Below are 56621 nucleotides of genomic sequence, written 5' to 3'. Positions count from 1 at the left end.
ATGGTGGCTTTCAGCATCGCGATGATCGTCAACTATCCTTGCCTGCAACAGCAGAAGGATCGCGTCGCGGCGCACGCCGGCAGCGTGCTGGCAGTGGTCGGGCTGATCTTTGCCGCCGGCATCTTCACCGGTATCCTGTCGGGCACCGGTATGGTTGATGCCATGTCGAAAAGCCTGCTGTCGGTGATCCCTGATTTCCTCGGCCCGTATTTGGCCGTGATCACGGCGCTGGTGAGCATGCCGTTCACCTTCTTCATGTCGAACGATGCATTTTATTACGGCGTGTTACCAGTACTTGCCGAGGCCGCCAGTCACTACGGTATAACCGCGGTGGAAATGGCACGTGCCTCGATCGTCGGTCAGCCCGTCCACTTGCTGAGCCCGCTGGTACCATCGACTTACCTGTTGGTGGCCCTGGCCGGGATCGACTTTGGTGATCACCAGCGCTTCACCCTCAAGTGGGCAGTGCTGGTGTGCATGTGCATACTGGTCGCCGCGTTGCTGATGGGGATTTTTCCGCTGTTCAGCACTCTATAAGCCCAAGACTCACCACTCGGGGTCCAGGCTTCGCTGTTTGAAGCCCGGGCCTTTTGTGGTTTAACACTCGCTCAAAGGAATACACATGGAATGGCTGACCAACCCTGAAATCTGGGTTGCCTTCTTCACCCTGACCGCCCTGGAAATCGTCCTGGGCATCGATAACATCATCATGATTTCGATCCTGGTCAGCCGCATGCCCAAGCACATGCAGGCGCGCACCCGGATTTTCGGCCTGGCGCTGGCCATGATCACGCGGATTCTGTTGTTGCTGTCGATCACCTGGGTCATGCGCCTTACCGCCGACCTGTTCGAAGTGTTCGGCCAGGGTATTTCCGGGCGAGACCTGATCCTGTTCTTCGGTGGTCTATTCCTGTTGTGGAAAAGCTCGCAAGAGATGTACCACGCGCTGGAAGGCGAAGATGAATCGCATGATGAGCCAGCCGTCAAAGGCGGCAGCTTCCTGTACACCATCATCCAGATTGCGATCATCGACATTGTGTTCTCCCTGGATTCGGTGATTACCGCTGTGGGTATGGTTTCCCATGTACCGGTCATGGTCGCTGCGATCATCGTCGCCGTACTGGTGATGATGCTGGCCGCAGGTACCATCAGTGCGTTCATCGACAAGCACCCGTCGCTGAAAATGCTGGCGCTGGCGTTCCTGTTGCTGGTCGGTACCGTGTTGATTGCCGAGTCCTTCGAAGTGCACTTGCCAAAAGGCTACGTCTACTTCGCGATGGCGTTCTCGCTGGCAGTGGAAGCGATCAACATCAAGATGCGCACCGCGATCGCCAAAAAGAAGAAGCAGCAGGAGCCGGTGAAACTACGCAAGGACATTCCGGGGCAATAATTCCGGTGCCTTGTTAAAACGCAAGACCTGTGGGAGCGAGCCTGCTCGCGAAGAGGGAATGCCAGTCGACATCGATGTCGTCTGTCATGCCGCCTTCGCGAGCAGACTCGCTCCCACAGTCGTTTCGGGGGCTCTTTTTAGTCCGCAGCAAGCTGTTTTCATGACAGTTTTGTTTCAATCGCTTCTTTAGCTATGCGATGCTGGCGCCCAGACCGTTAGCCAACTACAGCTTAAGTACAGAACGTAGAACATCGCGCGGCACCGTCAACTTGCTCCTTTGGGGCGCTACCACCACAGGGGGCCCTGAATGCTCACCCTGCTCAATTTGCTTTCTGCCGTGGCCTTGCTGATCTGGGGCACGCACATCGTCCGAACCGGCATCCTGCGGGTCTACGGTTCCAACCTGCGCCACGTCATCGGCCAGAACATGTCCAAACGCTGGCTGGCGTTCGTCTCCGGGATCGTGGTGACTGCAATGGTCCAGAGCAGCAACGCCACGGCGATGCTGGTCACGTCATTTGTCGGTCAGGGCCTGATGGGGCTTACGCCCGCACTGGCGACCATGCTCGGGGCCGATGTCGGTACGGCACTGATGGCGCGGGTGCTGACCTTCGATCTGTCATGGCTGTCGCCGCTGCTGATTTTTGTCGGGGTGATCTTCTTTCTCTCGCGTAAACAGACTCGACTGGGCCAGATGGGCCGCGTCAGTATTGGCTTGGGATTGATCATTCTGGCGCTGCAATTGATCGTCGAAGCCGCCGCGCCGATCACCCACGCCCAAGGGGTGAAGGTGATTTTCGCCTCGCTGACCGGCGATATCCTGCTCGACGCCCTGGTCGGCGCGCTGTTCGCGATGATTTCCTACTCCAGCCTGGCGGCGGTGTTGCTGACCGCGACCCTGGCCGGTGCCAACGTGATCAGTCTGCCGGTGGCCCTTGGCCTGGTGATCGGCGCCAACATCGGCAGTGGCATCCTTGCGTTCCTCAGCACCAGCATGCAGAACGCAGCGGGTCGTCAGGTGGCGTTGGGCAGCCTGTTGTACAAGCTGATTGGCCTGTTGCTGATCATTCCGGTGCTCGACCCGCTGGTGCATTGGATTGACAGCCTGGATTTCAGTCCCCAGGAAATGGTCATCGGCTTTCACCTGCTCTACAACACGACCCGCTGCCTGATCCTGCTACCCAGCGTCGGGCCGATGGCCAGGTTTTGCGCGTGGGTACTGCCGGAGCGCCCGCAACTCAATGGCACTGCCAAGCCCCGGCACCTTGATCCGACCGCGTTGGTCACGCCCAGTCTCGCTTTGGCCAATGCCGCCCGGGAAACCCTGCGCATGGGTGACCTGATCGATAACATGCTCGAAGCCATGCAGGACGTGCTGCACGGCAAGCAAACTGCCGTCACTCAGGAAATGCGACGCCTGACGGATGATGTGGAATCCCTCTACAGCGCCATCAAGCTGTACTTGGCGCAAATGCCTCGTGAGGATCTCAGTGACCAGGACAGCCGGCGCTGGGCGGAAATCATCGAGCTGGCGATCAACCTGAAGCTGGCCAGTGACTTGATCGAGCGCATGCTGCGCAAGGTCCAGCAACAGAAAACCGCGCAGCGACGGTCGTTTTCCGAAGTTGGCCTGGAGGAGTTGGCGGGCTTGCACAGTCAGCTGATTTCCAACCTGCGTCTGGGCTTGTCGGTGTTCCTCAGCGCCGATAAGGAAAGTGCCCGCCAGCTGCTGCGGGAGAAACGTCGCTTTCGTGCACAGGAACGCCGCCTGGCCCACGCTCATGTCAGCCGATTGCAACGTAAGATCGTGCAAAGTATCGAGACCAGCTCCCTGCACCTGGAGCTGATTGCCGACATGAAGCGTCTGAATTCGCTGTTTTGCAGCAGTGCCTATGTGGTGTTGGAAACCTCCGAAACCGGTGCACTGGCGGCTGACGATCTGGCGGACATCACGCATTCGCCTTGAACGTCTGCCAGAGTGGTCAGTCAGTAACATTGATTCGGCTGGAAGGTCATTCGCCAGCAGGCTCGCTCCCACAGTTGATTTGCAGGGTTCACAAAACCATGTGGGAGCGAGCCTGCTCGCGAATACGGCCTGACTGACGACATGGATCTCCAATCAGCCGTATGGAAACTCGTTATGCGTTGCCTGTTGTTCGCCTGTCTGTTGCTGGGATCATTACCGTCGCTAGCCCTGGATCGCTTCCAGGTCGAGGGCTACACCCTGCGAAACGGTCTGCAATTACTGCTCAAGCCCGGTGCCGAACGCGGGCACGTGGCGATTCGCCTGGTGGTTGGCGTGGGTATCGATGATTTCGGTTGCGCCGAGAAAGAGTTGCCGCACTTGCTTGAACACTTGTTGTTCAGTGGCATCGACGCCAGCGGCGAAGGCGGCCTGGAAGAGCGAATGCAAGCGCTGGGGGGCGAGTGGAACGCCTTCACCAGCAATGCCGACACCACCTTCGTGATCGAAGCCCCGGCCAAAAACCAGCGCAAGGTCCTCGACCTGCTGCTGGCGCTGCTCACCCAGACCCGTTTCGATGACAATGCCATCAACGCCGCCAAACAGGTGGTCGAGCGCGAAGACGGCGGCCATTACACGCATTTGCAGCGTTGGTTGGATCGCCAGGATCTGGGGCATACCGCCAGCAAGCAACTGGCCGTCGAGCTGGGTCTCAAATGCCCCGAACGTGCGCAAGTCGATCAACTGACTCGCGAACAACTGGAGAAGGTGCGCAAGGATTGGTATGCGCCCAACAATATGACGTTGATCGTGGTCGGTGATCTTGACCGTTTGCTGCCAGCTTATTTGGAGCGCGCGTATGGCGTGCTCAAGCCTGTCGAACCGACGGGCCACCCGCCGCTGCCGCAAATCCAGGCCAGTGCCGCCCATGAACGCAACCTGACCCGCGGCTTTGTCGGCGGTGGGGCCAAGCTGCATTGGCTGGTACCGGAACCGGTATTGGAGGATCAGCACGACCAAACCTTCGACCTGCTCAAGGATTATCTGGACTGGGCGCTGTATCGCCAGTTGCGCCTGGCGCACGGTTTGTCCTACGGTCCCTGGGCTGAGCGTGAGGTGTTCGGTGGTGTGGGCTTCATGAGCCTCAATGCCGATCTGGAGCGCGATGACGTGGTCGAAGCGCAAAAGGTGCTGGAGGAAATGAAGGCCGGGTTGCTCAAGGACGGCCTGAATGCCGAGACCTTCAACCGCCTCAAACAGGCCGCCATCGCCCGCCAGGCCTGGGCCGTGCAAGGCAACAGCGCGCTGGCCGATTACTACTGGAGCGCCCTGGGGGACTACGAGGACGGACGTTTCGCCAATCCGGCCAAGGAACTGCAAGCGGTGACCCTGGCGGAAGCCAACAAGGCGATGCGCGAATTGCTCCTGCAACCGGGGTATATCCGTATTGAAAAGCCGTTGCTCAGTGACGATCAGTTGTTGTGGGTGATGGCCGCAATACTGGGATTGATCGTGCTCAGTCTGGCGGCCTGGCGCTTTCATCGCAGAAAGTAAGAGATCCTTGTGGGCGCCAGTCTGCTCGCGAAGGCGGGTATAGCAGGCGATATCAACGTGGGATCTGCCGACTTCTACGCGAGCAGGCTCGCTCCCACAAGTTTCGCACATCAACCGGCCGTGGCCCCTCGCCACACCGCCCCGCCAGCGGTACCCTGTCGAGGATTTTTCCTACGACGACTGTGAACCGCCGAATGCCGACCCTGACCCTTTTCGTACAGCGCATCCTCGAACTGATGAAGCGCTACCCCGGGGTCATTGCGCTCGGTGGTTTCGTCTCCGGGGTTGGCAGTTTCATTCTGGTGGATCGGCAACAGGGGCTGGCGAGCTGGATCACCACCATCATGCTGATCAGCTGGGTCTGGCTGATGCTGGAAAACAGCCTGACCAAGCTGTTCACCAAAATCTTCAAGCGAGAAATTCCCCAGCCGCTGCTGCGTTACGCGACGCAGATGATCCATCAGGAAAGCCTGTTCTTCGTCCTGCCGTTCTTTTTCATCACCACCACCTGGAACAGTGGCCAACTGTTCTTCACCGGGCTATTGGGGATCGCGGCGTTGATTTCCATCGTCGACCCGCTCTACTACAAGTGGCTGGCGCCGCGGCGCTGGGCGTTCCTGGCGTTGCATACGCTGACCCTGTTCGCTGCCTTGCTCACCGCGTTACCGGTGATCATGCACCTGACCACCTCACAAAGTTTCAAGTGGGCGCTGGGCATCGCGGTGCTGTTGTCGTTCCCGAGTCTCGCTTCAATCTTCCCTATTCGCACCGTGCGCAATGCCGTGGCGATCCTGAGTATCACCGTGGGCATCGGTGGCGTGGGCTGGGTGCTGCGTTCGTGGGTACCGCCGGCGACGCTGTGGATGACCGAAGTGGCCATCAGCACGCAAATGCAGGACCGTACGCCAGGCAAGAGTCTGGAAGAAGTCAGCGCCGAGCAGATCCGTGGTGACGGGTTGTATGCCTACACAGCGATCAACGCACCGCGCGGCCTCGACGAGCGGATTTATCATGTCTGGCAGTTCAACGGCAAAGAGGTCGATCGCATCGCGCTGGATATTCACGGTGGCCGCAAGGAGGGCTATCGCGCCTGGACCCATAAGCAGAACTTCCCCGGCAATCCGGCGGGCAAATGGCAGGTCCGGGTGCTGACCGAAGACGGTCAGTTGATCGGGGTGCTGCGCTTCAAGATCACCGACAGCACACCGATCAAAGAAAAGTAGGAGAGTTCGTGCTATTACGTAGGTCTGCGTAAATAGCCGAAAAAGCACGGAGCTTATGACCAGCAGCACAGTGGCCGGCAATGCCCAACTGGACACCTCGCACTCCCCGACCCGGATCCGGGTCACGGGGGACTGGACGCTCGCCCATTACGCCGACCTCAAGCACTTGAGCGAAAAGCTCGAAGGCCAGTACGACGACAGCACCCATATCGACCTCAATGGCCTCGGCGCCCTCGACACGGCGGGCGCCTCGTTGCTGGTGGAACTGCTGGGCTCCGAACGGCTGGGACGATCCGCCGAACACCCCGATTGCACCCTTTCGGCCGCCGACCGCGCGTTGCTGCAAACGGTCTATCGCTCCCTGACCGATTTCTGTGTGCCGATCAAAGAGCCGGAAATCAGTGTCGGCATTCAACTGCTGACCCGTATTGGCCGCGCGGTGGACACCGTCTGGCAGGACACCCTGCACCTGCTGGGTTTCGTCGGCCTGATTCTGGAAACCATCGTCCGTGGCCTGTTTCGCCCGAAACGCTGGCGCATCACGCCGATGGTTGCGCACATCGAACAGACCGGCCTCGACGCCGCCCCCATCGTCGCCCTGCTGACTTTTCTGGTGGGTGCCGTGGTGGCGTTTCTCGGGGCGACGGTGTTGGCCAGTTTCGGTGCGACGGTGTTCACCGTGGACCTGGTGGCGTTTTCCTTCCTGCGCGAATTCGGCGTGTTGCTGACCGCGATCCTGATGGCTGGGCGTACTGCCAGCGCGTTCACCGCGCAGATCGGTTCGATGAAGGCCAACGAAGAAATCGACGCCATCCGCACCCTGGGTCTCGACCCGATGGAATTGCTGGTGGTGCCGCGCGTTCTGGCCCTGCTGATCGCACTGCCGATGCTGACTTTTCTGGCGATGTTGTCAGGGATCGTCGGCGGCGGTGTGGTCTGTGCAATATCGTTGGATATTTCCCCGGCGATGTTTCTGTCGCTGCTGCAATCGGACATCGGCGTACAGCACTTTCTGGTGGGGATCGTCAAAGCGCCGATCTTTGCCTTCCTGATCGCCGCGATTGGTTGCCTGGAAGGTTTCAAGGTCAGCGGCAGCGCCGAGTCCGTCGGTGCGCACACCACCTCCAGCGTGGTGCAGTCGATTTTCGTGGTGATCGTGCTCGATGCCGTGGCCGCGCTGTTTTTCATGGAGATGAGCTGGTGAGCCGTGTACCCCGAGCGCCTTCAGAGGCGGTGATCGAAGTCCGTGGCCTGTGCAATCGCTTCGGCCGCCAGAGCGTGCATGAGAACCTCGACCTGGATTTGTACAAGGGCGAGATCCTGGCCGTGGTCGGTGGCTCCGGCAGTGGCAAATCGGTGCTGTTGCGCAGCATCGTCGGCTTGCGCCAGCCCAGCGAGGGCGTGGTGAAAGTGTTCGGTAAAAACCTGCCCACGCTGTCCGAACATGAGCGGTCCCTGGTCGAACGTCGCTTCGGCGTGCTGTTTCAGAAAGGCGCCCTGTTCTCTTCATTGACGGTCACCGAGAACGTCGCCCTGCCCTTGATCGAGCATGCCGGGCTGAGCCGTGACGACGCCGAGCACCTGGCCGCGGTCAAGATGGCCCTCGCCGGGCTGCCGCTGTCGGCGGCGGACAAATACCCCGCCTCCCTGTCCGGCGGCATGATCAAACGTGCGGCGCTGGCGCGGGCATTGGCACTGGATCCGGACATTCTGTTTCTCGACGAGCCCACCGCCGGCCTCGATCCGATTGGTGCCGCTGCGTTCGATCAATTGATCCTGACCCTGCGTGACGCCCTGGGCCTGAGCGTTTTTCTGGTGACCCACGACCTCGACACGCTCTACACCATCACCGACCGGGTGGCGGTGCTGGCGCAAAAGAAAGTGCTGGTGGCCGATGCCATTGACGTGGTCTCGGAAACCGACGACGCCTGGATTCACGAATACTTCCACGGCCCTCGCGGCCGCGCGGCGCTGACGGCCGCTCAACAGCTCAACGAGGTCTGACATGGAAACCCGAGCCCATCATGTATTGATCGGCCTGTTCACCGTGATTGTGGTGACGGGCGCCCTGCTCTTCGGCCTGTGGCTGGCCAAGTCCAGTGTCGACACCGAATTCAAGGACTACGAAGTCGTGTTCAACGAAGCGGTCAGCGGCTTGTCCAAGGGCAGCTCAGTGCAATACAGCGGGATCAAGGTCGGCGACGTGGTGTTGCTGCGTCTGGACCCGGAAGACCCGCGCCGAGTGCTGGCGCGGATTCGTCTGGGTGGCGATACGCCGGTCAAGGAAGACACCCAGGCCAAGCTGGCGCTGACCGGGGTTACCGGGACGTCGATCATCCAGCTCAGTGGCGGCACACCGCAAAGTCCGACGCTCAAGGGTAAGGGCGGCAAGCTGCCGGTGATCGTCGCTTCACCCTCGCCCATCGCCCGACTGCTCAACGACAGCAACGACCTGATGTCTGGCGTGAACATGCTGATGCACAACGCCAATCTGATGTTCTCGACGGAAAACATCGAACGCATCAGCAAGACCCTCGAGCACCTGGAGCAAACCACCGGCACCATTGCCGAGCAGCGCGGCGACCTGCGCCTGGCCATGCAGCAACTGGCTTCTGTCGGCAAGCAGGCCAGCACCATGATGGAACAGACCTCGGCGCTGATGCGCAACGCCAACGGTCTGCTCAACGATCAGGGCAAGCAGATGTTCGGCAGCGCTGAACAGGCCATGAAGTCGCTGGAGCAGAGCAGCGCGACGATCAACAAACTGCTCAGCGCCAATCAGGACTCGCTCAACAGCGGCATGCAGGGCCTCAATGGCCTGGCCCCGGCGGTGCGCGAGCTGCGGGAAACCCTGACCTCGCTACGCACTATTTCGCAACGCCTGGAGGCCAACCCCAGCGGCTACCTGCTGGGCAGTGACAAGAACAAGGAATTCACCCCATGAAGCTGACTGCCCTCGCCCTCCTCGCCGGCTTCACGCTGATCAGCTCATGCTCGATCCTGCCCGAGTCCGAGCCGTTCGATGTCTATCGATTGCCGTCAGCGCAAAGCAGCCCGTCGACCCGTCACGTTATGCCGCAGCGCTGGTCGCTGCGCCTGAATAAACCCCAGGCCAGCGAGGCGTTGAACAGCCCGAACATTGCTGTCATCCCCCAAGGCGATGTGATCAGCAGCTACAAGGGCTCGCGCTGGAGCGATCCGGCACCGGTGCTGCTGCGCAATCGCCTACTGGATGGTTTTCAGCGCGATGGCCGGGTGACGTTGCTCAGCACTGACGACAGCAACTTCCTGGCAGACCTGGAATTGGGTGGCAATTTGCAGGCGTTCCAGACGGAGTATCAAGGCACCACCGCCAGCGTCGTCGTGCGGATGGATGCGCTGCTGGTGCGCGGGTATGACCAGCGCATCCTTGCCAGCCGCCGCTTTGAAGTGCGCCAACCATTGGGCGATGTGAAGGTGCCTGCCGTTGTCAGCGGATTTGGCCAGGCCAATGATCAACTGACGGCGCAGGTGGTGGCTTGGGCCGTGGAGCAAGGGCAGAAACTGGCGCCACCACCACGGCCTTGAAGCCGCCGACGCTCCCACATTGGTTTTGTGGTTAGCCGAAGAACCAGTAGCAGACGCCGATCGCGCCCAGCACGCCCGCCAACTCCGCCAGCAACGCACACCCCACCGCATGCCGTGCGCGTTGGATGCCCACCGCGCCGAAGTAGACGGCCAGCACATAGAACGTGGTTTCGGTACTGCCCTGGATCGTCGCCGCGACCAGTGCCGGGAAGCTGTCGACCCCCGATGTTTTCATGGTTTCGATAAGCATCGCCCGGGCGGCGCTGCCGGAGAATGGTTTGACCATCGCGGTCGGTAGCGCATCGACGAAGCGCGTGTCCCAACCGGCCCATTCCACCAGATGACGAATCCCGTCCAGGCCGAAATCCAGTGCCCCGGACGCCCGCAGCACGCCTACGGCGCAGAGCATCGCCACCAGGTACGGCAGCAGGTTCTTCGCGACGTCGAAACCCTCTTTGGCACCTTCGACGAACGCCTCATAGACCTTCACTTTGCGCAACGCGCCAATCACCAGAAACAGCATGATGATCCCAAATAGCGTCAGATTGCCGAGGATCGACGACAAACTGGCCAGGGCGGTGGCAGAGAGCGTTGCCAGCAAGGCCATGAAGCCGCCAAGGATGAGGGCACCGGGAATGATGTAGGCCAATACCACCGGGTCCCAGACACGCAGGCGTTGCATGAACGCCACCGCCAGGAAGCCAACGATGGTCGAGCAACTGGTGGCCAGCAGAATCGGCAGGAACACCAGCGTCGGGTCGGGCGCGCCTTGCTGGGCGCGGTACATGAAAATCGTCACCGGCAGCAGGGTCAGGGACGAGGCGTTGAGCACCAGGAACAGGATCTGCGCGTTGCTGGCGATGGTGTCACTGGGGTTGAGTTCCTGCAGGGCCTTCATGGCCTTGAGGCCGATTGGCGTGGCGGCATTGTCCAGGCCCAGGCCGTTGGCGGCGAAGTTAAGGGTGATCAAGCCGATGGCCGGGTGACCGGCCGGCACTTCAGGCATTAACCGCAGAAACAGCGGGCCCAGGGCCTTGGCCAGCTTTTCGACGATCCCGGCTTTTTCGGCAATCCGCAAAAAACCCAGCCAGAGGGTGAGGGTGCCGAACAGCAGGACCATGACCTCGACCGACAATTTGGCCATGGCGAAAATGCTTTCCACCATCGCCGCGAAGATCCCGGCGTTGCCGCCGATCAGCCATTGCGCCAGCGCCGACACGGCGGCCACGATGAAGAAGCCAAGCCACAGGCCATTAAGCATCAGTCAAATCCCCCAAAAGATGCGCGAATGATAGCGGGGTGGCCAGAAACGACAAACCCCGGATTTGTCCGGGGTTTGTTTGTGTGGCTTGCTCGGGTCACCGTGGGAGCTGGCCTGCTGGCGATGAGGCCGGCACATTCAACATCTCTGTTGTTTGATACACCGCTATCGCCAGCAGGCTGGCTCCCACATAAAAGCAAGACTCCACAGGGCTTCGCTATCAGTTGGTGGAAACTTCACCAGCCGGCAGCTTTTCTTTGCTGCGCCAGTGCGGCAGGGAGTTCCAGTAGCGCTGGCCCTTGGCTTCGTCATACATGCCTTCCCAGCGAGCGATCACAAGCACGGCCAAGGCGTTGCCGATGACGTTCAACGCGGTACGGGCCATGTCCATGATGCGGTCGACACCGGCGATGAAGGCCAGGCCCTCCAGCGGGATACCCACGCTGCCCAGGGTGGCCAGTAGCACTACGAAGGACACGCCCGGTACGCCGGCGATGCCTTTGGAGGTGACCATCAGGGTCAGGACCAGCAACAGTTGCTGACTGATCGACAGGTCGATGCCGTACAGCTGAGCAATGAAGATGGCCGCGATGCTTTGGTACAGGGTCGAACCGTCGAGGTTAAACGAGTAACCGGTCGGCACCACAAAGCTGCAAATGGCTTTCGGCGCGCCGTAGGCTTCCATCTTCTCGATCACGCGCGGCAGCACGGTTTCGGAGGAGGCGGTGGAGTAGGCCAGTACCAGCTCATCCTTAAAGATGCGCATCAGCTTGATCACCGAGAAGCCGAACAGGCGAGCAATCAGGCCCAGGACCACGAAGGCGAAGAAGGCGATGGCGACGTAAACCAGGATCACCAGTTTCGCCAGCGGCAGCAAGGATGCGAAGCCGAAGTTGGCCACTGTCACCGCGATCAGTGCGAAAACGCCGATCGGGGCGTAGTTCATGATCATGTGAGTGACTTTGAACATGCTTTCCGAGACGCCCTGGAACATCGTTACCAGCGGATCGCGCAGCTCAGGCTTGAGGCTCGACAGACCGAGGCCGAACAGCACCGAGAAGAAGATGATCGGCAGCATTTCGCCGCGGGCCATGGCCGCAAAAATGTTGGACGGGATCAGGTTTAGGATGGTTTCGATGAACGCGTGTTCATGCTGAACCTCAGCCGCCGTCGCCTGATACTTGGAGATGTCCACGGTACCCAGGGTGCTCATGTCGATGCCCGCACCCGGATGGAACAGGTTGGCCAAAAGCAGGCCGACGACAATAGCGATGGTGGTGACGATTTCGAAGTAGATGATGGTTTTCAGGCCAATGCTGCCGAGCTTCTTCGCATCACCGACGCCGGCGATGCCGACGATCAGGGAGGAGATCACGATCGGGATCACGATCATCTTGATCAGACGGATAAAGATATCGCCTGCCGGTTGCAGAACGTTGCTGATCCACCAGGCTTTTTCGGCACTGAAATGGTTGAGCAGCGCACCGATTGCAATCCCCAATACCAGACCGATGAGGATCTGCCAGGCGAGGCTAAGCTTTGCCTTCTTCATATCTTTACCCTTACTTCAGTTTGACTCGGGCAGATGCGCGAACTGGAACGCTCGTGGCGAAAAAGTCGTATGCATCTGCCCCCGTATAAGGAGCCCCGGAGCGCTTGTTGGTGGCTCTCTGGCAGGCGAAAAAAGGCGCAACTATTCCGATGCAAGGAAGCAACGTCTAATGCCGTAAACGCCTACCCTATGCCGAATCGGCATGAGGTTTTTTTACTGAAAGCAACGTCGCAAACGGTTCGAATATGACATTTTGGCAGGCATAAGTGCCGTGAGCCGGCCATCACAGCGTAGGCTGAGTGTTTTTTGAACAGTCGAATGGAAGGATATTTTTGGGAAAATCCCACAGGGCGCGGGAAAAATTTACGGTGAAAGACAGGCAATATTTCTCGATATACGGTCGCTGGCGAAACACCGGGAAAAGTATTTTTCGGGGAAGAGCGGAGGAATTATCGAGGGGAGGGGATGAAAGCGAAGGGATCGCTCTGGTTCAAGGCTTTGCACGTTAAGCCCTTCGCAAGTCCGTCGAGTCGTGATTTGACCGGCGAACTTGCGACGCAGCTTTTCCTGACCCGGTCCTTGCGCAGGTACTCCCTGTACCCGTAGGTCACTCCGCCCCTGAAACAAGCAGAACGACCCGACCCCTTGGTCATGCGCCGACCGTCCTCGGGTCGGCGCAGGGGAAGAAGCCAAGGCTTCTCTCGTCTATCTGAATTCAGTACTTGTTCGGGTCCTTTCGGGCTGCTCCATCAAACATTCCGGCATACCCTGGTGCGGTCTGCCGAGGAATCGGAGTGTGCCTGCCCGTTTGAGCCCGGGGCAGCGCCGCCCAACAGTAGGGCGGCTGCCAGTGTCTCTACCAAACGCTCATGTTCAGCCTCGACCGCGACGGCCAAAGAAGAAGGAAGCAATAAACATCACCAGGAACACGACAAAGAGAATCTTGGCGATACCCGTGGCGGTGCCCGCGATACCACCGAAGCCCAATACGGCGGCGACAATGGCAATGATCAAGAATGTGATTGCCCAGCTCAACATGGTGATTCTCCTTACGCTTCTATTTAGAGGTGCTGCGTTTCCCGGCGCTTTGAGCGCGCCAAGTGTGGGTACTTAGAACACCCAGCGCTCCTGGCGAGGCATTTCATCCATCGCCTGGTGTTGGTCGACATCCATCATTCGCATCGAACTGCTGTCGGCCATACCGTTTCTGGCGGCGCTGAAGTGGGTTTGGGTCGGGTGCTGAAACGACACGCTTGGCCCTTCTTGCTGTTGGCTTTGTTCCCAGCGCACAAACTGCTGGCCGCCGATCAAGGTGATCAGCAGCGCCAACACGGCGAACACGCCTTGCTGCAGATGCAGTGGCGAGAGCTGCAATGGGGTGGCACGTTGGCGATTCATCCTGAAGCTCCTCCCACTCGGGGTAATCGGGTTGAGGGCGATTTATTGTTGCCCTGCGTTACTCACGACATTGCAGCCTGCGTGCCAGATTTTTTTAGAGAATAAACACTGATAAATCAGACACTTATGATGATGTCGCAAGACCTGTCGGACGCATCCTGCACGATGGAGCTTTTCGCGGTCGTGCGTAATGCACGATCAACTGACGGTTATCGCAATATTTTTGGAATTGAGAGGAGGGCGTAGCTGTCAGAAAAAGACTCGATTCACCGTCTGAGCAGAAGCTGTCTATAAAAGGAATACAAAATCAGACAAAAACCGATGTGGCGGTAGATAACTACCCTGCCATGACGGGAATGGATCAGAATGAACCATGCAACTTGCCCGATTTTTCCGGGACTAAACCAAGAACATTCATTATGGAGCGTAGGAAAATGGAATCAGCCACTGAGCATCAAGGCCGTATTCTTCTGGTGGATGATGAGTCCGCCATCCTGCGAACCTTCCGCTATTGCCTCGAAGATGAAGGCTACAGCGTGGCGACTGCCAATAGCGCCGCGCAAGCCGACGCGTTGCTGCAACGTCAGGTCTTCGACCTGTGCTTCCTCGATTTGCGCCTGGGTGAAGACAACGGCCTCGATGTGTTGGCCCAGATGCGCATTCAAGCGCCCTGGATGCGCGTAGTGATCGTCACCGCGCACTCGGCGGTGGACACGGCCGTCGATGCCATTCAGGCCGGTGCTGCCGATTATCTGGTCAAGCCTTGCAGCCCCGACCAATTGCGCCTGGCCACTGCCAAGCAGTTGGAAGTGCGGCAATTGTCGGCGCGCCTGGAAGCCCTGGAAGGCGAGGTGCGCAAACCCAAGGACGGCCTGGACTCCCATAGCCCGGCGATGAAAGTCGTGCTGGAAACGGCCCGTCAGGTGGCCAGCACTGATGCCAATATCCTCATTCTCGGTGAGTCCGGCACGGGTAAAGGCGAGCTGTCTCAAGCCATTCACGGTTGGAGCAAACGGGCGAAAAAGTCCTGCATCACCATCAACTGCCCGTCGCTGACTGCCGAACTCATGGAAAGCGAACTGTTCGGCCATAGTCGCGGAGCGTTCACAGGGGCCAGTGAAAGTACCCTGGGTCGGGTCAACCAGGCGGATGGCGGCACGCTTTTTCTCGACGAAATCGGCGATTTTCCCTTGGTTTTACAACCAAAGTTGTTGCGATTTATTCAGGACAAAGAATATGAGCGTGTGGGCGATCCGATCACCCGTCGCGCCGATGTGCGCATTCTTGCGGCCACCAACCAGAACCTCGAAGACATGGTTCGCGACGGACGTTTTCGCGAAGACCTGCTCTATCGCCTGAACGTCATCACGTTGCACCTGCCACCGCTGCGTGAGCGTAGGGAGGACATCCTTAATCTCGCCGACCGCTTTCTGGCGCGCTTCGTCAAAGAGTACGCCCGTCCGGCCCGGGGTTTCAGTGATGAGGCCCGCGAAGCGTTGCTGGGGTATCGCTGGCCGGGGAATATTCGTGAGCTTCGCAACGTGGTGGAACGTGCGAGCATCATTTGCCCACAGGAGCGGGTAGAGATCAGTCATCTGGGCATGGCGGAAGCACCGGTCAACAATGCGCCGCGCATTGGCGCTGCCCTGAGTCTGGATGAACTGGAGAAAGCCCATATCGGCGCGGTGCTCGCCACCGCCGGCACGCTGGATCAAGCCGCCAAGACGCTGGGCATCGACGCGTCGACGCTGTATCGCAAACGCAAGCAGTACAATTTGTGAGCCGCCTGCGATGAAACTGGCGATGAAGTTGCGGACCCGGCTGTTCCTGAGTATTTCCGCACTGATCACCGTTGCACTGCTCGGGCTGTTGCTTGGCCTGGTCAGCGTGATGCAGATGGCCGGGAGCCAGGAAGCCCTGGTGCGCAACAACTTCGTCACCCTCGATATCGGGCTCAAGCTACGCCAGGCGCTGGGTGACCAGTTGGTCATCATGCTCAGTGAGCAACCCGATTCTGCGGCCTTCGAAGCATCCAAGCAGCGTTACTTCGAATTGCTGGAAGAGGGGATCGCCCAAGAGCCGGCGAGCATCGGCAATGAATACGGCTTTAAAAAAGCCAAGGCTGATTACTTGAGCTTTATCAAGGCGTACGAAGTTTCGCCAGATCCGACACGTGTACTGAGCGGCGACGACGAACTCACCGAAAAATTCAACGCCCTGCGAAATGGTCTGATCACCGAACACAAGCGTGCGCTGGACGACATCACGCAAACCGAGCGTCGCGCCCGTGAACGTGCATTGCTGATCGCTGGCCTGCTGGGTCTGGTCGGGTTGGCTGTTTTGATCATTGGCTTTGTGACGGCCCATGCCATCGCTCGACGTTTCGGCGAACCCATCGAGGCCCTGGCGCAGGCGGCGGATAACATCGGCCAGGGCAATTTCGACGTGACCCTGCCGGTCTCCTCGGCGGTTGAGCTGAATCAGCTGACCAAACGCTTCGGGATCATGGCCGAAGCGTTGCGTGAACATCAGGCCACCAACGTCGATGAACTGCTTGCCGGTCAGCAGCGGCTGCTGGCGGTGCTCGACAGTATCGACGACGGCTTGCTGATGATCGATCGCCAGGGTCACCTGGAACACCTCAACCCGGTGGCACAGCGCCAGTTGGGTTGGGACGATGAGCGGGTTGGCCAGGGGTTGGGCGCTGCACTGCAACGTCCCGAACTCGATGAGCAGCTGCAACTGGTGCTGCGTGGCGGCACGCTGGAGCGAGCGCCGGAGGATTTGAGCATCGAGGTCGATGGCGAGGCACGGTTGCTGACCTACAGCTTGACGCCGGTCATTCATACCCAAGGGAATATTCTTGGTGCGGTCATGGTGCTGCATGACGTTACCGAGCAGCGGGCATTCGAACGGGTGCGAAGCGAATTCGTGTTGCGCGCCTCCCATGAGCTGCGGACGCCGGTGACCGGCATGCACATGGCGTTCGGCCTGTTCCGCGAGCGCGCACATTTTGCCCCGGACTCCCGTGAAGCCGATCTGCTGGATACGGTGAACGAAGAAATGCAGCGCCTGATGCAGCTGATCAACGACTTGCTGAATTTCTCTCGATACCAGAACGGTTTGCAGAAGCTCACCCTGGCGCCGTGTTCCATTGAGGACTTGCTGGAGCAGGCGCAGCTACGTTTTACCACGGGCGCCGAGGAGAAGGGCATCGAGTTGTTGGTGGAAGTGCAGGGGCCATTACCACGCCTGCAGGCCGATCAGTCGCAATTGGATCGGGTGCTCGACAACCTGATCGACAATGCCCTGCGCCATACTGCCTCGGGTGGCCTCATACGCTTGCAGGCCCGGCGTCATGGCGAGCGGGTGATCATCAGCGTTGAAGATAATGGCGAAGGCATTGCCTACGGACAGCAGGGGCGGATCTTCGAGCCCTTTGTACAAGTCGGACGCAAGAAAGGCGGGGCCGGGCTCGGTCTGGCACTGTGCAAGGAGATCGTGCAGTTGCACGGCGGACGGATGGGTGTTTATTCGCGGCCAGGGCAGGGCACGCAGTTCTACATGGCGTTGACGGTTTAGTGCTTTACGCTTCGTCATCCAGGCGTCGGCTGGCCAGTCGGCGACCACGGGTAATCAACTCGATGAACTGCACAGCACTCAATGCATGGGCGAACAACCAACCCTGGCCAAACTTCACACCCTCACTGCTCAGCAGCTTCGCCTGCGCTTCATGCTCGATGCCTTCGGCAATGACCTTCAGGTGCAATGATTGCGCCATGTGGATGATATGTGGAGCCACACCGCTACTGGCTGCGTCATGGCCCAGCGCATCGATAAAGGCTTTGTCGATTTTGAGGCAATCGACCGGCAGGGTTTGCAGATACGCAAGGCTGCAATAGCCGGTGCCAAAGTCATCGATCAGCACCTGATGCCCGACATCGCGCAAGGCTTGCAGATTTTCCCGGGCTACCACCACATCGATCAGCCCGCGTTCGGTGACCTCAAAGGCAATCTGTTTGGCGGCAACACGATGCAGGGTCAACAGGCGAGCCATCACCTGGCCGATTCGCGGCACCATCACATCACATGCCGCCAGGTTGACCGAGATGTACAGCTGTGGATTGGCTCGCAGCAATTGCCCCAATTGTTCCAGCAAGCGTTGCAGGACGAAGTCGGTCATCTGGCGGATTTGTCCGGTGTTCTCCGCCATTGGAATGAACAGGTCGGGGCTGGTCAGGGTTCCATCCGGCCGGCGCCAGCGCAGCAAGGCCTCGGCGCCGACGCAGTTACGGCTGTCGAGGTCGAAGATCGGTTGATACAGCACCTGCAATTCGCCCCGGCGTATGGCGCCGGTCAATTCGGCGTCCAGGGACTGCCGCTGGCGCACCAGCAGAAACACCAGAAAACCCACGCACAAGGCCAATCCCACGCAGACTGGCAACAACCACCACCACACCGGCGGTATATGGGGGCCGCCGCGGGGGCTGATCAACACCAATTGGTATTCCGGGTTGTCGGTGGGCATGCGGTAAATCAAACGTGACTGAGTGACTTGCAGCGCATCCCGGCTTTTCGGCGGCCACATTTTGGGTGGCCAGGCTTGCGACACACCCAGTACCGGAATCGCCCGAGTACCGTGGTCGAGTACCACCAGCAGGCTGCTTCCCGGCGACAAGTCGACCATATCGGTCAAATGCCCGCGGGACGTCGCGACCCGGAAATTTCCTCGCCCGAGCATCAGAACGGCACGGTTTTCATCGGGTTCGGTGGTGGTGTTCAGCCAGTAGCTATAGGTGGGACCCTGGATGTCAGGTGGTCGTATCAGCGACAACGCTTCCTTGCGCGGACGATTGGTACAGATCCGCGGGGCATCCATGTAGGCGGCTTCATAGACGAAGCGATAGTTGAAGCTGACCTGTTGCAGCGTCGCGACCATCTCCTCATTGCAGGTGCGCAGCGGCTGGGCTTCCAGATCATCAAGGCTTTCGCGCAATTGCCCGAACAACTGTTCCAGCCGGGCGAGGAAGCGTTCGCCTTGCGCATTCATTTCCTGGCTTTCGCTCTGTTCGACTTGATGCAGGGCGATAAACAGGCTGCCGGTCATCAATAATGTTGCACTCAGGACAGCCGCCAGTATCGCCAGAAACCATGGGCGATAGAACCAACTGCGGAATGTCTCGCGAGCAACAGTCATATGGCAATATCCGAAGAATTACCAATGAGTTATAGCTGCTGATTGGAAAAAAGCGCTGACCGTCGGGCGGGCGTCATTATTTTGTCTGATTCAAAACCTGTAGCAGCGCCGCCGTTTGTGCATCCGGTGTACCGTCGAAGCGCGATGGGCGGAAATGCATCTGGAAGGCGGCGATCACATGGCGCGTAGCGACATCCAGTTCGCCGGTCTGCGGTGTTTCATAACCGACGCGGGCCAGTTGTGCCTGGTACCAGCTGATGCTCGGAAGCTGTACTTCAAACTGTACCTGCTGTCGTGCCACGGCCTGCTCGTTCGGCCAGATGCCGATACCTTCCGCTGCCAGACGCTTCCAGGGAAACAGCGGGCCCGGATCGAGCTTGCGCAGCGGTGCAATGTCGCTATGACCGACGATACTGCGAGGACTGATGACGTAGCGTTTGCTGATGTCCTTGAGCAGGACGATCAAGGACTGGACCTGCGCTTCGCTGTAGGGGTACCAGAGGCGCCCGGTGGGTGTGTCCTTGAAGCCCGGATTGACGATTTCGATGCCCAGGGAGCTGGAGTTCATCCAGGTCCGGCCTTGCCATTGGCTTTCGCCGGCATGCCAGGCCCGCATGTTTTCATCCATCAGTTTGTAGATGGTCGCTTTCTTGTCGTCGCCGATCAGGTAATGGGCGCTGACTTCGCCATGGGTCAGCAGTTGCAGCGAGCGCTCCATCGACGCTGAGGTGTAGTGCAGCACCACGAACTGGATGCGGCTGTCATGATTGGCTGAAGGGTGGCTGGTGTCGAAGCGGGGGCCGCTGGCGCAACCGGCCAAGAGCAGCAGCGACACAATCAGAGCGATAAATTTCATGGCAGGAGGCAATACACACTGGACAGTAATGCAACAGTGTAACGTAATGCGTGGTGTAGGGAGGGCAATTGAACAAAATGGAACAATTAGCCCTCAGCCTGTTTCCTAGCCCAGCTCCACTCGGTTGCGGCCAGCATTTTTAGCTCTGTAGAGCGCCTGATCGGCTCTTTTGAGTACCAGATCACTATGCTCGTCAGGTTTGAATGCTGTCAGGCCCATCGAAATAGTGATCGTTACCCGCTCACCCTTGAAGTGGAACGGGCAGGCTTCGATCGAAGCGCGCAGGTGTTCCAGCAGTTTCATGCCGGCCGCCGGCACCGTCGATGGCAGCAGCAGGACAAATTCTTCGCCGCCAAACCGGGCAATGAAATCCGTCCCGCGCAGGCGTTTGCGCAACACGGTGGCAATGATCTTCAGCACTTTGTCACCTGCCAGGTGACCGTAGTTATCGTTGATGCGTTTGAAGTGATCGAGGTCAAGCATGGCCAGCATCAGCGTGTTGCCATGTTGCTGCCATTGGCTGATTTCATGGTCCAACCGTTCACTCCAGGCTGCGCGGTTGGGCAGCCCGGTCAGCGGGTCGATCAATGCTTTCTGGCGCTGTTCTTCCAGGTGTTCGCGAAAGCCCAAGGCTTCCTGCTCCATGTGGGCCACCCGTTCGGCCAGGCTGTGCAGACGGGCTGCGACCTCTTGCTCGCGCTCGTCGCGCTGCCTGCGGTGCTGGTCCATGGTGCCGAGCAGGCCTTCGAGGTGGTTTTCCAGAACATGCTTGAGCCCCTCCAGGTCGGCCGCTTCATGCATGCGGGTCTGTAGGCCGTCGACCTGTTCGCGGATCTGCGTATCCATGGCCTCTGCTGCGCAACGGTTGTCGGCATGACCCGCGCTGGCGGCTTGCAGATTGCTCTGGAACGACTCGAGGCGTTCGTTGAGGCGCTGTAGGTACGCTTCGAACTCATGCTGACCACTGTCAGAGATCGCTAGCATCAAAGTCGCAAGATCGTCGAGGATCGGCAGCAATTCGTACCAGTTCAAGCCGTTTTTCAGGCGATCGCGCATCGATTCGGCTTGCGGGCGGTGTCGTTCGGGAAGCGTCAGATCGTCGAGCAGTCCCAGCAAAGTGTCTTCAATGTGCTTGGCCACCGAGCTGTAGGATGGCTCGGGGGAGTCCGGCAGCGCATAGAGTATGTCGTGGCTGGGCAGTTCCGGCTCGCCGGATGCCAGGGCTGTAGGCCGTGGCGGGGAATCGGGAAGCGCTGCATGCGTAAGTTCGTCGGGATTGATTGCCGGCTCGATCTGAAGCACGGGTGTCTCAACGGGTATTGGTATTTCGTCGGCTTCATCCGGTCGGGCATGCACCTCGGGGAGCGGATTGGGTGCTTGCTGCGGATCGGGGACAGGCGCGGCAGCTGCAGGGGCAGCAGCAGGTTCGGGCGTCTCGGATAATGCCTGTACAGCTTGTGGCTGGGCGGCCACGATGGTCGATACCGAAACTTCGATGCGTGGTTCATCGATGGCCGGTGCGGGTTCGGTGGTTGCGAGCGATGACGCGGCCATCGGCGCCGGGATCGCTTCGACAGGCGTTGCAATGGCGGCTTGTCCGGGGACAGGGGCGAGCGGCGTCATTGCATCTTCAGTGTCCCGGTGACCGAACAACCGTTGCAACAGACCAGGGCGTCCGGGTTCCGCAGGGCTTTCCACCTGGCTCAAGGCCTTGCCTTGCAAGCCGCTCAGTTCGCTGAGCAGCAACGGAATCTCGCGGGCCTGGCTGACGCGGCTATCCAGCTGTTTGGCGAAGTTCTTCAGCGGTCGGCTGACTTCCCGGGGCAGCGGCAATGTTTGCAACTGAGTCACCAGTGCGGTCAGTGCCGCGCTGGTCTGGCTCACTCGGGTTTCCCGGCGCTGCTCGGAGTCGAGCACGGCTTTTTCCAGACGCGGAAGCAGGGCGGCCAGACCGGCGTCCATGTCATCGGTGCGCACGACTTCACGCATCTCCTTCATGCACTGGTCGACGGCGCGGTCGGTGCCTTCCGCCGCCAGGGTACTGCGTACCAGTCCGCGACGCAGCAAGTCGAGGCGGGCGTCCCAGCGACGTTCGAGCTTTTCCTGTTGTTCGATGCTTTTGAGGTACTTCTCTTTCCAGCGCTGTGCTTCGTCGCTCATTCAGGGGTTCCGCGTGGGGCAGGACTCAACGCGGGCAATGCATCGGCCATGAGCGAACCCGGCAGACGAATCTCTACCGCGACCGGCAGGTGATCGGAAATGGGCTGGGCCAGCACCTCGACCTTTTCAAGGGTCAGGGTAGGGCTCAGCAGGATGTGGTCCAGGCAGCGCTGCGGGCGCCAGCTGGGGAAAGTCGCTTCCAGTTGCGGTGCAAGCAGGCCGAGATCGCGCAATGGCGAGTGTTGCAGCAAGTCGCTGGCATGGGTGTTCATATCACCCATCAGCACTTGGTGCTTATAACCGCCAATCACTTCGCGGATGTACGCCAATTGCATGCTGCGGGCTCGCGCGCCCAGCGCCAGGTGCATCATGACCACCACCAGCGCTTCCGGACCTTCGCCGAAGCGCACCAGGATCGCTCCGCGACCTTTCGGCCCTGGCAGCGGATGGTCTTCGATCGCCCACGGGCGCAAGCGGCTGAGCACGCCATTGCTGTGCTGGCCGAGGTGTCCGAGATTGCGATTGAGCTGTTGATACCAGTAGGGGAAGGCGCCGAGCTGGGCCAGATGTTCGACCTGATTGACGTAGCCTGAGCGCAGGCTGCCGCCATCGGCCTCCTGCAAGGCGACCAGATCGAAGTCCCCCAGCAGGTTGCCTATTTTCTGCAGATTGTCAGCTCGCCCGGTGTGCGGCAACAGGTGTTGCCAGCCCCGGGTCAGGTAGTGACGATAGCGTTCGGTACTGATGCCGACCTGAATATTGAAACTGAGCAGGCGTAAACGGCTGTCTTCGGGCAGGCCCGTCGACTCCAGATGATGCTCGTTGACCCGTGGATCATGCAGGCCAACGATGCGTTCAGTTCCCCAGCGGCGCATGGCGGGTGCTGCCCTTAGTTGGCGGCAGCCTTGTTAGCCGCTCGCTCTTTGTCGATCAGTTTGTCAGCCAATTGCAGGGCTTGCTCGGCGCCGCCGGCAGAGCCTACGTCGAAGCGATACTTGCCGTTGACGATCAAGGTTGGAACACCGGAGATTTCATATTTCTTGGCCAGGTCGGTGGCCTTGGCGATCTGACCCTTGATGGCGAAAGAGTCAAAGGTGGCCAGGAACTTGTCCTTGTCGACACCCTGGGTGGCCAGGAAGTCCGCCATGTCATTCTTGTCGGTCAGCTTTTTGTGCTCCTTCTGAATAGCTTCGAACACCGCAGCGTGGACCTTCTGCTCAACACCCATGGCTTCCAGGGTCAGGAACATCTGGCCGTGTGCGTTCCATGGGCCGCCGAACATGGCGGGGATACGGACGAAGTTCACGTCGGAAGGCAGCTTCTCGACCCAGGGATTGATCACTGGCTCGAAGGCGTAGCAGTGCGGGCAGCCGTACCAGAACAGCTCCACCACTTCGATCTTGCCCGGAACGGCGACCGGAACCGGATTGCTCAGTTCGACGTAAGGGGCGGCGGGGGCTTCGGCAGCCTGGGCAGTCATGCCGAACAGGCTGGCAGCGACGAGTGCGGCGCTGATGATCAGATTACGCATGCTTTACTCCTGGACAAATTTGATCGCCTCGCGCGACCTGTTTTCAGACAGGTCATGGCGGGTCTGAGTTCTGTAGTGTAACGGCAGCGGCCACAAAAAAGGGCGGCCAAAGCCACCCTTTTTATACTTGCTGCGACGGATTAATCGAGCGTTAACGTTGCAAGCGTTGTTTGCCTCGTGCAACGCCCGATTCGCCGACCTTAGTGCAGACCCTGAATGTAGCTCGACACTGCCGCGATGTCTTCGTCGCTCAGCTTTTTGGCAATGCTCTGCATCGGTTTGGTATCGCCGTCGTTGGCCCGACCACCTTCTTCCTTGCGGAAGTCGGTCAGCTGCTTGGCAATGTATTGAGCGTGCTGGCCACCCAGGTGCGGGAAGCCGGCAGCGGCGTTGCCTGTGCCGTTTGGCGAGTGGCAGCCGGTGCAGGATGGCAGACCCTTGGCCAGATCACCGCCACGGAACAGCGCTTCGCCGCGAGCCACGATTTTCGGGTCGGCGGCGCCAACGCTGCCTTTCTGGCTGGCGAAGTAGGCGGAGATGTCCGCCAGGTCCTGATCGCTGAGATTGGTCAGCAGACCGGTCATTTCCAGAACGGTGCGCTTGCCCGACTTGATGTCGTGCAGCTGCTTGGTCAGGTAGCGTTCACCCTGCCCCGCCAGTTTTGGAAAGTTTGGCGCCATGCTGTTGCCATCCGGGCCATGACAGGCACCACATACGGCGGCTTTTGCCTGGCCTGCGGCGGCGTCACCAGGTTTTACTGGCTCACCTGCAGCATGGGCAATGCCGGAGATTCCCACGGTCAACAGCAGACTCACGATCAATTTGTTCATCAGCTAATCCAACTACGGCTAAGGGTTAAGAGTTATGGACCGGGTTTACTCGCTCATCCACTGGATGATGGCTCGGTAATCCTCGGCACTGCAGTCCATGCACAAACCACGCGGCGGCATCGCCTTGAAACCCTGGGTCACGTGTTGCACCAGCGTCTCCATACCTTTCGCCAACCTCGGCGTCCAAGCTTCCTGATCGCCTCTTCTGGGCGCCATGGGTAGTTGGCCGGAATGACAGGCACCACAAACACGGTTGTACACAGCTTCCGGATCCTGTGTAGCCTGAGCGCTGTAAAGCGGCATCAAGACACCGGCGGCTAGCAGCCATTTCGTCATAAAACGACCTTTTCAGGGTTGAGAGCGTGCTGCGTTCTAGTGCGCAATCAAGGTCTGTCGCTCTCGTGAACTTCATCCTACGCTGGGACAAAGCGCACACAAAATCTGCGGCATTATATACTGGCGTCACTGAAACGGAAGCGACACTGCTTGCCGCGCCCATTCCCGGCGCCGCCCACATCGGAAATCCCATGCAACTCAAGAATCCCATCCTCGGTCTGTGCCAACAGTCCACCTTCATGCTCAGCGCCGCCAAAGTCGACCAATGTCCGGACGACGAAGGTTTTGAAGTCGCCTTCGCCGGGCGTTCCAACGCTGGCAAGTCCAGTGCGCTCAACACCCTGACCCATGCCAGTCTGGCGCGTACCTCGAAAACACCAGGACGCACACAGCTGTTGAACTTCTTCAAGCTAGACGATGAACGTCGTCTGGTCGACCTGCCGGGTTACGGTTACGCAAAAGTGCCTATCCCGCTCAAGCAACACTGGCAGCGTCACCTGGAAGCTTATCTGGGCAGTCGCGAGAGTTTGAAGGGGCTGATTCTGATGATGGATATCCGTCATCCAATGACCGATTTCGACCTGCTGATGCTCGACTGGGCCGTGGCCAGCGGCATGCCGATGCACATTCTGCTGACCAAGGCGGACAAGCTGACCTACGGTGCGGCCAAGAACACGCTGCTCAAGGTTCAGTCGGAAATCCGCAAGGGCTGGGGCGACAGCGTGACGATTCAGCTTTTTTCAGCGCCGAAACGCATGGGCCTGGAAGACGCCTACACTGTATTGGCAGGCTGGATGGAACTGGCGGACAAGGGTGCCGAGGTGGCCGAATAAAAAAAACTGGCTGTAACGCGCTCAGGCAAGGCCAAAGTGCGTCACAGCCAGTTTTCAGGCAAAAAAAACCCCGGACTTCTATGGGGAGGGGGAAGTTCCGGGGTTCAAGTTCTAGACCGCTAGGGCGGGGTCCAGATATCTGCCAACACTTAACACAACATAGGAGCATCGAAGGGCTTCACCAGCCATTCAGTAACTCTGAGTAGCGAATCCCAGACTAGTTCAGATTTTTTTCAAATACGTTTGGAATAACTCCAAGCATTTTCCGGACTAAGCGCTTTGTAGTTGTGCTGCCGCGGCACTATGCCGCAGCAAATAAACCATCTTGATGGGCTCAATGAGCCTCATCCCAGTTATTACCTACACCCACTTCGACCAGCAGCGGAACATCCAGTTTCGCCGCACCACTCATGTGGACGCGAATTTCATCGCGAACCTGGTCGACCAGATCTTCACGCACCTCAAGCACCAATTCATCGTGCACCTGGAGGATGACTTTGGCATCGAGGCCAGAAGACGCCAGCCAGTGGTCCACCGCAACCATGGCTTTCTTGATGATGTCCGCTGCGGTGCCCTGCATCGGCGCGTTGATCGCCGTGCGTTCGGCGGCCGCACGCTCTTGCGGTTTGTTGGAGTTGATCTCCGGCAGATACAAGCGACGCCCGAAGAAGGTTTCCACATAACCTTGCTCCGCCGCCTGGGCGCGGGTGCGGTCCATGTACTCGCGCACACCCGGATAACGGGCGAAGTAAGTATCGATGTAAGCCTTGGCGGTCTTGGTATCGACGCCGATGTCTTTGCCAAGCTTCTGTGCACCCATGCCGTAGATCAGGCCGAAGTTGATCGCCTTGGCGCTGCGGCGCTGGTCGGAGGTCACGTCCGCCAATTCGACCTTGAACACCTCGGCAGCAGTGGCGGTGTGTACGTCCAGATTGTGGCGGAAGGCGTTCATCAGGCCTTCGTCCCGGGACAGGTGCGCCATGATCCGCAGTTCGATCTGCGAATAGTCCGCCGCCAGCAATTTATAACCGGTCGGGGCCACGAAGGCCTGGCGAATGCGACGCCCTTCAGCAGTGCGCACCGGGATGTTCTGCAGGTTCGGATCACTGGAAGACAGACGGCCGGTCGATGCCACCGCTTGGTGGTACGAGGTGTGGATGCGTCCGGTACGTGGGTTGATCTGCTCCGGCAAACGGTCGGTGTAGGTGCTTTTCAGCTTGCTCATGGAACGGTATTCCATCAGCACCTTGGGCAGCCGGTAGTCGTCCTCGGCCAGTTTGGCCAGCACTTCTTCGGCAGTGGATGGCTGGCCCTTGGCGGTTTTCTTCAGTACCGGCAGACCGAGCTTCTCGTAAAGGATGACGCCAAGTTGCTTGGGCGAACCGAGGTTGAACTCCTCGCCGGCGATCTCGAAGGCTTCACGCTCAAGCGCCACCATCTTGTCGCCCAGTTCAATGCTTTGCACCCCGAGCAGTGCGGCATCGACGAACGCGCCTTGGCGTTCGATACGCGCCAGCACCGGCACCAACGGGATTTCGATGTCGGTCAGCACGCTGGCCAGGCTCGGGATGGCGGTGAGTTTCTCGAACAGTGCCTGGTGCAAGCGCAGAGTGATGTCAGCGTCTTCGGCGGCATACGGGCCCGCCTGTTCCAGAGCGATTTGATCGAAGGTCAGCTGCTTGACGCCTTTGCCGGCGATGTCCTGGAAACTCACCGTGGTGTGGTCCAGATACTTCAGCGCGAGGCTGTCCATGTCATGGCGGGTCGCTGTGGAGTTGAGTACATAGGACTCGAGCATGGTGTCGAAAGCGACTCCACGCACGGTGATACCGTTGGCCTGATCGCCACCGATGGCGCAGTTGGCCAGGATGTTCATGTCGAACTTGGCGTGCTGGCCGACCTTGAGTTTGTTCGGGTCTTCCAGAATCGGCTTCAGGGCACGCAGGACCGTGTCGCGGTCCAACTGCTCCGGCACGCCGATGTAGGAATGGGTCAATGGGATGTAGGCCGCTTCGTTGGCCTGCACGGCAAACGACAAGCCCACCAGTTGCGCCTGTTGTGCGTCGATGCCGGTGGTTTCGGTGTCGAAGGCGAACAGCTTGGCGTTGTTCAGTTTCTCCAGCCAGACGTCGAATCGCGCCTGATCGAGGATGGTCTCGTATCGGGTTTCAGACGTCGTCACCGGTGCGTCGGCTTCGGCGCTGCTGAACAGATCGACGACTGCCTCAGGCTCGGCGGCAGCGCTCAGCTCAACGCGCTTGGCGTCCCGTTGCAGATCGTTCAGCCAACTCTTGAATTCGAGCAGGTTGTAGAGTTCGGTGAGTTTGACCGGGTCTTCAGGACCCATTTGCAGGTCATCGAGGCCGATGTCCAGCGGCACATCGACCTTGATCGTCGCCAGCTGGTAGGAGAGAAACGCCATCTCCTTGTGCTCTTCGAGCTTGGCCGGCAGAGTCTTGGCGCCGCGGATCGGCAGGGTCGGGACGATATCGAGTTGCGCGTAGAGTTCGGTCAGGCCGCCATTCACACCGACCAGCAGGCCGGAGGCGGTTTTTGGACCGATCCCCGGAACACCCGGAATGTTGTCGGAGGAATCGCCCATGAGCGCCAGATAATCGATGATCTGCTCCGGAGCGACGCCGAATTTCTCCTTCACGCCCTCCACGTCCATGCTGCTACCGGTCATGGTATTGACCAAGGTAATGTGGCCGTCGACCAGTTGCGCCATGTCCTTGTCGCCCGTGGAGATAACCACCGGGCGATCGGCGGCGGCGCTGCTGCGGGCCAGGGTGCCGATCACGTCGTCGGCTTCGACGCCTTCAACGCACAGCAGCGGGAAGCCCAGGGCGATCACGCTCTGATGCAACGGCTCGATCTGCACGCGCATGTCATCGGGCATGCTCGGACGGTTAGCTTTGTATTCGGCGTACATCTCATCGCGAAATGTCCCACCCTTGGCGTCGAACACCACGGCAAACGGACTGTCCGGGTACTGCTTGCGCAGACTCTTGAGCATGTTCAACACGCCCTTGACCGCACCGGTCGGCAGGCCTTTGGAGGTGGTCAGCGGTGGCAGCGCGTGAAAGGCGCGGTACAGGTAAGACGAACCGTCCACCAGGACGAGGGGGGCTTGGCTCATGAGCAGGATCAACCTTTTCGGCGGGTCCGGCGCTAGAATAGCGGGACCGTTGACGACAAAGGGACAAGGTTATCATGCGCACACTAAATCGCCTGTTGCTGGCTGGGTTGTTTGCAATCACTCCGTTGGCCGTGATGGCGGCGGACGATGCGCCATCGCCGGAGCCGGAAGTCACCATTCGCACGGAAGGCGACAATACGATCAAGGAGTACCGCCAAAATGGCTTTCTGTACGCCATTCAGGTCACTCCGAGTGTCGGCAAACCGTATTTTCTGGTGCGCGCCGATGGATCGGACGGTAACTTCATCCGCTCGGATCAGCCGGATATGCTGATTCCGTCGTGGAAGATCTTTGAGTGGAAGTAGTTTCTTAATTTCAATCGGCGCTGGCTCAAGAGCGGCGCCCGTACTGGCAGTTTAAACATGTCTGTGTTCACCCCCCTGGCTCGGCCCGAGCTGGAAACCTTTCTCGCCCCTTATGGCCTCGGCCGCCTGCTTGATTTCCAGGGGATTGCCGCCGGTAGTGAAAACACCAATTTCTTTATCAGCCTGGAGCAGGGCGAGTTCGTCCTGACCCTGGTCGAGCGTGGCCCGGTGCAGGAGATGCCGTTCTTCATTGAATTGCTCGACGTACTGCACGAAGCCGACCTGCCGGTGCCCTACGCCCTGCGCACCACCGACGGCGTTGCGCTGCGCGAGTTGGCCGGCAAGCCAGCGCTGTTGCAGCCGCGCCTGGCCGGCAAACACATCAAGCAAGCCAACGCGCAGCATTGCGCGCAGGTGGGTGAGTTGCTGGCGCACCTGCACCTGGCGACCCAGGCCAAAATGATCAAGCGCAAGACCGATCGTGGCCTGGACTGGATGCTGGAGGAGGGCACGCAGTTTCTGTCGCACCTCAATGCCGACCAGAAAGAACTGCTGGAGCGGGCGCTGGAAGAAATCACGCAACAGAAAGAGAAAATTCTGGCGCTGCCTCGGGCGAACATCCACGCCGACTTGTTCCGCGATAACGCGATGTTCGAAGGCACACACCTGACCGGCCTTATCGACTTCTACAACGCCTGTTCGGGGCCGATGCTCTACGACGTGGCGATAGCCCTGAACGATTGGTGCTCCGACGATGACGGCCTGATCGACGGGCCACGGGCGCGGGCATTGCTGGGGGCTTATGCCGCACTGCGTCCATTTACCGCTGCCGAGGCAGAACTTTGGCCGACGATGTTGCGGGTGGCGTGTGTGCGTTTCTGGTTGTCGCGATTGATCGCGGCGGAGTCATTTGCCGGGCAGGATGTGTTGATTCACGATCCGATGGAGTTTCAACAGCGATTGGCGCAACGGCAAACGGTCAACACGCCGCTACCTTTCGCCCTTTAAAAGTCTCTCGAGCAGGCTCGCTCCACATTAGGCCAAGTGCTTCCAGATAGAACCCGGTCAAATGTGGGAGCGAGCCTGCTCGCGAATGAGTCGACACAAAATTCGAAGTTACAAAGACTCCAGGCACCCCGCCAAATCATTCCCCAACTTCTCCAGCACCTGCTCGTACCCCTGAGCAGTCGCTGGCGTGTACCCGCCTAGCGCATCCAGTTCCGCCAGTTTCACCGGCAGGCCGGCTACCAGGGTTTCCGCCAGGCGTGGGCGCAGCGGTGGTTCGCTGAACACACAGGTCTTGCCGACCTCCTGCAGTCGCTCGCGCATCGCCGCGACATGCTGGGCACCGGGTTGCACCTCGGCTGCGACACTGAACACACCCGCGTGCTTGAGACCGTAGGCATCTTCGAAGTAGTCGAAGGCCTCGTGGAACACAAAGTAGGGTTTGCCTTCAACAGCCGCCAGACGTTTCTTCAGACGCAGGTCGAGGGCATCCAGGCGTTCATCAAAGGCCTTGAGGTTGCTCGCATACCGCACGGCGTTGTCAGGGTCGGCTGCACTGAGGTCAGCGGCCATTTTCGCGGCGATGACCCGGGCGTTGATCGGCGAAAGCCACAAATGCGCGTCCAGGCTGCCCGGGCGGTGATCGTGGTCATGTTCGTCGGCTTCTTCGGCATGGGAGTGATTATCTTCGTCGAAATGGCGCAGTTTCAGGCCGGGCAGATCCTGCACGGCGACGCTGGGCAGCGAACGGCCATTCAATACCCGAGGCAGAAAGCCTTCCATGTCCGGCCCGATCCAGTACAGCAGATCCACCGATTGCACCTTCCGTACGTCGGAAGGGCGCAGGGCATAGTTATGCGGCGAAGCGCCGGGCGGCAGCAAGACTTCCGGGATCGCCACGCCATCCTGTACGGCAGCGGCAATCAGCTGTAGCGGCTTGATGCTGGTGAGGACCTTGACCTCGGCTTGCGCCGGACCAATCAGCAGAAAACTTGCGACAAATGCGACAAAGATAGAAAAAAGTCGGGACACGGTGACCACTCGAAGAGGCGAGAACGGGTAACATAATAACGTCTCTCACAAAACTCGTCGCCGCTCATGCCTAAAACACCGATTGCCAGCCGTCCCCACGACCACTCTCATTGCGTGCACAGCGCTCTGTCTGAGGCCGATGCCCTGTGCGAACGCCAAGGTCTGCGTCTGACCGCGTTGCGTCGGCGGGTGCTGGAGCTGGTATGGCAAAGCCACAAGCCGTTGGGCGCCTATGACATTCTCGCGGTACTCAGCGAGCAGGATGGCCGCCGTGCCGCACCACCGACTGTGTACCGCGCGCTGGATTTCCTGCTGGAAAACGGCCTCGTGCACCGCATCTCTTCGCTCAACGCCTTCATCGGCTGCAACCACCCGGAACACGCACACCAGGGCCAGTTCCTGATCTGCCGTGATTGCCATGCAGCCATTGAGCTCGAGCAGAAATCCATCAGCGACGCGATCATCGCCAGCGCCCAGGATGTCGGGTTCGTCGTCGAAGCCCAGACGGTCGAAGTGATCGGCCTCTGCTCGGGTTGTCAGGGGGCTTGATGAGCAACGCGCTGATCCGCCTCGAGCAGGTTGCCGTCACGTTCGCCGGGCAAAGTGTGCTGGATAATATCGAGCTGAGCGTCGAGCCAGGGCAGATCGTCACCCTGATCGGCCCCAACGGTGCCGGCAAAACCACCCTGGTGCGCGCTGTACTGGGATTGTTGAAACCCGACAGCGGCAGTGTCTGGCGCAAGCCGAAACTGCGGGTCGGCTACATGCCGCAAAAGCTGCATGTCGATCCAACCCTGCCGCTCTCGGTCCTGCGCTTCTTGCGTCTGGTGCCGGGGGTGGATCGAGCGATGGCCTTGGCCGCACTCAAGGAAGTCGGTGCCGAACAGGTGATCGACAGCCCTGTACAAAGTGTTTCCGGCGGAGAGATGCAACGCGTATTGCTGGCCCGTGCCCTGTTGCGCGAACCGGAATTACTGGTGCTCGACGAGCCGGTGCAAGGCGTCGACGTGGCCGGGCAGGCCGAACTCTACAGCCTGATTACCCGCCTGCGTGACCGTCACGGCTGCGGTGTACTGATGGTCTCCCACGACCTGCATCTGGTGATGAGCACCACCGACCAGGTGGTTTGTCTGAATCGCCACGTTTGCTGCTCCGGCCACCCCGAGCAGGTAAGCGGCGATCCGGCCTTCGTCGAGCTGTTCGGAAAAAACGCACAAAGCCTGGCGATTTATCACCACCACCACGACCACGCCCACGATTTGCATGGCTCGGTAGTCAAGGCGCCCGCGTCGGGCCATAACCATGTTCACGGAGATAGCTGCAAGCATGGCTGATTTTCTGCTCTACGCCCTGCTTGCAGGTTTGGCTCTGGCGGTCGTCGCCGGTCCGTTGGGGTCTTTCGTGGTCTGGCGGCGCATGGCGTATTTTGGCGACACTCTGTCACACGCGGCGCTGTTGGGTGTGGCGCTGGGCTTCCTGCTGGATGTCAGCCCAACCGTTGCGGTCACCGTGGGCTGTTTGCTATTGGCAGTGATGTTGGTGACGTTGCAGCAGCGTCAGCCGCTGGCATCCGACACGCTTTTAGGAATTCTCGCACCCAGCACCCTCTCTTTAGGCCTGGTGGTACTAAGCTTCATGCACGAAGTGCGGATCGACCTGATGGCCTATCTGTTTGGCGACCTGCTGGCGATCAGTCCGACCGATCTGGCGTGGATTCTCGGCGGCAGCGCGGCAGTGCTGGCGTTGCTGGTGACGCTGTGGCGGCCATTGCTGGCAATCACCGTGCACGAGGAGTTGGCCAGGGTCGAAGGCCTGCCTGTGGCGGGGTTGCGTATGGCGCTGATGTTGCTGATCGCCGTGGTGATTGCCGTGGCGATGAAAATCGTCGGCGTGTTGCTGATCACTTCGTTGCTGATCATCCCGGCGGCTGCGGCACAACGTCACGCCCGTTCACCGGAACAGATGGCACTGGGCGCGAGCCTGCTGGGCATACTCGCCGTGTGTGGCGGGCTGGCGCTGTCCTGGTTCAAGGACACACCGGCCGGCCCGTCGATTGTAGTGACGGCCGCCGCACTGTTTCTGCTGAGTTTTGTTCTGCCCCGTCGAGGGGTGTAGACTTGCTCGTTTTTTGCGCAAATAGAGAGTCGCAGGAATGAAGTCGTTCCCCTCCCGTTATCTGCTCCTTGTCGCATTTTCAGTGCTGCTGGGCGCTTGCCAAAGCACGCCACCGGCGGCCACCGAGGTCCCGGATGCGCGGGCCACGGCCATTGCACAGCTGGAACAAAGCCTGGCCAGCAGCGAACTGGCCACCGCCGAAGGTCAACTGGCCGCCTTGCAGGCTGAATCGCCCAACGATCAATCCCTGGAGCAATACCAGCGGCAGTTGGCCGAAGCTTATCTGATGCGCAGCCAGATCGTGCTGCAAAAAGGTGATGTAAACGCGGCAGCCACCGCCCTGGCCCGCGCCCGAGCCCTAATGCCCAAGGCTCCGGCGCTGACCGGCGGGGTGAACGGTGCTCTGGCCCAAGCTCGCAAGGCCGAACTGGAAAAAACCGAAGCCGCCCTGAAGGCCGCCGAAGCACAGCCTAAAGCCAAAGTCATCGATCCGACCGCGCAAAGCACGACAGTGGCGCTGAATATCAACGATATGGCCAAACTGCGTCGTCAACTCGATGCGATCGCTGCCGATGTGGTGAATTTTAAGTGCGACGTGAGCATTCAGGCTCCGCGTACCGATGACTACCCCTGGTTGGCGAATTTGCTGACCAAGCGAGTGAAGAAGCTTGATCCGCAGTTTGATCTGAATCTGGAACGGCAGATTCTGCGCAGCGTTCCGGCGCAGATGGTCCTGAGTCCGCGTAAACCCTGAATAGCTCGCGAGCAGGCTCGTTCCCACAGGTTCACGCTAACCTTGTGGGAGCGAGCCTGCGCGAAGAGGTCATCCCCGTCGACACAACACGTCAGGCTGGAATACGCTTGGCCTTCGGCTCCCTCTCCCAAACCCGATGCTGCCCGATCGCCGCAAAAAACGCCTTGAACAGCTTGGCGTCCGCACCCACGATCAACCCCGCATCAACCTCCAGCTTCAACACATCCAGCAACTGCTTCGCCTCGCCATGCAGCGCAATCGCTTTCAAATGCTTGTAAGCCTCCAGCACGTAATGCAACGCCACGCCGTCAGTGCTCAGTGCCTTGATCGACGCCGCGCCTCCAGGCACGAACACCGCATCGAACGCCACTGAAGGCAAGCCTTCCATCGAAGCGTCCACCGGCATCGACTTGCCATCGGCCGTTTTCACCGGTGCCGAGGTCGGACCGAGCAATTTGGCATGCGCCCCCTCCGCCTCCAGCGCTTTCATCATGGCTTCGATTGCTGCACCGTCTACACCGTCGGCCGCCAGAATCGCCACTTTCCGGGTTTTGATATCGCCCGGCAGCAGATTGGCCTGACTCAGAGCCGGCGAGCGTTCCAGGGACGCTTTCGGTACTTGGACCGTTCCGGCTTTCGGCACCGGCAGGCCAAGGTTCTGTGCCACCCGTTTGGCCAGTTCCAGATCGATATTGGCCAGGATCTCATTGACTTCCCTTGCCCGAATGAACTCACGTTCCACCTTGCCCAGCTCAAAGCTGTAAGCCGAGATGATGTGTTCCTGCTCGTGCTTGCTCATGCTGTGGAAAAACAGGCGCGCCTGGGAGAAGTGGTCGCTGAACGACTCGCTGCGTTGACGGATCTTGTTGGCGTCGATGCGCTCCGCGTAGCTCTCGAAGCCGCCGTCTTGCGCTGCGGGTGGGGTTTCTTTAGGCCAGCCGCCATCGATGGAGTTTGGTTCGTAGGCCGCACGTCCTTTGTCGATGGTGGTGCGGTGCAACGCGTCCCGCTGGCCATTGTGCAGGGGTGAAATCGTTCGGTTGATTGGAATCTCGTGAAAGTTCGGGCCACCGAGTCGGCTGATCTGCGTATCGGTGTAGGAAAACAGCCGGCCCTGCAGCAGTGGATCGTTGGAGAAGTCGATCCCCGGCACGATATGCCCCGGGCAGAACGCGACCTGCTCGGTTTCGGCGAAGAAGTTGTCCGGGTTGCGGTTGAGCACCATTTTGCCCAGCGGGGTGATGGGTACGATCTCTTCAGGAATGAGCTTGGTCGGGTCGAGGATGTCGAAATCGAAAGCGTGTTCGTTTTCTTCCTCGACGACCTGAACACCCAATTCCCATTCCGGGTAGTCGCCCATTTCGATGGCTTCCCAGAGGTCGCGACGGTGGTAGTCGGTATCTTTTCCCGCAAGTTTTTGTGCTTCATCCCACACCAGAGAACAGGTGCCGGCGGCGGGGCGCCAGTGGAATTTGACGAATCGCGATTTTCCTTCGGCATTGATCATGCGGAAGGTGTGAACCCCAAAGCCCTGCATGCTGCGCAGGCTTTTTGGGATCGCCCGGTCGGACATGGCCCAGATCACCATGTGCGCCGATTCCGGCTGCAACGAAACAAAGTCCCAAAAGGTGTCGTGGGCCGAGCCGCCGGTGGGTATTTCGTTGTGGGGTTCAGGTTTCACCGCGTGGACGAAGTCAGGGAACTTGATGGCGTCCTGGATGAAAAATACCGGCATGTTATTGCCTACCAAGTCGTAGATGCCTTCATCGGTGAAGAATTTCACGGCGAAACCTCGTACATCACGCACGGTATCGCCTGACCCCCGAGGTCCTTGCACCGTGGAAAAACGCACGAACACAGGCGTCTTTTTGCCGGGATCTTGCAGGAATCCGGCTTTGGTCAGAACGCTGTGATTCTCATAACTCTGGAAGTAACCATGGGCCCCCGTCCCGCGGGCATGAACGATGCGCTCGGGAATGCGCTCATGGTCAAAATGCGTGATCTTTTCACGCATGATGAAATCTTCCAGCAGCGACGGCCCGCGGGCGCCGGCTTTCAGGGTGTTCTGATTGTCCGCCACCTTCACGCCTTGGTTGGTGCGCAAGGCTTCGCCTGTGGCGTCGGAGCGGAATGTCTCCAGGCTATCGAGTTTGGCGTTGGTGTTGCTTCGGTCCAGGGTATCGGTTCCGGCCAGGTCACTCTTTGGCGTGGCAGGCTTTTTAGTACTCATCAGGCGAGACTCCTCAGGCTTTTTGGAGATGCCTAAGTAGTGACTGGTGACGTTTTTAGCCGTTCCTTTTATCTGACCTTTGATCGCGTTATTGCCAAATGGCTGGTTGAATACGAAATAAATGCTAAGAACCTCTATACGGACAGGCTAAAATGCGCGCCCGGCTAACCGCTGATCCTTTTCCAACGCGCCCCACAAGGTTCGCTACGTGATCGAGTTTCAAAACGTCCATAAAACCTACCGCGTCGCCGGTAGGGATATCCCCGCCCTGCACCCGACCAATCTGACGATTGAGAACGGTCAGGTCTTCGGCCTGATCGGTCATTCCGGTGCGGGAAAAAGTACCCTGCTGCGCCTGATCAATCGCCTGGAAAACTCCAGTGGCGGCAAGATCATTGTCGATGGCGAAGAAGTCACCGCGCTCGATGCCAACGGCCTGCGCCGTTTCCGTCAACAGGTCGGGATGATTTTCCAGCACTTCAACCTGCTGGCGTCCAAAACCGTGGCCGACAACGTCGCGCTGCCGCTGACGCTGGCCGGTGAACTGTCCCGCAGCGATATCGACCAGCGCGTTGCCGAGTTGCTGGCCCGGGTCGGTTTGTCCGATCACGCCAACAAGTACCCGGCGCAGCTGTCCGGCGGTCAGAAGCAGCGCGTCGGCATTGCCCGCGCCCTGGCCACCAAGCCAAAAATCCTGCTGTGCGACGAAGCCACCAGTGCCCTGGACCCGCAGACCACCGCGTCGGTCCTGCAATTGTTGGCCGAGATCAATCGCGAGTTGAAGCTGACCATCGTGCTGATCACCCATGAAATGGACGTGATCCGCCGGGTCTGCGACCAGGTCGGGGTGATGGACGCTGGCGTGATCGTCGAGCAAGGCTCGGTGGCCGAAGTATTTCTGCATCCGAAACACCCGACCACCAGGCGCTTCGTGCAAGAAGACGAGCACATCGACGAAAGCGAACAGCGCGACGACTTCGCTCATGTGCCGGGCCGCATCGTGCGTCTGACCTTCCAGGGCGAGGCGACCTACGCACCGTTGCTGGGTACCGTCGCCCGGGAAACGGGTGTGGACTACAGCATCCTCGCCGGTCGTATCGACCGCATCAAAGACGTCCCTTACGGGCAACTGACCCTGGCCGTGACCGGCGGTGACATGGAAGCGGCCTTCGCCCGCTTCACCGCCGCAGACGTCCATATGGAGGTGCTGCGTTAATGGAAGCCCTGACAAGTTTCTTCGCCAATATCGACTGGTTCGAAATCTGGCTGGCCACCGGCGACACCCTGCTGATGCTCGGCGGTTCGCTGCTGTTCACCGTATTGCTAGGCCTGCCGCTGGGTGTATTGCTGTTCCTCTGCAGCCCGCGTCAATTGCTGGAGGCCAAAGGCGTCTACGCGATGTTGTCGTTGATGGTGAACATTCTGCGTTCGCTGCCGTTCATCATTCTGCTGATCGTGATGATTCCGTTCACCGTGCTGATCACCGGCACCTCCCTGGGTGTTGCCGGTGCAATCCCGCCGCTGGTGGTAGGCGCCACGCCGTTCTTCGCTCGGTTGGTGGAAACTGCGTTGCGTGAAGTCGACCGCGGCATCATCGAAGCGACCCAGTCCATGGGTGCGACCACGCGGCAGATCATCACCAATGCGCTGTTGCCAGAAGCCCGTCCGGGCATCTTTGCGGCGATTACGGTGACGGCCATTACGCTGGTTTCCTACACGGCGATGGCCGGTGTGGTGGGTGCCGGTGGGCTGGGCGACCTGGCGATCCGCTTCGGTTACCAACGTTTCCAGACTGATGTGATGGTGGTCACGGTGGTGTTGCTGCTGGTGCTGGTACAGGTCCTGCAAACCGTCGGCGATAAATTGGTCGTCCACTTTTCCCGTAAGTAAGACATGAGCCGGCCATTCGCTGGCAGGCGCCGAATTCAGGCGCCTCACAAGGAGTTCGCTGAATGAAAAAACTACTCGTCGCGTTCGCTGCCATTGCAGCCTTTTCCGCCCACGCCGCTGACACCCTGACGGTCGCCGCCACGCCAGTGCCGCACGCGGAAATCCTCGAATTCGTTAAACCGGCGCTGGCAAAAGAAGGCGTGGATCTGAAGGTCAAGGTCTTCACCGACTACATCCAGCCGAACGTGCAGGTGGCGGAAAAACGCCTGGACGCCAATTTCTTCCAGCACCAGCCGTACCTCGATGAATTCAACAAGGCCAAGGGCACCCACCTGGTGTCGGTGGCCGGTGTGCACCTGGAGCCTCTGGGCGCTTACTCCAGCAAGTACAAAGCGCTGACCGAACTGCCGGGCGGCGCCAACGTGGTGATCCCGAACGACGCTACCAACGGCGGCCGTGCGCTGTTGCTGCTGGCCAAGGCCGGTCTGATCAAGTTGAAGGATTCGAACAACATCCTGTCGACCGTCAAAGATATCACCGAGAACAGCAAAGACCTGAAATTCCGTGAACTGGAAGCTGCGACCATCCCGCGCGTGCTGACCCAGGTCGACCTGGCGCTGATCAACACCAACTACGCGCTGGAAGCCAAGCTCGATCCGGCCAAGGACGCACTGGTCATCGAAGGCAGCGACTCGCCATACGTGAACATCCTTGTTGCCCGTCCGGACGACAAGGACAGCGAAGCGATGAAGAAACTGGTGGCGGCCTTGCACAGCCCGGAAGTGAAAGCGTTCATTATCGAGAAGTACAAAGGCGCGGTCGTGCCGGCGTTCTGATCTGCTGACGCAACGAAAAAGGGGACGCCATGAGCGTCCCTTTTTTATGCCTGAAACACGGACTCTGTGGGAGCGAGCAAGCCCGCTCCCACATTAGTTATGTGTTGTTCACTTACTGACGGTTAAGCATCACCGGCAACTGCGCCACCAGCTTCACGTTGTTCAATGGCGCTCGAATAAACCCGCGCTGCGTCCCGTCCGGCCCGATCACTGCGAGGTTGCCGCTGTGGTCGACGGTGTAGTTCGGTTTACTGGTGTCCGCTGGAATGAACGGGATGCTCACAGCGTTGGCGACTTTCTGCAGCTCCTCGATTGAGGTCGGCGTCAGGCCGATGAACTGCGGATCGAAGTAACCCAGATACTGCTTGAGCTGCTTGGGTGTATCGCGGTTCGGGTCGACGCTGACCAGCACGATCTGCAACTTGTTCACCGCTTCAGGCGGCAATTCGCTCTTGATCTGGCGCAGTTGGGCGAGGGTGGTCGGGCAGATGTCCGGACAGAAGGTGTAGCCAAAGAACAACAGGCTCCACTTGCCTTTGAGCTCGTTGACCGCTACTGGCTTGCCGTCCTGATCGGTCATCTTCACATCCGGCAGATTGCGGCTCTGCGGCAGCAGGATGATGCCGGCATCGATCAGGGCCGTCGGATCGCCCTGACCTTTGCCGGTGAGCACTTTGTTGATGGTCAGGCCCATGACCAGCGCGATCAGGGCGACAAGGATGAAGACGGTTTTCTGGGTTCGGGTCATAGGTTCAACAATAGGTAGTGGTCTACGAGCAGGGCGATAAACAGCAGGAACAAGTAGTAGATAGAGTACTTGAAGGTGTTGATCGCCGCGTGCGGCCGAGTGCCACGGTACAGCACCACGGCCCATTGCAGAAACCTCGCGCCCAGGCCGATGGCGCAAATCAGGTAGAGCAGGCCGCTCATGTGGATCACGTAGGGCATCAGGCTGACGGCCAGCAGGGCGCAGGTGTAAAGCAGGATGTGGATTTTGGTGTAGTGCTCGCCGTGGGTCACCGGCAGCATCGGGATATCGGCCTTGGCGTATTCCTCTTTGCGGTGGATGGCCAGCGCCCAGAAGTGTGGCGGGGTCCACGCGAAGATGATCAGCACCAGCAACAGCGGTTCGGCGCTGATGTGACCGGTGGCGGCCGTCCAGCCGAGCAGGGGCGGAGCGGCACCGGCCAGCCCGCCAATCACAATGTTCTGTGGTGTCGCACGTTTGAGGAAGCCGGTGTAGACCACTGCATAGCCCAGCAGCGAGGCGAGGGTCAGCCACGCGGTCAGCGGATTGGTGAAGGCCAGCAACAATGCCTGGCCGAGCAATGCCAGTACCAGGGCAAAGGTCAGCGCGGCGGCAGGCGAGACGCGCCCTTCGGCCAAGGGGCGTTTGTGGGTGCGCGCCATCACCGCATCGATCCGCCGGTCCACCACATGGTTCACCGCCGCTGCTCCGCCGGCACACAAGGCAATGCCCAGATTGCCGAACACCAGCACGGTCCATGGCACCCCGGCGCGAGTGGCCAGGAACATCCCGACCAGCGAGGTGATGAGCATCAGCACCACCACCTTGGGTTTGGTCAGCTCCAGGTAGTCACGCCAGATTGCCTGGCTGTGCCGCTCGCCGATCAGAATCGCCATGGCATTTCTCCTTTTATTGTTATGGGCCCGGCTGAATGTTTACGCGGGCTGAAGCGCCAGCGATTCGGTTGCTTGATCCGAACCAGACTGGTCCGCGCGTGATAGTTGACCAGTACCATCGTCAGCAGCAGCGCCGCGCCCCCGGCGTTGTGCGCCACGGCCACCGGCAGCGGCAGGTGAAACAATACGTTGCTGATGCCCAGGGTGATTTGCGCGGTGAGGGCGATCAACACCAACCCGGCCAGCCGTGTCATGCCGACGACTTTCAGTTGCCAGGCCAGGCCGAGCAACACCAGGGTCACCAGCAGTGCGCCGATGCGATGCGTCAGATGAATCGCGGTGCGGGCATCGCTGTCCAGTTGCCCACCAAGGTAGTTCGGGCCGATGTGCTGCGTCAGGTGGAAGCCGTTGGCGAAATCGGCAGGGGGTAGCCATTGGCCGTGGCAGGTCGGGAAATCGATGCACGCCACGGCGGCATAGTTGGAGCTGACCCAGCCGCCGAGTGCGATCTGCCCGATCACCAGCAGCAGCGCGGCGGTCGCCCAGTGCTGCAAGCGACGCGGCACCGTCAGCGCCGGCAGTACGCCGGACAGGCGCAAGGTCAGTAGAAACAGCAGGCTTAAGGTGGCGAATCCGCCAAGCAAATGCCCGGTCACCACCTGCGGCCAGAGCTTGAGCGTGACCGTCCACATGCCGAAGGCAGCCTGGGCGAACACCACCGCCAGCAGGAACAGCGGCAGCTTCACTGGTTGCCCCGGGTCCCGACGATGAACCCAGGCACGACCGGCCAACACCGAAATCAGCAAGCCGAGGGTGCCGGCGAAGTAGCGATGGACCATCTCGTTCCAGCCCTTGTGGGCCTCCACCGGGGCATCCGGGAAATGCAATTCGGCATGGGCCAGTTGGGCTTCGCTTTTCGGCACGCTGATAAAGCCATAGCAACCAGGCCAGTCCGGGCAGCCGAGGCCGGCGTGAGTCAGGCGTGTATAGGCGCCGAGCAACACCACAATCAGTGCCAGGAAGGTGGCAAACAGCGCGAGGCGAAATCCAGGTTTGGCCATGACGATGCCCTTATCCGATGTTCGACAGTTTCAGCAGGTGTCGCAGGTCGTTGAGCAGTTCCTTGCCTTTGACCGACGGGTCGTAGCGCAGCACCAGATTGCCGTGGGGGTCGATGATCCACAGGTGTGCAGCTTCATTGCTCTGGGCACCTTTGGTGTAGATCTGCGAGTCCAGGGGATAGCGTTGCAACTGCGGGTACTCGCGTTGAAGTTTAGCCTCGTAATCACTGCTCAGTGGTTGGGTCACCGCCAGTGCGTGACTGGCGCGACCGGCATCACGACCGAGGCCGATCTGGATTTGTCGCGCCAGGTAAACCAGTTGCTGACAGTCCACCGAACACGCACTCGGTGCCGTGACCAGCAACTGCCAGCGATTTTCTTGCGCCTGCACGCCCAGGTCGGCGCGAGTCTGGCCGTTGCCGATCAATTCGCCGTGATAACTGCGACCTTCCGGTACCCAGAACTGCCATTTGTACATGCCGGTGGCGAGGATCATCGGACCGACCACCCCGAGCACAATCAGCAGCAGCTGCAAGCGTCCCTTGCGCCGGTTCACCGGCGTTTTTGCCTCAGACATGCTGGGTGGATTCATGGCCGCTCCCATGGTGTTTCTCCTTTGCGTTGTGCCAACCGAGGTAGAGATAAAGGCCGAGCAGGGCGACCGACATGGCGAACCACTGCACGGCATAAGCGATGTGTTTTTCCGGACCTGTGGCAACCACCGGCCAATCGGCCTGGTAAGTCGCGGGTCCGGTTTCTGCGCGTAATTCGTAGGCAAAGCCTTCGCGGTCCAGGGCTGTCCAGAGCGCGTTCGGGTCAATGGCCGTCAGCAGTTTTGGCCAGGTGCTGGTGCTGGGGTCGGCGTGAAGCTGGAAGACCGCGCCGGGGGACACGTAGACCCAGGCGTCGAGCCTCAGAGAGGCGTCGGGGGTGGTGAATTGCGGCGGTGTACGGCGATCCGGCCACGGCAGCCAGCCGCGATTGACCAGCAGCCACAGCCCGGTTGCCTGGTCCTGAAACGGTTGCAGCAGCTCGACCCCGACCTTGCCGCCACGCTGACGGTTATCCAGCAGCAGACTATGGGTGGCGTCGAACCGGCCGTGCAGGCGCACCCGGCGAAAGGCCGGGTCGGTGGTGTGTCGCAGTTCGGTGCTGGCCATCGGTTCGGCGGCCCGGCGCTCGCTCCAGGTTTGCAGCAGCGCGCTTTTCTCCGCGCCCCGGCTCAATTGCCAGAACCCGAGGGACACCAGCAGCGGCAGCAGGATTGCGACCACCAGCGTCGGCACAATGCCAGGCCGGAAACGCTTCATGGCGTCGCCAGCCAGTCGGTCAACGCGATAGCTATACTCATATGCATCGCTTGTCCCCCCGGAGTTCCACCATGCTCAAAGCAGCTATCGTCCTGATGCTGATTGCCACGGTTGTCAGCCTGTTCAGCGGCCTGTTTTTTCTGGTCAAGGACGACAGCAGCTCGAACCGCCTCGTCATTGCCTTGAGTGTTCGTGTGACGCTGGCCGCCTTGACCGTCGGCTTGATTGCCTGGGGTTTTTTCAGCGGCCAGCTTGTGTCTCAAGCGCCCTGGTAATGTGCGGCGGTCCTAAAGCACGTAGACAAAAATGAACAGCCCTATCCACACCACGTCCACGAAGTGCCAATACCAGCTTGCCGCCTCGAAGCCGAACTGATGCTCGTTGTCGAAGTGCCCGCGCAGGATGCGCATCAGCATCACGAACAGAATGATGGTGCCAATGGTCACGTGCGCGCCGTGGAAACCGGTGAGCATGAAGAAGGTGGCGCCGTAGATGCCCGAACCCAGGGTGAGGCCCAGCTCCTTGTAGGCATGAATGTATTCTTCGGCCTGGAACCCTAGGAACGCGCAGCCCAGCAATACGGTGATTGCCAGCCAGAGTTTCAACGCGCCGCGATGGCCCTTTTTCAAGGCATGGTGGGCGATGGTTATCGTGACGCTGGAGCTCACCAGCAACACGGTATTGAGCAACGGCAAGCCCCAGGGGCTTATGACGTCCTTCGGGGGCACGAAGAGTTTGGAATCCGGGTTGTTCAGCAGCGGCCAGGTCCACTCGAAGCCAGGCCATAGCAGATGCGCGAGGCCTTTGGTGCCTTCACCGCCAAGCGCCGGACCGGAAACGTGGCGCACGTAAAACAGTGCACCAAAGAAGGCGATGAAGAACATCACCTCCGAGAAAATGAACCAGCTCATGCCCCAGCGGAACGAGCGATCCATTTGTGCGCTGTACAAACCGCCGCGACTTTCCTTGATCACCGTGCCGAACCAGCCGAACAGCATGTAGGCCAGCAGCAGGCTGCCAACGAAGAAGATCAGCGGGCCGTGGGATTCCGGCCGCGCGGCTTTCAGATCATTGAACCAGGTGCCCAGGCCAAACACTGTGACGAACATCCCGACCGTGGCGATGATCGGCCATTTGCTCTGGGCCGGGACGTAATAATGTTCATGAGTTGCCATTTATTGTTCTCCTTATCGGGCACGCTCAACCGCCAGTGTTTACAGCTACCGGTGGATGTCGGGCGGTGATATCGAACAGCGTGTAGGACAGCGTCAGGTGCTTCACATCCTTGGGCATGTCTCGGTCAACAATGAAACGTACCGGCATCTCGATCCGTTGACCGGGCTGCAGCACTTGCTGGGTAAAGCAGAAACATTCGGTTTTGTGGAAATACGCCGCCGCGGCGCTTGGCGCGATGCTCGGCACGGCCTGGGCGCTCATCGGGCGGTCTGTGGGGTTGTGCGCAATGAAGATCATCTCGTTCACCGCCCCGGGGTTGGCCGTCAATTCATCGCTCTTGGGATAGAAATCCCAAGACATGTCGGCGGAATTGGTCGACAGAAACTGCACACGAACCTGCCGCGACGTATCAACCGTCTGCTCGCCCTCGTACTGCCCGGCGGTCTTGCCATTGATGCCGAAGACTTTGCACATCACGTCGTAGATCGGCACCAGGGCAAACCCGAAGACAAACATCGCTACCACCACCAGCAATAGACGGGTGACCAGCTTCTTCATTGAAATCGAGTCAGCCATGACTTTGAACTCCTACCCCAACCCCTGTGGGAGCGAGCCTGCTCGCGAGGCAGACGCCACGGTTTGGCAGGCATACCGCATCATCGTTCTTCGCGAGCGGGCTCGCTCCCACAAAGGAAACAGTGTTCATTTCACTTCCGGCGGCGTGGTGAACGTGTGGTACGGCGCCGGTGACGGAATGCTCCACTCCAGGCCTTCAGCCCCATCCCATGGTTTGGCCGGTGCAGGCGGGCCGCCGCGGATGGTCTTGATCACGATGAACAGGAAGAAGATCTGCGTGGCGCCGAACATGAACGCACCGATCGACGACACCATGTTGAAGTCGGCGAATTGCAGGTTGTAGTCCGGAATCCGCCGCGGCATGCCCGCCAGCCCCACGAAGTGCATCGGGAAGAAGGCCATGTTCATGCCGATGAACGACAGCCAGAAGTGCAGCTTGCCGAGGGTTTCGTCGTACATGTGGCCGGTCCACTTCGGCAGCCAGTAGTAGGCCGAGGCGAAGATCCCGAAAATCGCCCCCGGCACCAGTACGTAGTGGAAGTGCGCGACCACGAAGTAGGTGTCCTGGTACTGGAAGTCCGCCGGGGCAATGGCCAGCATCAACCCGGAGAAACCGCCGATGGAGAACAGGATCACGAATGCCACCGCGAACAGCATCGGCGTCTCGAAGGTCAGTGAGCCTTGCCACATGGTGCTGGCCCAGTTAAACACCTTCACCCCGGTCGGCACCGCGATCAGCAGCGTGGCGTACATGAAGAACAACTCGCCCACCAGCGGAATGCCCACTACGAACATGTGGTGCGCCCAGACGATGAACGACAGGAACGCGATACTCGCCGTGGCGTAGACCATCGAGGTGTAGCCGAACAGCGGCTTGCGCGAGAACGCCGGAATGATCGAGCTGACGGCACCGAAGGCCGGCAGGATCATGATGTACACCTCGGGGTGGCCGAAGAACCAGAACACATGCTGGAACAGCACCGGGTCACCGCCACCGGCGGCACTGAAGAAGCTGGTGCCGAAGTGGATGTCCATCAGCATCATCGTGACGCAACCGGCCAGCACCGGCATTACCGCAATCAGCAGGAACGCGGTGATCAGCCAGGTCCAGACGAACAATGGCATTTTCATCAACGTCATGCCGGGGGCGCGCAGGTTGAGGATGGTGGCGATCACGTTGATCGCGCCCATGATCGAACTGATCCCCATCAAGTGGATGGCGAAGATGAAGAAGGTCACGCTTTCCGGTGCATAGGTCGTTGATAGCGGCGCGTAAAACGTCCAGCCGAAATTCGGCCCGCCACCGGGGGTGAACAGGGTCGAGACCAGCAAAATGAACGCCGCCGGCAGCAGCCAGAAGCTGAAGTTGTTCATTCGCGGCAGGGCCATGTCCGGCGCGCCGATCATCAGCGGGACCATCCAGTTGGCGAGACCGACGAAGGCCGGCATCACCGCGCCGAACACCATCACCAGACCGTGCATGGTGGTCATCTGGTTGAAGAACTCCGGCTGGACGATCTGCAACCCCGGCTGGAACAGTTCGGCGCGAATCACCATCGCGAACGTTCCGCCCAGGAGGAACATGGCGAAAGCAAACCACAGGTACAGCGTGCCGATATCCTTGTGGTTGGTGGTCAGCACCCAGCGCATCAAGCCTTTGGCAGGGCCGTGGGCGTGGTCGGTGTGGGTATGAACAGGGTCATCAATTACAGCAGTCATGTCCTGTCTCCTGCAAACAGATGGGCTGGGCGGGCCGGGGCGCGTTGCCCCGACCGGTTGCTGATGTACGCAATAGACCGGGTCATTTGCTTTCCGCCTGTTTCAGCTCCAGCACTTCTTTAGGCGTGACCATGTCGCCCTTGTTGTTGCCCCAGGCGTTACGTTCGTAGGTCACGACCGCTGCGATATCGACTTCCGAGAGTTGCTTGCCGAACGCCGCCATCGAAGTGCCTGGCTTGCCATGGAAGACAATGCCCAAGTGAGCGTCCTTCGGTCCGGTGGCGATTTTCGAGCCCTTGAGCGCCGGGAACATCGGCGGCAAGCCCTGGCCTTCGGCCTGGTGACAGGCTACGCAAGTGGTGTGATAGACCTTGTCGCCACGCTCCTTGAGTTCGTCGAGGGTCCATTCCTTGCTGGTCAGCTCCTTGAGTTGCGCGGCTTCAGCCTTGCGCTCGCCCAGCCATTTCTCGTAATCGGCCTTTTCCTTGACCTCGACCACGATCGGCATGAATCCATGATCCTTGCCGCACAGCTCGGCGCATTGACCACGGTAGAGGCCGGGTTTTTCAACGCGGGTCCAGGCTTCGTTGACGAACCCCGGGATCGCATCACGCTTGACTGCGAAGGCCGGCACCCACCAGGAGTGGATCACGTCGGCGGAGGTCACGAGGAAACGCACCTTGGCGCCGATCGGCAGCACCAGAGGCTTGTCGACCTCGAGCAAGTAGTGCTCGCCCTTGGTTTCCTTGTTGTTGATCTGGTCGGCGGGTGTGGCCAGGTTGCTGAAGAACTCGACGTCCTGGCCCAGGTATTTGTAGTGCCACTTCCACTGATAGCCGGTGACCTGGATATCGATATCCGGCTCACTGGCGTCGTACATCTTGATCAGGGTCGCGGTCGCCGGAACCGCCATGGCCACCAGAATGATGAAGGGCACGATGGTCCAGAGGATTTCGACGGTGGTGCTTTCATGAAATTTTGCGGCGACCTGCCCGGTCGAGCGGCGATGCAGAATCATCGACCAGAACATGGCGCCAAAGACGATGATGCCGATCACTACACAGATCCAGAAAATGGTCATGTGCAGGTCAAATACAGCGTGACTGATTTCAGTCGCTCCAGGCGCCATATTCACAGTCCAGGCCGCTTGTGCCTGACTGAAAATCGACCACAACAGGAGGCCCATCCAGACATGTGGATGTCGCATCATTGCGGGTTCCCCTTATCGTTCTTGTTATCCCGCCGGCTTTCACCTGCGGCAAGGGAGCGGCTGCATCAGACTACGAACTTGAATCGCCGGGCCTTGCTGCAGTGCAGTCGGGCGTCATCAGCTAACTCCATTCATGAGCGAGTATAGACAGCGACTCTCAGCTGGCAATGTGAAGGCGTAAATCATCTGAAACAGCATTAACTTGCTTTGCAGGTCACGAATGGAGAAGGATGCAGACGAGTGGTGGCAAACCGATATAACGGAGACGTCTCAAGGATGAAACATTTATGACAAATGCGTCTTAGCATTTTTCGTAAGCCGGCTAAGTTATGTCTTCCCTATTTCATTGCCTTTGTTTCCTGGAGTTTTCATGAACACCGCCGCATTGCGCGAGCAGATCCAAAAAGCCCAACAACACGAAGCCGAAACCGGCCTGCTGACCCGTCAGCTGGAAAGCAAGCTGCCTCATCTACACCCGGCGATCCAATTGCCGGAAGCGGACGCCAATGGCGTGCTGACGCGTTTTGTCGCCGCCTATATCGACGAAGTTCCTGATCTGCTGGAAGCAGCCAATGAAGTCGCCAGGGAAGCGGGCATCGAGTCACAGATCACACCGGTGCTGAAAATCGCCGAGCAGTACTTCCTCCAGCCGCCGGCGATCATGGCCGGGCACGTCGGGCTCGACAGCCTGCTGGACGAAGCTTACCTGGCGCATCGGTTTGTCGAAGAGGTCAACGACCTGTACATCAAGCATTTCGGCCAGCCACTGATCCCCTTGGACATGACGGTCGCCAATCTGATTGCTCACCAGCTGATCGGTGAGGAATTTGCCAACCAACTGGACGAGGCCGTGCATCACACGGTGGACGAGATGCTCGACGACGAAAGCTTTGCGCTGGAGTCGGTCGAAACCTACCGCGAGAAGCTCAGCAGCCCGGACACCGGCGCCGCGTGGAAACGCTGGCCGTGCATGTCCCGCCGCCTGGGTGTGGGGCTGGAGCTGGATCAAACCGTGGCGTAGTTCCCCTCCGAACATGCGAGAGCGAGCCTGCTCGCGAATGCTTTTTGATCATTCAACATTTATGTCGACTGACAGAATGCTTTCGCGAGCAGGCTCGCTCCCACAGGGTTACTCAGCCAGCCGCGCCGATACCGGTATTGGTCCGCACCCGTCCTTCAAGCCTGCGCTTCAACCCTCGGGATTCGATCAACAACTTCGAGCCCTTGGCCGCATTCGCCCGACCCCACTCCTCCAGCAATTCCAGACACGAATGATCGATGTAGCTCAGGTTGTTGAGCGGCACATGCACCGTTGCGCCGGGCGGAATGCTGCCCAGTACTCGAGTCAGCGCCGGCACTTTGAGAAAGGTCGCCGCGCCCACCAGGCGCAGCTCCATTTCGCCGTCCTGGGGCAGGTCGATCAGGCTTATTTTCAGCCGTGAAGCCTTCAGCGCCAGTTTCACCAGGGTCAGGCCGAAACCGATCAGTACACCGGTCAGCAAGTCGGTGAAGATGATCGCCAATGCCGTCGCAGCGTAAGTGAACATGGGCATTCGGCCATAACGACCCAAGCCGCGGAAGGCCTTGAGGTCCACCAGCTTGAAGCCGGTATAGACCAACACACCGGCCAGGCTCGCCACAGGAATGCTTTGCAGCACGCTCGACAGCAGCAACACGAACGCCAGCAACCACAACCCGTGGAAAATCGTCGAGTAACGGGTAGTGGCACCGGCCTGGACATTGGCCGAGCTGCGCACGATCACCCCGGTCATCGGCAACGCACCGAGCAATCCGCAGAGCATGTTGCCCACACCTTGAGCCGACAGTTCACGGTCGAAGTCCGACCGTTGGCCACTGTGCATGCGATCCACGGCCGCGGCGGACAGCAGCGTTTCGGCACTGGCGATGAAGGCCACGGCGAACGCGGCGATCAATAATGCGGGATCAGCCAGATTGAGCAGGTCCGCAGGTTTTAACCAGTCGATGGCTTCGGCCAGGTTGGCAGGTACTTCGACCCGTTTGACGGGCAATGCCAGCATCAGACTGGCGATCGTTGCCAAACCGACCCCGAGCAACGCTCCGGGAATGAAGCGCAGTGAGTGCGGTCGCAGTTTTTCCCACAGCCACATCACGGCGATGGTCGAAAGTCCGAGCAGACCGGCCTGCCAGCCGAAGGATGGCAGTGCCTGGGCCACCGCACCCGGGAATGCCGTGAGGTTATCCAGGCCAGAGGGTTTCGGTGCGGCGTCGAGCATCACATGCACCTGCGACAGCACGATCAGCACGCCAATCCCGGCGAGCATGCCGTACACCACCGCAGGCGCGGTGACCCTGAACCAGCAACCCAGCTTCAAGCGGCCGGCCACCAGTTGCAGAAAACCTGCCAATAGCAGAATCGGCCCGAGCATGGCTATACCGTGCTGGCGCACCAGTTCAAATACCAGCACAGCCAGACCTGCCGCGGGACCGCTGACTTGCAGTGGAGAGCCCGCCAGCCAGCCCACAACCAGACCGCCGACGATCCCGGTGATCAGGCCTTTGGCCGGAGGCAGTCCCGAAGCGATGGCGATGCCCATGCACAGCGGCAGGGCGACCAGAAACACAACCACCGAAGCCAGCAGCTCCCGTGGCAGAACAGCTTTGAGTTGAGCAGCACGCATGGTGACTCTCCCGAAGATTTCTTCAGGCATGGCAAGGCCGGGCCGCTGAAACAGCGGCCGGCGTCAAACCACACAGATGGTTAGGAGGATTTAGAAGCGCGCTTTAGGCGTCGCCACCGGAATCGGATGGCTGCCGTCGAGCGGCAGGAAACGACCCTGATCCGCGTCGTAAGCTTTGATTTCGCTGGTTTCGATGTCGTAGACCCAGCCATGGATGAACAGTTGACCGTTCGCCATGCGCGAGGCTACAGAGGGATGGGTCCGCAAGTGCTGCAACTGAGCGATGACATTTTCATCGGTGAGAACATGCATGCGCTCGTTTTCGTCGGCGCAGTTGCAGTTGTCGTGAACCATGGTTTTCGCGACTTCCGCATGCCGCAGCCAGGCTTTGACCGTGGGCATTTTTTCCAGGCTGTCGGGATTGAGCACCGCACGCATCGCGCCACAATCGGAGTGGCCGCAGATGATGATGTGTTGTACGCCCAGTGCCAGCACCGCGTACTCGATGGCCGTGGAAACACCACCGTTCATCTGGCCGTAAGGCGGTACGACGTTGCCGACGTTGCGGGTGACGAACAGGTCGCCAGGCGAGCTATGGGTGATGAGCTCGGGCACGATGCGCGAGTCGGCGCACGTAATGAACATCGCCCTTGGCTGCTGGGCCGTGGCGAGTTTTTTGAAGAGTTCTTCCTGCTGCGGAAAGACCTCATGATGAAAATGCAAAAAGCCGTCAACGATGTGCTTCAACGCTGCATCGGCGGACTCCGCCTGGGGTTGGGCAGAAGCCGACGCAGCCAACGGCTGTTTATCCTTGTCACTCATGATTCATCCTCTTTGGCGGACTCAGGAAGTCATTCCGTGTTGTCCGGTGTGAAGCCAGTGGCTGGTTAAAAACATCCGGGTCAAAAAGCCCGACCCGTCAGTCACTCGATGAACAAGGTAGCTGCCGAATCTTAATTGAAACTGAATAAAACGCTCTAGCACGCCTGTTCCCGGTCACAAAAAACGTGACCAGCCTAAAGTTTGCACGGGTTTCCCAGTACTCAACCATAGGCCAATTGTCCTCAAATCAGTGACATTTGGCGACCTGGCGGACAAAAGGCTGTGCAATCCAGATTGAAGCCTTCCCGACGATTAAGCCCCAGGCGCTTGATGGTTTTGGCAAAGCGTTGCGCCAGCAAGTCGGCAAAGGGGCCTTCGCCACGCATCCGTGCCCCGAAGCGACTGTCGTACAGTTCACCACCACGGCTCTGGCGAATCAGGCTCAGCACATGTGCAGCCCGTTGCGGGTAGTGGGCGGCCAGCCACTCTTCGAACAGCGGGGCCACTTCCAACGGCAGACGTAACATCATGTAGGCAGCACTTTGTGCCCCGGCTGCATGGGCCTCGGTGAGCAGGTTTTCGAGTTCGCTGTCGTTGATCATCGGAATCATCGGTGAACACAGCACCCCCACCGGTACTCCCGCGTCACGCATGACCCTGATCGCCCTTAACCGGGCCTTTGGCGCCGCAGCCCGGGGTTCGAGGATGCGCTTGAGTTCGTCGTCCAGACTGGTCAGGCTGATCATCACCGCCACCAACCTTTGCCGGGCCAGTTCAGTCAGCAGGTCCAGATCACGAAGAATCAGTGAGCCCTTGGTGACGATGGTTACCGGATGGCGGTAACGCAGCAGCACTTCGAGGGTTTGTCGGGTGAGCTGGTATTCGCGCTCGATCGGTTGATAGGGATCGGTATTGGAGCCGAGGTTGATCGGCGCGCATTGATAACCGCGTTGGACAGTTGTTCCTCCAGCACGTCCACGGCGTTGGTCTTGGCGATCAGTTTGGTTTCGAAATCCAGCCCCGGCGACAGGTCCCAGTAGGCGTGGCTGGGGCGCGCATAACAATAGATGCAACCGTGTTCGCAGCCACGGTAGGGGTTGATCGAGCGATCGAAGGGCAGATCCGGCGAGTTATTGCAGGTGATGATGGTCTTCGCCGTCTCGATGCGCACCTCGGTGCCCTGGGTCATCGGCACTTCCTGAAACCAACCGTCGTCCTCGGCCACTGAACGGTTGGGGGTGAAGCGGTTGTGCGGGTTGGTCGCGGTGCCGCGTCCGCGAGGAGGCAGGGGGCTAGCCATCAGTGTGATCCTTTAGCTGTATGTGCATACAGTATCCGAGGTTCGACTGGCAGACCAGTGCCGTTCGGCGTCCAAAGAGTTTTTGAGCGTTTCCAAATCGCCGATGTTCATGACGGGAAACATATCGCCGGTAGTGTTCTGCTATTTCATCAGTACCCTCTACGTCACACGAAATGATCGTGTATTCATTAATAAAAGGATTTATTTATGTCGAATTACAATCAACGTGGCGTATTTCTGCAGTTATTACGACCCTCTGTCGTGAACCCAAAGGAAATGCGGGTTTCCATGCAGTTTGCACTCAAGGAAGAAGGCTACGACCCGGTCATCGGTGATGTCACCTGCTCCTTGCTCGACTCGACCATTCGCGAGGCCGTATCGAATGACGGCGGTGCCACCTTTACAATCAAAAGCCCCACTGACGTTGACGGTGATGGCGCCATCGACGCGCAGGACAAGGTGGTATTGGTGGGGCTGGCAAAAGCTTATTCGAAGATTATCAACCCCTGACCCGCAGATATATCTGGCTCTTCAAGCAGGTAACGCCTATAGCCAGCGATATAAAACGGCACTTTGGTTTTGTGCCGTTTTTTTATTTTTTGAACTGTATATTTCAAAAAAACAAATAGAGCCTCCAATTCACAATTCTTTGACGGACACCTCACAGGCCTTTAACCAGCCAGTAGCGACACTACGACCACTCACACTTTCCCATGGTCGTCCAAGTATGTCCTTAGCGCGTCTTTCAATTGCGACGATACTGTTATCACTGTCCGCATTGTTCACTTTCGTCCATGCCGACGACGCCACGTCGCCACGTCCCACAGAATGGGCGCAACCGGTCGAGGCGCAATACAAACTGTTTCAGATGTCGCCGACGCTTTACCGCAGCGCGCTGCCCGACAGTGGCGCGGTGCCGTTGCTGGAAAAACTCAAGGTTGCGACGGTGATCAATTTTCTGCCCGAGCCGGATTCTCGCTGGCTGATGACACCTGCTATTGCCCAAGTGCAACTGCCTTATCGCACCGATCATGTTGATGATGCCGACGTACTCAAGGCGCTGCGTGCCATTCAAGCCGCCGAGGCCACTGGCCCGGTGCTGATGCACTGCAAGCATGGTTCTGACCGGACCGGCCTGATGGCGGCCATGTACCGCGTAGTGGTGCAGGGTTGGAGCAAGGAGGATGCGTTGAGTGAAATGACTGAAGGTGGCTTTGGTGACAGTACCCACTTCAAGGATGGCGTTCGTTACATGATGCGAGCTGATGTCGAGAAGCTTCGCACGGCGTTGGCCAATGGCGATTGCAGCACGAGCCCGTTCGCGGCGTGTTCGATGAAGAACTGGTTCCAGTCAGCCCATCTGCAGTAGCAACGCCATCCACCGCCTTGCGCGGTGGAAGGGCGTCTTTGCGACTCAATGCTGCTCGTCAGGCTTTTTCTTCAGTTTTGGGTTCGGAAAAAACTGCACGGCTTGCACTTTGGTATCCGGTGTTTTCACCGCGGGCGTATTGACCCGCGTGCCCAATTCCTTGGGCACGGACAGACCTTGTTCATTCAGCGTGTCGGAATAACCGCAGGCCACGCACTCGCGATGTGGCACGCTGTCTTCGTTCCACATCATCAACTTGTCCGGCTCGCTGCAGGCCGGGCAAACCGCGCCAGCGATAAAGCGTCGTTTGGTAATCACGGGACCCTCGCTCATGCTGCCGCGCCCTCGGTCAGGCCGCTGTGGCGCAACAGGGCGTCAATCGATGGCTCACGGCCACGGAAGTCGACGAACAGCACCATCGGTTCCTGAGAGCCGCCGCGCGCAAGAATGGCTTCGCGGAATGCACGACCGGTCTCGGCGTTGAGTACGCCTTCCTCTTCGAACTTCGAGAAGGCATCCGCCGACAGCACTTCTGCCCATTTGTAGCTGTAGTAACCCGCGGCGTAACCGCCGGCGAAGATATGGGCGAAGCTGTTCGGGAAGCGGTTATAGGCCGGAGGACGCATCACCGAAACCTCGTCACGTACGCCTTCGAGCACTTGCAGCACACTGCGACCGTCACCGTGGGTGGCGTGCAGTTCGAAGTCGAACAGCGAAAATTCCAGCTGGCGCACCATCATCAGGCCGGACTGGAAGTTCTTCGCCGCGAGCATTTTTTGCAGCAGGTCCTGAGGCAGAGGCTCGCCGGTTTCGTAATGACCGGAAATCAGTGCCAGGCCTTCCGGCTCCCAGCACCAGTTCTCCATGAACTGGCTCGGCAACTCGACCGCATCCCAGGCCACGCCGTTGATACCGGATACGCCGGCATGCTCGACACGGGTCAGCAGGTGATGCAGGCCATGACCGAATTCGTGGAACAGGGTGGTCACTTCATCGTGGGTCAGCAGCGCAGGTTTGCCGCTGTCGGCCGGGGTGAAGTTGCACACCAGGTTGGCCACCGGGCTTTGCAGCACGCCCTCGGCGGTACGACGACGATCGCGCGCGCCGTCCATCCAGGCACCGCCACGCTTGTTGGCGCGGGCGTACAGGTCGAAGAAGAAGCGGCCGACGTGCTGACCGTTTTCCTTGATCTCGAACAGGCGGACATCCGGGTGCCAAGTGTCGAAACCTGTTTGCTCGGCGATCTGGATGCCGTACAAACGTTGCACGATGGCGAACAGGCCGCTCAGTACTTTATCGATCGGGAAGTAGGCACGCAGGGCTTCCTGGGCAACGCTGTAACGCTGCTCGCGAAGTTTTTCACCGTAGAAACCGCTGTCCCAGCTTTGCAGGTCCGGGCAGCCTTGTTCGGCAGCGTAGGCCTTGAGCTGTTGCAAATCCTGAGCGGCGAACGGCTTGCTGCGCTTGGCCAGGTCACGCAGGAAACTCAATACCTGATCGCTGGATTCGGCCATCTTGGTCGCCAGGCTCAACTCCGAGAAACTGGCGAAGCCCAAGAGTTTCGCCAACTCCTGACGCAGATCGAGAATTTCTCCCATGACCGGGCCGTTATCATTCTGACCGGCATTCGGACCCTGGTCCGACGCCCGGGTGCAGTAGGCCGCGTAGACTTCTTCGCGCAGCGCACGGTCCTGGGCGTAGGTCATCACCGCGTAGTAGCTCGGGAATTCCAGGGTGATCAGCCAGCCTTCAAGGTCTTTGGCCTGGGCGGCGGCGGCCATTTGCGCCTTGGCCGAATCAGTCAGGCCGGCGAGGGCGGCTTCATCGGTGATGTGCTTGGTCCAGGCCTGGGTTGCATCCAGCAGCTGGTTGGAGAAGCGGCTGCCCAGTTCGGACAACTTGCTTTGTACTTCGGCGTAACGCTTTTGCTCGGCTTCAGGCAAATCGATACCCGACAGGCGGAAATCGCGCAGGGCGTGTTCCAGGATGGTTTTTTGCGCCACGTCGAATCCGGCGGCTTCCGGGCTGTTGGCCAGGGCTTCATAGGCCTGGAACAGTTCACGGTTCTGGCCCAGTTCGGTGGAGTAGGCGCTCAAGGCCGGCAGGCAGGATTCATAGGCTTCGCGCAATTCGGCGCTGTTGCACACGGCATTCAAGTGGCTGACCGGGCTCCAGGCCGCACCCAGTCGATCATTGAGCTCGTCCATCGCCAATACCAGGCCGGCCCAGGTCGGTTGTTTGCCCTGGGTCTTGAGGATCTCGATAATGGCGGCGCGGTTGTCAGCCAGGATCTGTTCAATGGCCGGTTGCACGTGTTCGGCACGGATCGTGGAGAACGGCGGCAGGTCGTAGGACTGCAAAAGAGGGTTGTTCACGCTCACGGTTGACACCTTGGCTGGAAGAAACATGCAGCCATCTTAATTACAATCGACACTCACCGCAGCTATCAGCGACAGAGAGAGAACCTATCGTGTCCCTTCGCAAGTATCAGAACCACACGCCGTTGCTCGCCAAAGGCGCTTTTGTCGACCGCTCGGCGGTGGTGATCGGCGACGTCGAGATCGGCGAAGACAGCTCGGTATGGCCATTGACGGTGATCCGCGGCGACATGCACCGCATCCGCATCGGTGAGCGCACCAGCGTTCAGGATGGCTGCGTGCTGCACATTACCCACGCCGGACCGTTCAACCCCGACGGTTTCCCGTTGCTGATCGGCGATGATGTGACCATCGCTCATAAAGTCATGCTGCATGGATG

General features: G+C 59.4%; 53 protein-coding genes and 1 pseudogene (2 of these 54 only partly in view). 26 read left to right on the top strand and 28 right to left on the bottom strand.

The genetic code is table 11. The annotated features are described in order from the left end of the window. From AC07ZE_RS00560 to AC07ZE_RS00520, 9 genes are all read left to right on the top strand, one after another. Positions 1-537: the 3' end of a CitMHS family transporter gene (locus AC07ZE_RS00560; RefSeq protein WP_056854231.1), read on the top strand. 771 nt of this gene lie to the left of the window's left edge; the window shows 537 of its 1308 coding nt (coding positions 772-1308); its start codon lies beyond the left edge, outside the window; its stop codon occupies positions 535-537. Between the two features lie 85 nt (positions 538-622). Then, positions 623-1390: a TerC family protein gene (locus AC07ZE_RS00555; RefSeq protein ID WP_207260003.1), complete on the top strand. Its 768-nt coding sequence runs from the start codon at positions 623-625 to the stop codon at positions 1388-1390. Between the two features lie 307 nt (positions 1391-1697). Continuing rightward, on the top strand, positions 1698-3356 hold the full coding sequence (locus AC07ZE_RS00550) for a Na/Pi cotransporter family protein (RefSeq protein WP_207260002.1): 1659 nt from the start codon (positions 1698-1700) through the stop codon (positions 3354-3356). Between the two features lie 174 nt (positions 3357-3530). Continuing rightward, complete coding sequence (locus tag AC07ZE_RS00545; protein WP_207259999.1) at positions 3531-4907, top strand: M16 family metallopeptidase; 1377 nt, start codon at positions 3531-3533, stop codon at positions 4905-4907. Positions 4908-5101: 194 nt separating this feature from the next. Further along, on the top strand, positions 5102-6130 hold the full coding sequence (locus tag AC07ZE_RS00540; RefSeq protein WP_207259997.1) for a DUF5924 family protein: 1029 nt from the start codon (positions 5102-5104) through the stop codon (positions 6128-6130). A gap of 55 nt (positions 6131-6185) precedes the next feature. Next, complete coding sequence (locus tag AC07ZE_RS00535) at positions 6186-7334, top strand: ABC transporter permease (protein ID WP_207259996.1); 1149 nt, start codon at positions 6186-6188, stop codon at positions 7332-7334. Beyond that, a complete protein-coding gene (locus AC07ZE_RS00530; RefSeq protein ID WP_137805837.1) occupies positions 7331-8134 on the top strand; it encodes an ABC transporter ATP-binding protein in 804 nt (267 codons plus the stop codon). Before AC07ZE_RS00535 ends, AC07ZE_RS00530 begins: the two co-directional genes overlap by 4 nt. Position 8135: 1 nt before the next feature. After that, the gene (locus AC07ZE_RS00525; RefSeq protein WP_207259995.1) at positions 8136-9074 is read left to right on the top strand and encodes an MlaD family protein; all 939 of its coding nucleotides are present in this window, start codon (positions 8136-8138) and stop codon (positions 9072-9074) included. After that, positions 9071-9697, top strand: a complete 627-nt coding sequence (locus AC07ZE_RS00520; RefSeq protein WP_207259994.1) for an ABC-type transport auxiliary lipoprotein family protein — start codon at positions 9071-9073, stop codon at positions 9695-9697. Before AC07ZE_RS00525 ends, AC07ZE_RS00520 begins: the two co-directional genes overlap by 4 nt. Before the next feature lie 31 nt (positions 9698-9728). On the opposite strand, the gene AC07ZE_RS00515 is transcribed toward AC07ZE_RS00520, so the two are convergent. The 4 genes from AC07ZE_RS00515 to AC07ZE_RS00500 all read right to left on the bottom strand — a co-directional run bounded on the left by AC07ZE_RS00515 (position 9729) and on the right by AC07ZE_RS00500 (position 13908). Next, positions 9729-10958: a nucleoside recognition domain-containing protein gene (locus AC07ZE_RS00515; protein ID WP_207259993.1), complete on the bottom strand. Its 1230-nt coding sequence runs from the start codon at positions 10956-10958 to the stop codon at positions 9729-9731. A 220-nt stretch (positions 10959-11178) separates the two neighbouring features. After that, entirely contained in the window at positions 11179-12510 is a 1332-nt protein-coding gene (gltP, locus tag AC07ZE_RS00510; RefSeq protein WP_207259992.1) for a glutamate/aspartate:proton symporter GltP, read from the bottom strand. A gap of 873 nt (positions 12511-13383) precedes the next feature. Next, on the bottom strand, positions 13384-13548 hold the full coding sequence (locus tag AC07ZE_RS00505) for a DUF1328 domain-containing protein (protein ID WP_003170804.1): 165 nt from the start codon (positions 13546-13548) through the stop codon (positions 13384-13386). A gap of 72 nt (positions 13549-13620) precedes the next feature. Further along, positions 13621-13908: a hypothetical protein gene (locus AC07ZE_RS00500; protein ID WP_207259991.1), complete on the bottom strand. Its 288-nt coding sequence runs from the start codon at positions 13906-13908 to the stop codon at positions 13621-13623. 434 nt (positions 13909-14342) lie between these two features. On the opposite strand from AC07ZE_RS00500, the gene algB reads away from it, so the two are divergent. Further along, entirely contained in the window at positions 14343-15689 is a 1347-nt protein-coding gene (gene algB, locus AC07ZE_RS00495) for a sigma-54-dependent transcriptional regulator (protein ID WP_207259989.1), read from the top strand. Positions 15690-15699: 10 nt separating this feature from the next. Further along, entirely contained in the window at positions 15700-17490 is a 1791-nt protein-coding gene (locus tag AC07ZE_RS00490; RefSeq protein ID WP_207259984.1) for a KinB sensor domain-containing domain, read from the top strand. A gap of 4 nt (positions 17491-17494) precedes the next feature. On the opposite strand, the gene AC07ZE_RS00485 is transcribed toward AC07ZE_RS00490, so the two are convergent. The 7 genes from AC07ZE_RS00485 to AC07ZE_RS00455 all read right to left on the bottom strand — a co-directional run bounded on the left by AC07ZE_RS00485 (position 17495) and on the right by AC07ZE_RS00455 (position 24818). Beyond that, positions 17495-19105: an EAL domain-containing protein gene (locus tag AC07ZE_RS00485; RefSeq protein ID WP_207259981.1), complete on the bottom strand. Its 1611-nt coding sequence runs from the start codon at positions 19103-19105 to the stop codon at positions 17495-17497. A gap of 76 nt (positions 19106-19181) precedes the next feature. Then, positions 19182-19961, bottom strand: a complete 780-nt coding sequence (locus AC07ZE_RS00480) for an N-acetylmuramoyl-L-alanine amidase (protein WP_207259979.1) — start codon at positions 19959-19961, stop codon at positions 19182-19184. A gap of 105 nt (positions 19962-20066) precedes the next feature. Next, entirely contained in the window at positions 20067-22121 is a 2055-nt protein-coding gene (locus tag AC07ZE_RS00475) for a GGDEF domain-containing protein (protein WP_207259978.1), read from the bottom strand. Continuing rightward, entirely contained in the window at positions 22118-22996 is an 879-nt protein-coding gene (locus AC07ZE_RS00470; RefSeq protein ID WP_207259976.1) for an endonuclease/exonuclease/phosphatase family protein, read from the bottom strand. Before AC07ZE_RS00470 ends, AC07ZE_RS00475 begins: the two co-directional genes overlap by 4 nt. A 14-nt stretch (positions 22997-23010) precedes the next feature. Then, positions 23011-23652 carry a thiol:disulfide interchange protein DsbA/DsbL gene (locus tag AC07ZE_RS00465; protein ID WP_095194481.1) on the bottom strand — a complete coding sequence of 214 codons (642 nt, stop codon included), beginning with the start codon at positions 23650-23652 and terminating at the stop codon, positions 23011-23013. A gap of 200 nt (positions 23653-23852) precedes the next feature. Continuing rightward, positions 23853-24482, bottom strand: a complete 630-nt coding sequence (locus AC07ZE_RS00460; protein ID WP_095194479.1) for a c-type cytochrome — start codon at positions 24480-24482, stop codon at positions 23853-23855. Between the two features lie 45 nt (positions 24483-24527). Beyond that, complete coding sequence (locus AC07ZE_RS00455; RefSeq protein WP_019020904.1) at positions 24528-24818, bottom strand: c-type cytochrome; 291 nt, start codon at positions 24816-24818, stop codon at positions 24528-24530. A gap of 191 nt (positions 24819-25009) precedes the next feature. Between AC07ZE_RS00455 and yihA the strand changes: the two genes are divergently transcribed. Beyond that, complete coding sequence (gene yihA / locus AC07ZE_RS00450; RefSeq protein ID WP_095194478.1) at positions 25010-25651, top strand: ribosome biogenesis GTP-binding protein YihA/YsxC; 642 nt, start codon at positions 25010-25012, stop codon at positions 25649-25651. 334 nt (positions 25652-25985) lie between these two features. Here yihA and polA read toward each other — a convergent pair whose 3' ends face one another. Next, positions 25986-28790, bottom strand: a complete 2805-nt coding sequence (gene polA, locus AC07ZE_RS00445) for a DNA polymerase I (RefSeq protein ID WP_207259975.1) — start codon at positions 28788-28790, stop codon at positions 25986-25988. Between the two features lie 74 nt (positions 28791-28864). Between polA and AC07ZE_RS00440 the strand changes: the two genes are divergently transcribed. After that, positions 28865-29155 (top strand): DUF2782 domain-containing protein, encoded by a 291-nt coding sequence (locus AC07ZE_RS00440; protein ID WP_207259974.1) that lies wholly within the window; start codon positions 28865-28867, stop codon positions 29153-29155. A 57-nt stretch (positions 29156-29212) separates the two neighbouring features. Further along, positions 29213-30163, top strand: a complete 951-nt coding sequence (locus tag AC07ZE_RS00435) for a homoserine kinase (RefSeq protein WP_137805823.1) — start codon at positions 29213-29215, stop codon at positions 30161-30163. A 108-nt stretch (positions 30164-30271) separates the two neighbouring features. On the opposite strand, the gene znuA is transcribed toward AC07ZE_RS00435, so the two are convergent. After that, positions 30272-31192, bottom strand: coding sequence for a zinc ABC transporter substrate-binding protein ZnuA (znuA, locus tag AC07ZE_RS00430; RefSeq protein WP_207259972.1), 921 nt, complete (start codon positions 31190-31192; stop codon positions 30272-30274). Positions 31193-31258: 66 nt separating this feature from the next. Here znuA and zur point away from each other — a divergent pair, with 66 nt between their 5' ends. From zur to AC07ZE_RS00410, 4 genes are read left to right on the top strand one after another with little or no spacing between them, the layout of a single operon-like run. Then, the gene (zur, locus tag AC07ZE_RS00425) at positions 31259-31741 is read left to right on the top strand and encodes a zinc uptake transcriptional repressor Zur (RefSeq protein WP_095194474.1); all 483 of its coding nucleotides are present in this window, start codon (positions 31259-31261) and stop codon (positions 31739-31741) included. Then, the gene (gene znuC, locus AC07ZE_RS00420; protein WP_095194473.1) at positions 31741-32526 is read left to right on the top strand and encodes a zinc ABC transporter ATP-binding protein ZnuC; all 786 of its coding nucleotides are present in this window, start codon (positions 31741-31743) and stop codon (positions 32524-32526) included. The genes zur and znuC overlap by 1 nt, the downstream gene beginning before the upstream one ends. Next, complete coding sequence (gene znuB, locus AC07ZE_RS00415; protein WP_095194472.1) at positions 32519-33307, top strand: zinc ABC transporter permease subunit ZnuB; 789 nt, start codon at positions 32519-32521, stop codon at positions 33305-33307. The genes znuC and znuB overlap by 8 nt, the downstream gene beginning before the upstream one ends. A gap of 37 nt (positions 33308-33344) precedes the next feature. Further along, positions 33345-34061 carry a PA5502 family lipoprotein gene (locus tag AC07ZE_RS00410; protein ID WP_207259964.1) on the top strand — a complete coding sequence of 239 codons (717 nt, stop codon included), beginning with the start codon at positions 33345-33347 and terminating at the stop codon, positions 34059-34061. A 91-nt stretch (positions 34062-34152) separates the two neighbouring features. Here the strand turns inward: AC07ZE_RS00410 and katE are convergent, their stop codons facing one another. Next, positions 34153-36321 carry a catalase HPII gene (gene katE / locus AC07ZE_RS00405; RefSeq protein WP_310650388.1) on the bottom strand — a complete coding sequence of 723 codons (2169 nt, stop codon included), beginning with the start codon at positions 36319-36321 and terminating at the stop codon, positions 34153-34155. 178 nt (positions 36322-36499) lie between these two features. On the opposite strand from katE, the gene AC07ZE_RS00400 reads away from it, so the two are divergent. From AC07ZE_RS00400 to AC07ZE_RS00390, 3 genes are all read left to right on the top strand, one after another. Beyond that, positions 36500-37507, top strand: a complete 1008-nt coding sequence (locus AC07ZE_RS00400) for a methionine ABC transporter ATP-binding protein (protein WP_207259960.1) — start codon at positions 36500-36502, stop codon at positions 37505-37507. Then, positions 37507-38181 (top strand): methionine ABC transporter permease, encoded by a 675-nt coding sequence (locus tag AC07ZE_RS00395; RefSeq protein WP_137805819.1) that lies wholly within the window; start codon positions 37507-37509, stop codon positions 38179-38181. Before AC07ZE_RS00400 ends, AC07ZE_RS00395 begins: the two co-directional genes overlap by 1 nt. Positions 38182-38243: 62 nt before the next feature. Then, complete coding sequence (locus AC07ZE_RS00390) at positions 38244-39017, top strand: MetQ/NlpA family ABC transporter substrate-binding protein (protein WP_207259958.1); 774 nt, start codon at positions 38244-38246, stop codon at positions 39015-39017. Between the two features lie 112 nt (positions 39018-39129). On the opposite strand, the gene AC07ZE_RS00385 is transcribed toward AC07ZE_RS00390, so the two are convergent. From AC07ZE_RS00385 to AC07ZE_RS00365, 5 genes are read right to left on the bottom strand one after another with little or no spacing between them, the layout of a single operon-like run. Further along, positions 39130-39765, bottom strand: coding sequence for an SCO family protein (locus tag AC07ZE_RS00385; protein ID WP_207259955.1), 636 nt, complete (start codon positions 39763-39765; stop codon positions 39130-39132). After that, complete coding sequence (gene cyoE, locus AC07ZE_RS00380; protein ID WP_095194465.1) at positions 39762-40661, bottom strand: heme o synthase; 900 nt, start codon at positions 40659-40661, stop codon at positions 39762-39764. Before cyoE ends, AC07ZE_RS00385 begins: the two co-directional genes overlap by 4 nt. Further along, positions 40649-41722: a COX15/CtaA family protein gene (locus AC07ZE_RS00375; protein ID WP_207259953.1), complete on the bottom strand. Its 1074-nt coding sequence runs from the start codon at positions 41720-41722 to the stop codon at positions 40649-40651. Before AC07ZE_RS00375 ends, cyoE begins: the two co-directional genes overlap by 13 nt. A 10-nt stretch (positions 41723-41732) precedes the next feature. Further along, positions 41733-42326: a PA_0111/PP_0108 family redox-active disulfide protein gene (locus AC07ZE_RS00370; protein ID WP_207259951.1), complete on the bottom strand. Its 594-nt coding sequence runs from the start codon at positions 42324-42326 to the stop codon at positions 41733-41735. Beyond that, positions 42292-43032, bottom strand: a complete 741-nt coding sequence (locus tag AC07ZE_RS00365) for an SURF1 family protein (RefSeq protein ID WP_207259950.1) — start codon at positions 43030-43032, stop codon at positions 42292-42294. Before AC07ZE_RS00365 ends, AC07ZE_RS00370 begins: the two co-directional genes overlap by 35 nt. Positions 43033-43103: 71 nt before the next feature. Here AC07ZE_RS00365 and AC07ZE_RS00360 point away from each other — a divergent pair, with 71 nt between their 5' ends. After that, the gene (locus tag AC07ZE_RS00360) at positions 43104-43307 is read left to right on the top strand and encodes a twin transmembrane helix small protein (RefSeq protein ID WP_095194462.1); all 204 of its coding nucleotides are present in this window, start codon (positions 43104-43106) and stop codon (positions 43305-43307) included. 12 nt (positions 43308-43319) lie between these two features. On the opposite strand, the gene AC07ZE_RS00355 is transcribed toward AC07ZE_RS00360, so the two are convergent. The 4 genes from AC07ZE_RS00355 to coxB form a co-directional block, all read right to left on the bottom strand. Next, positions 43320-44207, bottom strand: coding sequence for a cytochrome c oxidase subunit 3 (locus AC07ZE_RS00355; RefSeq protein WP_137805812.1), 888 nt, complete (start codon positions 44205-44207; stop codon positions 43320-43322). Between the two features lie 25 nt (positions 44208-44232). Further along, entirely contained in the window at positions 44233-44784 is a 552-nt protein-coding gene (locus AC07ZE_RS00350) for a cytochrome c oxidase assembly protein (RefSeq protein ID WP_095194460.1), read from the bottom strand. Positions 44785-44910: 126 nt separating this feature from the next. Continuing rightward, entirely contained in the window at positions 44911-46503 is a 1593-nt protein-coding gene (ctaD, locus tag AC07ZE_RS00345; protein ID WP_095194459.1) for a cytochrome c oxidase subunit I, read from the bottom strand. Positions 46504-46585: 82 nt separating this feature from the next. Further along, a complete protein-coding gene (gene coxB / locus AC07ZE_RS00340; protein WP_095194458.1) occupies positions 46586-47713 on the bottom strand; it encodes a cytochrome c oxidase subunit II in 1128 nt (375 codons plus the stop codon). 370 nt (positions 47714-48083) lie between these two features. Here coxB and AC07ZE_RS00335 point away from each other — a divergent pair, with 370 nt between their 5' ends. After that, positions 48084-48734, top strand: coding sequence for a hypothetical protein (locus tag AC07ZE_RS00335; protein ID WP_207259949.1), 651 nt, complete (start codon positions 48084-48086; stop codon positions 48732-48734). 112 nt (positions 48735-48846) lie between these two features. Here AC07ZE_RS00335 and AC07ZE_RS00330 read toward each other — a convergent pair whose 3' ends face one another. The 3 genes and pseudogenes from AC07ZE_RS00330 to AC07ZE_RS00320 all read right to left on the bottom strand — a co-directional run bounded on the left by AC07ZE_RS00330 (position 48847) and on the right by AC07ZE_RS00320 (position 52495). Next, positions 48847-50373 (bottom strand): SulP family inorganic anion transporter, encoded by a 1527-nt coding sequence (locus AC07ZE_RS00330; RefSeq protein WP_207259948.1) that lies wholly within the window; start codon positions 50371-50373, stop codon positions 48847-48849. Between the two features lie 90 nt (positions 50374-50463). Then, positions 50464-51195 (bottom strand): carbonic anhydrase, encoded by a 732-nt coding sequence (locus AC07ZE_RS00325; protein WP_207259947.1) that lies wholly within the window; start codon positions 51193-51195, stop codon positions 50464-50466. A gap of 242 nt (positions 51196-51437) precedes the next feature. Beyond that, a pseudogene (locus tag AC07ZE_RS00320) lies at positions 51438-52495 on the bottom strand (PA0069 family radical SAM protein). A gap of 207 nt (positions 52496-52702) precedes the next feature. On the opposite strand from AC07ZE_RS00320, the gene AC07ZE_RS00315 reads away from it, so the two are divergent. Next, a complete protein-coding gene (locus AC07ZE_RS00315) occupies positions 52703-53005 on the top strand; it encodes a hypothetical protein (RefSeq protein WP_207259946.1) in 303 nt (100 codons plus the stop codon). A gap of 217 nt (positions 53006-53222) precedes the next feature. Further along, positions 53223-53864, top strand: a complete 642-nt coding sequence (locus tag AC07ZE_RS00310) for a phosphatase domain-containing protein (protein WP_207259945.1) — start codon at positions 53223-53225, stop codon at positions 53862-53864. A gap of 45 nt (positions 53865-53909) precedes the next feature. On the opposite strand, the gene AC07ZE_RS00305 is transcribed toward AC07ZE_RS00310, so the two are convergent. Both AC07ZE_RS00305 and prlC read right to left on the bottom strand, forming a co-directional pair. Beyond that, complete coding sequence (locus tag AC07ZE_RS00305) at positions 53910-54197, bottom strand: YheV family putative zinc ribbon protein (RefSeq protein WP_095194451.1); 288 nt, start codon at positions 54195-54197, stop codon at positions 53910-53912. Beyond that, positions 54194-56272 carry an oligopeptidase A gene (prlC, locus tag AC07ZE_RS00300; RefSeq protein ID WP_207259943.1) on the bottom strand — a complete coding sequence of 693 codons (2079 nt, stop codon included), beginning with the start codon at positions 56270-56272 and terminating at the stop codon, positions 54194-54196. Before prlC ends, AC07ZE_RS00305 begins: the two co-directional genes overlap by 4 nt. Before the next feature lie 62 nt (positions 56273-56334). Between prlC and AC07ZE_RS00295 the strand changes: the two genes are divergently transcribed. Beyond that, on the top strand, positions 56335-56621 hold the 5' portion of the coding sequence (locus AC07ZE_RS00295) for a gamma carbonic anhydrase family protein (protein WP_207259941.1). It continues 259 nt past the right edge of the window; only the first 287 of its 546 coding nucleotides appear in the window; it begins with the start codon at positions 56335-56337; its stop codon lies beyond the right edge, outside the window.

The sequence above is a fragment of the Pseudomonas sp. GW101-3H06 genome (assembly GCF_059424605.1).
The sequence above is the reverse complement of the archived record's forward strand: the minus strand, read 5'-3'. Positions and strand labels throughout refer to the sequence as shown.

What these genes read in the sequence shown, in the direction of transcription:
- AC07ZE_RS00330 (WP_207259948.1), bottom strand. Translation starts at nt 50,373, where the DNA reads ATGCGTGCTGCTCAACTCAAAGCTGTTCTGCCACGGGAGCTGCTGGCT.
- AC07ZE_RS00435 (WP_137805823.1), top strand. Translation starts at nt 29,213, where the DNA reads ATGTCTGTGTTCACCCCCCTGGCTCGGCCCGAGCTGGAAACCTTTCTC.
- AC07ZE_RS00355 (WP_137805812.1), bottom strand. Translation starts at nt 44,207, where the DNA reads ATGGCAACTCATGAACATTATTACGTCCCGGCCCAGAGCAAATGGCCG.
- AC07ZE_RS00475 (WP_207259978.1), bottom strand. Translation starts at nt 22,121, where the DNA reads ATGAGCGACGAAGCACAGCGCTGGAAAGAGAAGTACCTCAAAAGCATC.
- ctaD (WP_095194459.1), bottom strand. Translation starts at nt 46,503, where the DNA reads ATGACTGCTGTAATTGATGACCCTGTTCATACCCACACCGACCACGCC.
- AC07ZE_RS00465 (WP_095194481.1), bottom strand. Translation starts at nt 23,652, where the DNA reads ATGCGTAATCTGATCATCAGCGCCGCACTCGTCGCTGCCAGCCTGTTC.
- algB (WP_207259989.1), top strand. Translation starts at nt 14,343, where the DNA reads ATGGAATCAGCCACTGAGCATCAAGGCCGTATTCTTCTGGTGGATGAT.
- AC07ZE_RS00360 (WP_095194462.1), top strand. Translation starts at nt 43,104, where the DNA reads ATGCTCAAAGCAGCTATCGTCCTGATGCTGATTGCCACGGTTGTCAGC.
- gltP (WP_207259992.1), bottom strand. Translation starts at nt 12,510, where the DNA reads ATGAAGAAGGCAAAGCTTAGCCTCGCCTGGCAGATCCTCATCGGTCTG.
- znuB (WP_095194472.1), top strand. Translation starts at nt 32,519, where the DNA reads ATGGCTGATTTTCTGCTCTACGCCCTGCTTGCAGGTTTGGCTCTGGCG.
- AC07ZE_RS00410 (WP_207259964.1), top strand. Translation starts at nt 33,345, where the DNA reads ATGAAGTCGTTCCCCTCCCGTTATCTGCTCCTTGTCGCATTTTCAGTG.
- AC07ZE_RS00540 (WP_207259997.1), top strand. Translation starts at nt 5,102, where the DNA reads ATGCCGACCCTGACCCTTTTCGTACAGCGCATCCTCGAACTGATGAAG.
- AC07ZE_RS00500 (WP_207259991.1), bottom strand. Translation starts at nt 13,908, where the DNA reads ATGAATCGCCAACGTGCCACCCCATTGCAGCTCTCGCCACTGCATCTG.
- AC07ZE_RS00375 (WP_207259953.1), bottom strand. Translation starts at nt 41,722, where the DNA reads ATGGCCAAACCTGGATTTCGCCTCGCGCTGTTTGCCACCTTCCTGGCA.
- AC07ZE_RS00365 (WP_207259950.1), bottom strand. Translation starts at nt 43,032, where the DNA reads ATGAAGCGTTTCCGGCCTGGCATTGTGCCGACGCTGGTGGTCGCAATC.
- coxB (WP_095194458.1), bottom strand. Translation starts at nt 47,713, where the DNA reads ATGATGCGACATCCACATGTCTGGATGGGCCTCCTGTTGTGGTCGATT.
- AC07ZE_RS00470 (WP_207259976.1), bottom strand. Translation starts at nt 22,996, where the DNA reads ATGCGCCGCTGGGGAACTGAACGCATCGTTGGCCTGCATGATCCACGG.
- AC07ZE_RS00460 (WP_095194479.1), bottom strand. Translation starts at nt 24,482, where the DNA reads ATGAACAAATTGATCGTGAGTCTGCTGTTGACCGTGGGAATCTCCGGC.
- AC07ZE_RS00305 (WP_095194451.1), bottom strand. Translation starts at nt 54,197, where the DNA reads ATGAGCGAGGGTCCCGTGATTACCAAACGACGCTTTATCGCTGGCGCG.
- AC07ZE_RS00550 (WP_207260002.1), top strand. Translation starts at nt 1,698, where the DNA reads ATGCTCACCCTGCTCAATTTGCTTTCTGCCGTGGCCTTGCTGATCTGG.
- AC07ZE_RS00520 (WP_207259994.1), top strand. Translation starts at nt 9,071, where the DNA reads ATGAAGCTGACTGCCCTCGCCCTCCTCGCCGGCTTCACGCTGATCAGC.
- AC07ZE_RS00505 (WP_003170804.1), bottom strand. Translation starts at nt 13,548, where the DNA reads ATGTTGAGCTGGGCAATCACATTCTTGATCATTGCCATTGTCGCCGCC.
- AC07ZE_RS00485 (WP_207259981.1), bottom strand. Translation starts at nt 19,105, where the DNA reads ATGACTGTTGCTCGCGAGACATTCCGCAGTTGGTTCTATCGCCCATGG.
- AC07ZE_RS00480 (WP_207259979.1), bottom strand. Translation starts at nt 19,961, where the DNA reads ATGAAATTTATCGCTCTGATTGTGTCGCTGCTGCTCTTGGCCGGTTGC.
- AC07ZE_RS00440 (WP_207259974.1), top strand. Translation starts at nt 28,865, where the DNA reads ATGCGCACACTAAATCGCCTGTTGCTGGCTGGGTTGTTTGCAATCACT.
- AC07ZE_RS00455 (WP_019020904.1), bottom strand. Translation starts at nt 24,818, where the DNA reads ATGACGAAATGGCTGCTAGCCGCCGGTGTCTTGATGCCGCTTTACAGC.
- AC07ZE_RS00335 (WP_207259949.1), top strand. Translation starts at nt 48,084, where the DNA reads ATGAACACCGCCGCATTGCGCGAGCAGATCCAAAAAGCCCAACAACAC.
- cyoE (WP_095194465.1), bottom strand. Translation starts at nt 40,661, where the DNA reads ATGGCGATTCTGATCGGCGAGCGGCACAGCCAGGCAATCTGGCGTGAC.
- AC07ZE_RS00515 (WP_207259993.1), bottom strand. Translation starts at nt 10,958, where the DNA reads ATGCTTAATGGCCTGTGGCTTGGCTTCTTCATCGTGGCCGCCGTGTCG.
- AC07ZE_RS00490 (WP_207259984.1), top strand. Translation starts at nt 15,700, where the DNA reads ATGAAACTGGCGATGAAGTTGCGGACCCGGCTGTTCCTGAGTATTTCC.
- znuC (WP_095194473.1), top strand. Translation starts at nt 31,741, where the DNA reads ATGAGCAACGCGCTGATCCGCCTCGAGCAGGTTGCCGTCACGTTCGCC.
- AC07ZE_RS00350 (WP_095194460.1), bottom strand. Translation starts at nt 44,784, where the DNA reads ATGGCTGACTCGATTTCAATGAAGAAGCTGGTCACCCGTCTATTGCTG.
- polA (WP_207259975.1), bottom strand. Translation starts at nt 28,790, where the DNA reads ATGAGCCAAGCCCCCCTCGTCCTGGTGGACGGTTCGTCTTACCTGTAC.
- AC07ZE_RS00315 (WP_207259946.1), top strand. Translation starts at nt 52,703, where the DNA reads ATGTCGAATTACAATCAACGTGGCGTATTTCTGCAGTTATTACGACCC.
- zur (WP_095194474.1), top strand. Translation starts at nt 31,259, where the DNA reads ATGCCTAAAACACCGATTGCCAGCCGTCCCCACGACCACTCTCATTGC.
- AC07ZE_RS00310 (WP_207259945.1), top strand. Translation starts at nt 53,223, where the DNA reads ATGTCCTTAGCGCGTCTTTCAATTGCGACGATACTGTTATCACTGTCC.
- prlC (WP_207259943.1), bottom strand. Translation starts at nt 56,272, where the DNA reads ATGTTTCTTCCAGCCAAGGTGTCAACCGTGAGCGTGAACAACCCTCTT.
- AC07ZE_RS00385 (WP_207259955.1), bottom strand. Translation starts at nt 39,765, where the DNA reads ATGACCCGAACCCAGAAAACCGTCTTCATCCTTGTCGCCCTGATCGCG.
- AC07ZE_RS00395 (WP_137805819.1), top strand. Translation starts at nt 37,507, where the DNA reads ATGGAAGCCCTGACAAGTTTCTTCGCCAATATCGACTGGTTCGAAATC.
- AC07ZE_RS00390 (WP_207259958.1), top strand. Translation starts at nt 38,244, where the DNA reads ATGAAAAAACTACTCGTCGCGTTCGCTGCCATTGCAGCCTTTTCCGCC.
- AC07ZE_RS00370 (WP_207259951.1), bottom strand. Translation starts at nt 42,326, where the DNA reads ATGGGAGCGGCCATGAATCCACCCAGCATGTCTGAGGCAAAAACGCCG.
- AC07ZE_RS00555 (WP_207260003.1), top strand. Translation starts at nt 623, where the DNA reads ATGGAATGGCTGACCAACCCTGAAATCTGGGTTGCCTTCTTCACCCTG.
- yihA (WP_095194478.1), top strand. Translation starts at nt 25,010, where the DNA reads ATGCAACTCAAGAATCCCATCCTCGGTCTGTGCCAACAGTCCACCTTC.
- AC07ZE_RS00325 (WP_207259947.1), bottom strand. Translation starts at nt 51,195, where the DNA reads ATGAGTGACAAGGATAAACAGCCGTTGGCTGCGTCGGCTTCTGCCCAA.
- AC07ZE_RS00535 (WP_207259996.1), top strand. Translation starts at nt 6,186, where the DNA reads ATGACCAGCAGCACAGTGGCCGGCAATGCCCAACTGGACACCTCGCAC.
- AC07ZE_RS00545 (WP_207259999.1), top strand. Translation starts at nt 3,531, where the DNA reads ATGCGTTGCCTGTTGTTCGCCTGTCTGTTGCTGGGATCATTACCGTCG.
- AC07ZE_RS00525 (WP_207259995.1), top strand. Translation starts at nt 8,136, where the DNA reads ATGGAAACCCGAGCCCATCATGTATTGATCGGCCTGTTCACCGTGATT.